Genomic DNA, 56080 nt, shown 5'->3' on the forward strand with positions numbered 1-56080 from the left:
AGTCGAGAACATCGCGCCGGCGGCGTCCCGCACCCTCACGGTCGTGGCGCAGCCGGGCGACTACTTCACGCTGTGCAAGCCCGGCATGATCGGTGAGGGGGTGGGCAGGTCCGCGTTCACCGTCACGGGCGAACGTGTCGCCGTCGACGGACCCGATGCCGAGCAGAAGCAGCAGGCCGTCGATCTCTACGCCGCTTTCGTCAAGGATCAGGTCGGTCAGCTGGTCCCGGCGGTGGAGGAGTTCGTCGCCGCGTACGAGTCCGGCGATGACGAGACCGCGCGGGCACTCTTCCCGCAGACCCGCGCGTTCTACGAGCGCATCGAGCCGGTGGCCGAGGCGCTGGGCGACCTCGACCCGCGCATCGACTACCGTGAGGTCGACGCCGTTGCGGAGGAGCTCGATTGGACGGGGTTCCACCGCACGGAGAAGGACCTGTGGGTGCCGGCGCAGGACGCGCTGAACGCCGACGGAGAGACCCCGGCCTGGCAGGACTGGGCCCCGTCGACGCCGGAGGAGCGCGCCGACTACGGCGACCTGTTGCTCGCCGACGTGCAGGAGCTGTATGACTACGTCCACTCGGACGACTTCACCACGGCACTCGACGACCAGGGCATCGGCGGCATCTCCAACGGCGCCATCGCGCTGCTGGACGAGGTCGCGACCGGCAAGATCTCCGGTGAGGAGGACTGGTGGTCGGGAACCGACCTCTACGACTTCGCCGCCAACGTCGAGGGCTCGAAGATGGCGTTCTCGCTCGTGCAGGACTTCGCCGTCGCGCAGGGCGACGACGGCAAGGCGCTCGTCGATGAGATCGAGGCGGGTTACGCCGCACTCGACGAGTCGCTCGCCGCGCACGGCTCGCTGACCGACGGGTTCGTCGGCTACGCCGAGCTGACGGAAGACGACAAGCGCGAGTTCACGGACCTGATCAACGCGCTGGCCGAGCCGCTCTCGCAGCTCACCAGCACGGTGCTCGACTGATCGGCTCCGGCCGGAACTGACGGGATACCATCACGGACGTGAACGAACCAGCAGCGGATGCCTCCATCGACGAGGCTTCGGCGAGCGAGGCATCCGCTCCTGCCGGGCTGAGCAGGCGCGGACTCCTCGGTCTGGCCATCGGCGGCGGAGTCGCCGGGCTCGCCGTCGGGGCCGGGGCCGGGCTCACCGGAGGAGTGGCGCTCGGCCGGGCACGCGCCGCAGAGGACGCGCATTCCGCATACGAGTTCTTCGGCGAGCATCAGGCCGGGATCACCACTCCCGTGCAGGACCACCTGCACTTCGCGAGTTTCGACATGATGCCGCGCACCGACCGTGACGACCTGATCTCGTTGCTGCAGGATTGGTCCTACGCGAGCTCGCGTATGGTCCAGGGGCTCGAGGTCAGCGCCACCGGTGCCGTCGGCGGACCCGCCGAAGCGCCGCCGGACGACACCGGGGAGGCCCTGGGCCTTCCGGCGGCGGGGCTCACGATCACGTTCGGCTTCGGTCCGGGACTCTTCGAGAACGAGGATGGTGATCGCTACGGCATCGCCGTGCAGCGTCCCGCAGGGCTGGAGCGGTTGCCCGCTTTCCTCGGCGACGATCTCGATCCGCAGGACTCCCACGGCGATCTCTGCATCCAGGCGTGCGCCGATGACCCGCAGGTGGCGGTGCATGCGATCCGCAATCTCAGCCGCATCGCCTTCGGTCGCGCGCGACTGCGCTGGTCGCAGCTCGGCTTCGGAAAGACCTCACGCACCACGGCGGCACAGGCGACGCCGCGGAATCTGTTCGGATTCAAGGACGGCACCGCGAACATCCTCGCCGATGACGCGAGTGCACTCGCCGACCATGTCTGGGTGGGCGAGGAGGATGAGCCTGCGTGGCTCGCGGGCGGCTCCTATCTCGTCGCCAGGAAGATCGCGATGCTGATCGAGACGTGGGACCGGGTGCGCCTCGCCGAGCAGGACTCGATCATCGGTCGAGACAAGGGGGAGGGGGCGCCGCTCTCGGGCGGAGACGAGTTCACGGCCCCCGACTTCCATGGCACCGCCATCGACGCGAACAGCCATGTGAGCCTCGCGCATCCCGAGCAGAACGACGGTATCCGCATCCTTCGTCGTGGATACAACTACGTCGACGGCAACAATGATCTCGGAAGGCTCGATGCCGGGCTCTTCTTCCTCTCGTACCAGAGGGACCCGGCGCAGTTCGTGTCGCTGCAGCGACGGCTCTCGACCGACCTGATGAACGAGTACATCCGGCACGTCGGGTCCGGCATCTGGGCTGTGCCCGCCGGGGCGAAGCCGGGTTCGTACGTGGGTGCCGCGCTGTTCGACGGAGTGTGAACGGCGCCCGGAGGGAGTCAGGACGCGGTCGGGGTGACCGCGAGCGTCTCCACGACGAACGCGGCGATCGTGTCGGCGCCGAAATGATCCTCGGCTGTGATCGTGACCACGGCATCTCCGAGGAAGATCATCAGCTGACCATGGGCGCCGTGGAGTCGCCAGGCGGCGCCGGGTCCGTTCCAGCCCGCGAGGGCGTAGCGGTCGTACGCGGGACTCTCTCCAGCGACCACCCAGTCGGCGTGCATTGCGTCGATCCACTCTGCGGCGATCAATGAATGCCCCTGCCACTCGCCTCTGTTCCTGATCAGCAGACCGATCCGTGCCAGCTCCTCGGTGCGCAGGGGGAGCCCACCGCCGGCGACGATGCGTCCGTTCGGACTGCGCTCCCACTCGACGGCCTCGATGCCGAGCGGTTCGAACAGGCGCGCGGCCAGGAAGTCAGCCACGTCGCCTACTCGTGCGGCCAGCGCCGTCATCGCGGTGTAGGTGCTGGCATTCGAGTACTGGAACACGCGTCCTCGGGAGGGGCGACGCAGGAACTCCCTCGCCAGGTCGGGCCAGTCGCTCATCATCGTCTCCGACCAGGGCAGATCGATTCCGCTCGTCATCGTCAGGAGGCGGCGCAAGGTGACCGCGTCGGATCCGGCGCCGAACTCGAAGCCGGGAAGATAGGTCGCCACCGGCTCGTCGAGGGAGACCGCGCCCTCATCCGCGGCGATCCCCGCGGCCAGTACGCAGACGCCCTTCGCGACGGACTGGACATCCTCTCGGAAGTCCGCGGTCCAGCGGTGCTCGGCGACGTCCTCGCCGACGCGGACGTGCAGTCCGTGGGCGGAGAAGCCGGTCGCGTCGACTCGATCGACGATGCGGTCGCGTGCTCTCTGCGCTCGATTCACGATCACGACGTTATCTGCTCCGCTCAGCGCGGACGTCTCGATCCCGTCGGGTCGTTCCGGCGGCCTTCCCGGGAGGCGAGTCCGGGGTCGGCGAAGAGCCATCCGGGGCGCGGCTCGACAAGAGGCCGGAACACCCATCGGACCGGTTTCGTGGCGAGCGCGAGGGCGATCACCACCGAGAGCATGGTCACGAGGGGGAGCCAGATCCAGGTCGGCTCCAGGTCGCGCAGGATTCCGCTCTCGCGGAAGGGATACAGCACGAACGAGTGCAGCAGGAACACGTACATCGTGTATTGGCCGAAGGTCGTCCACCAGTGGGCGCCTCGCGGGATGAGCGCGAAGAAAGCGGCGCTGAGCACCACCGCGAGCACCATCAGCACGATGCGGATTCCGCCGGCCCACCACTGCTCGCCGCCGAGGTCGGCGTAGGAGTCCTCGTAGAAGAGCCAGTGCCGCAGGTCGGCCGCCTGCCAGACGGGCAGCCAGTTCCACGCGGCCCACCCGGTGGCCGCGAGGACCGCGACGGCGCCCGCACGCAGCCACCACGGGCGGAACTCGAGCAGCCGGAGACGGTCGACGATGTCGTTCTCGCGCAGCCACCAGCCGAGGGTGAAGAACGGCAGCAGACCCAGCGTGCGTGAGAGCGAGAACGTGCTGTCGACGTTCGGAAGGTATCCCACGCCGACCGAGATGACGACGGTCCACAGCAGTGGCCAGCGCAGCAGCGCGAGGTAGGGGAGCACGAGCCGGAAGATGCCGAGCGCGAGGAGGAACCAGAGCGTCCAGCTGGGCTTGGTGATGTTCGGCGTCGCCTGGCCTTCGACAAGCCACTTGGTGAGGGTCCACAGCAGCTCGAAGATCACATACGGCACGATGATGTCGGTGATCACCCGGGCCATCTGCGTCTTCGTGGGGGAACCGGACTTGGAGAAGTAGCCGGAGATGATCGCGAAGGCCGGCATGTGGAACGCGTACAGCGCCAGATAGAAGGCGAACGCGATGTCGGAGTCGTAGATGAGCCGCTGGATCGCGTGACCGAGCACGACGAGGACGATGCACACGTATCGGGCGTTGTCCCAGAACGGCACGCGCCGTCGCTTCCGTGGAACCGATCCTGTGGTGGGCCCTGAGATGTCCGCCCCGGTACTGCTCATCGTTCGAGGCTACAGGCCGGGAATAAAGTTGCTGTGAGCGCGTTGACACATATACATTCAAGTGAATAGAAACGGATGCGAGTCATCCGGTTCGGAGAACACGGAGCAATCATGAGCGAGCAGTCAGGCGCGCAGGCGATGCAGTTCGGCATCATGTCGGTCAGCGACATCACCCGCGATCCCACCACGGGCATCACCCCGAGCGAGCAGGAGCGCATCAAGGCGACGACGGCCATCGCCGTGCACGCCGAAGAGGTCGGACTCGACGTCTTCGCGATCGGCGAGCACCACAATCCGCCTTTCTGGTCCTCGAGTCCCACGACCTTCCTGGCGGCACTCGCTGCGCAGACCGAGCGTCTCATCGTCTCCACGTCGACGACACTCATCACCACGAACGATCCTGTGCGCATCGCCGAGGAGTACGCGATGCTCCAGCACGTCTCGGACGGACGCATGGACCTCATGCTGGGTCGCGGCAACACCGGACCGGTGTACCCGTGGTTCGGCCAGGACATCCGCCAGGGTCTGCCGCTCGCGATCGAGAACTACGCGCTGCTGCACAAACTGTGGCGTGAGGACGTCGTCGACTGGGAGGGCAAGTTCCGCACCCCGCTGCAGGGGTTCACCTCGACTCCGCGCCCGCTCGACGGCGTCGCACCGTTCGTGTGGCACGGCTCCATCCGCACCCCGGAGATCGCCGAGCAGGCCGCCTACTACGGCGACGGCTTCTTCGCGAACAACATCTTCTGGCCCAAGGAGCACTACCAGCGGCTCATCGAGCTCTACCGCCAGCGGTATGCGCACTACGGTCACGGCACGCCTGAGCAGGCGATCGTCGGACTCGGCGGTCAGGTGTTCATGGCCGCCAAGTCGCAGGACGCGGTGAACCAGTTCCGCCCGTACTTCGACAACGCCCCGGTGTACGGGCACGGTCCGAGCATGGAGGACTTCACCGAGATGACCCCGCTCACGGTGGGTTCGCCGCAGCAGGTCATCGATCGCTATGCCGCCATGCGCGAGCACTACGGCGACTACCAGCGTCAGCTCTTCCTGATCGACCACGCGGGCCTCCCGCTGAAGACGGTCCTGGAGCAGCTCGACATCCTCGGCTCCGAGGTCGTACCGGTCCTGCGCAAGGAGCTCGCGAAGGATCGCCCGGCGTCCGTCCCCGATGCGCCGACCCACGCCGCACGCGTCAAAGCCGAGTTCGGCGACGGTCCGACTCGCCAGGCGCGCCCCGGTGCGAACCGCGGTGACAACCTCACGGGCGACTCGCCTTACCAGGACAGCCCCGCGCCGGCAGGCGCAGCCTTCGGGCTCGGCCGGAAGGAAGCCTGAGATGGTCACTCGTCGAATCGCCGTCGTCGCGGCGGGTCTGTCGAACCCCTCCTCCACGCGGATGCTCGCGGATCGCCTCGCAGCGGAGACGGTGAAGGCCCTCGCCGCGCACGATATCGACGCGAGCGTCGACGTGATCGAGTTGCGCGATTATGCGCACGACATCACGAACAACATGCTCACGGGGTTCGCGCCTCCGGCGCTGGAGACGGCGATCAACACGGTGGTGTCCGCCGATGCTCTCATCGCCGTGACGCCGATCTTCTCCACCAGCTACTCCGGGCTGTTCAAGTCGTTCATCGATGTGCTCGACCCGGACGCGCTCACCGGGAAGCCGGTGCTGATCGGAGCGAATGCCGGGACTGCCCGGCACTCTCTCGCGATCGACTACGCGATCCGTCCGCTCTTCGCATATCTTCACGCCGATGCCGTGTCGACCGGCGTGTTCGCGGCCTCGAGCGACTGGGGCGGATCCGGCGACGATGTCGCCCCGCTCGCCAAGCGCGTGGAGAAGGGCGCGAAGGAGCTCGCAGACGTGATCGCGCGGCGCGAGGCGACTGCGGTCGTCGATCCGTACGACCCGGCCACGTACCTGGGGGAGGGGCGTTCGTTCGGCCACATGCTGGGTGGTCTCGCGGGCGAATGATTCGCGCGTGACGCCATCGACGATGTCCGAAGATCATCGTACGGTGGCGTCATGCCCACTCACCGCGCGCTCGTCGCTCTCCAGGACCGGTTCGCCGGCACTCTTCTCCTTCCGGAAGATGCCGCGTACGACGCGGCCCGTCACCCGTGGAATCTCGCGATTTCGCAGCACCCCGTCGCCGTGGCCGCACCTGCCGACGTCGACGACCTCCGCGCGCTGATCGGCGTGGCGCGGGAATCAGGCCTCCGCCTCGCGATCCAACCCAGCGGGCACGGGGCCTCCGATTCCCTGAACGGTGCCGTGCTGGTGCGGATGAGCGCGTTTGACGACCTCGAGGTCGATCTCGACCGCGGGGTCGTCACCGTCGGCGCCGGTGTGCGCTGGGGTGCCGTCGTCGACGCGCTCGAGGGCACCGGATGGGTGGCGCCTGCGGGTACGAGCCCGGTCGTCAGCGTCGCCGGCTACACGTTGGGTGGCGGTCACTCCTGGTTCAGCCGCACCGCCGGTCTCGGCTCGGACAACCTGCGGGCTGCCTGGGTCCTGCGTACGGACGGCACGCACGGACGCGCGGACGACAGCTCCGATCCCGACCTGCTGTGGGCGCTGCGAGGTGCCGGCGGCATCGTGGGGATCGTCACCGCACTCGAGATCGATTTGGTCCGTGCTCCGGACGTCTGGGGCGCGAACCTCACGTTCGATGTCGCCGACGCGTCTGCCGTCGTCCGGGCGGTCCGCGATCTCGCGGTTTCCGCCCCCTCGTCGCTGAACGTGTTCCTCAATTCGATGCGGATGCCGGATGCACCGCAGCTCCCCGAGGAGATCAGGGGGCGGAGCTTCCTCACCGTGCAGGCGCTGTCGACGAACGGGCCGCAGGAGGAGCTGATCGATGCCGTGCGTCGGGCGGGGCACTTGCGCCGCGAGACCACCGGGCCGACGTCGCCTGCGGCACTCGCCGCCGCTTCCAATGAGCCGACGGACCCGACTCCCGGCCGCGGAGCATCGATGGCGCTGGACGTCCTCGACGACGCGACCATCGACGCTCTCCTCGAGTTCCGAGAGCTGCCGGAGCAGTGGCCGATCATGGGCATCGACATCCGGATGCTTGGTGGCGCCCTCGGCACACCGCGACGGGCCGGCTTCGCCTCGCTTCCGTCCGCGGGATGGCTGCTGCATGCTCTCGTGCCGGTGTTTCCGGGGATGCCGACCGAACCGGGAGACGCGAGCCTCGTGGCGTTCCGGGAGCTGCTGGCGCCGAACGAGGCGCCGCAGACCGTCGCGACCTTCCTCGAGCCGGGGCAGACGCTCGAACGCTGCGGCTCCGCCGACGACATCGCGCGGCTTCGGGATCTGCGGAGCCGGTTCGATCCGGACGCTCTCCTGCACGACGGCCGCCTCCCGCGCTGAGGCGCGGGTCTCCGGTGCAGTCGATCCCGAAGAGGCGCAGACGGCGCAGACGGCGCGGCGACGAGGTGAGCGAGAGAGGGATGCGGGAGTCCGTCTGATCGGGCTCCCGCATCCGCGCGGTCAACCGCTCTTGCGTCGGAACTCGCGCCGCGTCTGCGGAGCGTTCGCACTGTGCACGGCGGAGTCGCCGTCGAGGTGTGCCTCGCCCTGCCGGTGGTGCGCGTTCTTCTTCTCGAGCGCTTCCTTGAACTTGCGCTTCATCTCCTCAGAGGAGGTGGCGCCTTCTTCGGTGCTCATGCCCCGAGCCTAGAGCACGGTGTGCCGTGGGTCACCCTCCGGTGCGCCGGAAACACAGGTCGATCAGCGCCCCGAAGCCTATGGCGAGCGCGATCGAGACCGGCACGGCGACGAGCGGCCCGCCGGGAATGACAGCGGCGACGACCGCGCCCACGGCCGCCTGGTACAGCGCCCAGCCGGTCGCCGCGACGCAGACGAGGGCGAGGTAGCGCGGCGGATGGATTCGCGACGCCCCAGCCACCAGGTTGATCGCGAGCCGCGCGAACGGCACGAACCGGGCGGTGAACAGCACGGCGGCCGTCCCTCCGTCCAGCCGGCGACCTGCCCAGCGCAGGGCCTGCTGCACGCGCGGCGTCCTCATCCAGCGCCAGCGCTCGGTGCCGACCAGCCGGCCGATGAGGTAGCAGCAGCCGTCGCCGAGGGCGGCCGCGACAGCGGCGCATACGATGACCGCCCACAGCGGCGGGGTGCCGGTCGTCGCGGCGAGCGCCCCCAGAGCGGTCACCGCGATCTCTCCCGGAATCACGACGAAGAACGCGTCGCCGATCACGAGCAGGCTCATCAGGGCCAGACTCCACGGGTCGGCGAGCGATTCGGCGAGGAGGTCGGTCGACACGTCGTCCACTGTGCCCGCGCTCGGTGAACGGCAACCAAAGACCGGATAGCCGGTGACCCGCTGTCCAGCATCCGGTGAACATCTGGTGCCCAGAGGCGTTTGCGGCGAACCGATTCGCACAACCCCGTCATCCTGGGGCTGTGAGAGTAGCGATCGTCACGGAGTCCTTCCTTCCGCACATGAACGGCGTCACCGGCTCGGTGCTGCAGATCCTGCGACATCTCGAACGAAGAGGGCACGAGGCTCACGTCGTCGCCCCCGCCGCGGTCGGCGCCCCGATCGAGATCAGCGGGGCGCGGATCGAGACGATCCCCAGCCTCGCTCTGCCGGGATACCGCCATGTGAGGGTGGGCACGTCGAGCGCTCGTCGCATCGCAGCCTCCCTCCGACGATTCCAGCCGGATGTCGTTCACCTCGCCTCGCCGTTCGCTCTGGGGTGGAGAGGCGTGCTCGCTGCCGAGAAACAGGGCATCGCCGCGGTCGCGGCCTACCAGACCGACGTGGCAGCGTACACGGAGAGATACCGAGTAGCCGCCACCACCGGCATCGCGCAGGCTCACATCGCCCGACTGCACCGACGCGCGACGCTTACTCTTGCGCCCTCGGCGGAGTCGGCGCAGCAGCTCGCAGCTCTCGGTGTCGACCGCGTGAGGCGCTGGGGGAGAGGAGTCGACGCCGACCGCTTCCAGCCGTCCCGGCGAGAGACCGCCCTCCGCTCCGAGTGGGGCGCAGACGTCGTCATCGGCTACGTGGGGCGTCTCGCCCCCGAGAAGCAGGTGGAAGATCTCGCTGCGCTCCGCGATATCCCGGGAGCACGTCTGGTGATCGTCGGCGACGGACCCAGCAGAGCACGGCTGGAGAGTCTGCTCCCGAATGCTCTGTTCCTCGGCCACCTGGACGGTGGTGCACTCGCGGCGGCGATGGCGTCCTTCGACCTCTTCGTCCACCCCGGGGAGAGCGAGACCTTCGGCCAGACACTTCAGGAGGCTCACGCCAGCGGAGTCCCCGTGATCGCCACGGGACGGGGCGGGCCCCTCGACCTGGTGCGGATGGGGATCGACGGTTGGCTCTATCGGCCGGGAGACCTCGACGACCTGCGGATGCGGGTGACGGACCTCGCCGGCGATGCGCGCAAGCGCCGGGCGTTCGGAGAGGCGGGTCGTGAAGCCGTGCAGCACCGCAGCTGGGAGAGCGTGTGCGACCAGCTCCTCGCGCACTTCGAAGAGGCGCAGGCGCTGCGTCGAGTGGACGCCGGCGCGCGTGCTCGCCGCGCGATGCGGCCGGAGTCGCCTGCGCCCGTCGCTGCTCGTCGGTGGCAGCGCTACGTGGCCCTGGGGGACTCGCTCACCGAAGGTCTGTGCGACCCCGCGCCGGACGGCGCGCTGCGCGGCTGGGCCGATCGACTCGCCCTCCTGCTCGCGGCGCGGGGAGGGCTGCATTACGCGAACCTCGCTGTGCGATCGAAGCGGGTGCGCGACGTTTCCGGTATCCAGCTGGAGCAAGCGCTCGAGTTGCGTCCCGATCTCGTGTCGATCCTGATCGGGGCCAATGACCTGGTGAAGCACCGTGTCGCCATCGCTGCCCTCGCCGCGGACCTGGAGGGGACGGTACGGCAACTGCGGGGAATCGGTGCCGACGTGCTTCTGGTCACCCCGTTCCTGCCCGGGCGGCGCGCGGCATCCATCTACACCCGGCGGTTCGCGGCGTTCGCCACGGCCCTGGCCGGGATCGCCGCCCGCACCGGTGCCATCCTCATGGACACCGATCTGCACCCCTCGCTGGCAGACCGTCCGAACTGGGGGGAAGACCTCGTGCATCTGAGCAGTCGAGGGCATCGATTCCTCGCCTACCGGGCGGGCGAGATGCTCGGCGTGCCCGATGCGGACGCGCTCGGTGTGTTGGATGCTGCTCTGCACGAGCACGAGCCGATCGGTGCGGGGGTGTGGTGGCGTCGACACGCCCTGCCCTGGGTATGGCGCCGTCTGCACGGTCGTGCCGCGGGCGATGGCCGTACCGCCAAGCACGACGGTTACGTCTATCTCGGTCGGTCTTCGACGGCTCGGGAGGCGGTCGTCCGCTGAGTTCGGGACGCCGGAGCCGTCACCGCCGCCCCATGCCGTGGTACTGCCAGCCGGCGGCGCGCCACGCAGCGGCGTCGAGGCAGTTCCGCCCGTCGACGATGATCCGCCCGCGTACGAGGCCACCGGCACGCTCCGGTGAGAGGTCGCGCCGATACTCATCCCACTCGGTGACGATGACGACAGCATCCGCCTCCCGCAGAGCATCGTCCCGGTCGCGTGCGTAGCCGAGCTGCGGGTGGGCCGCGGCGGCGTTGTCGATCGCAGCCGGGTCCGTCACGACGACATCCGCGCCCAGTCCGCGCAGACGCACGGCGACGTCGAGGGCGGGGGAGTCACGGATGTCGTCGCTGAAGGGTTTGAACGCGGCGCCGAGCACGGCGATCCGACGCCCGAAGACGAGACCGCCGAGCGCGTCGACCACGATCTGGACGGCGCGGTCCCGTCGTCGGAGGTTGATCGCGTCGACCTCCCGCAGGAACCCGACCGCCTCGCCGCGTCCCAGCTCCTCCGCGCGCGCCGCGAACGCGCGGATGTCCTTCGGCAGGCATCCTCCGCCGAAGCCGATGCCGGCCCCGAGATAGCGCCGGCCGATGCGGGTGTCGTGCCCGAGCGCATCCGCGAGCAGCGCGACGTCGGCGCCGGCAGCCTCGGCGATCTCGGCCATCGCGTTGATGAACGAGATCTTCGTCGCCAGGAACGCGTTCGCCGCGCCCTTCACCAGTTCCGCCGTCGCGAGATCGGTGACCAGGAACGGCGTCCCCGACTCCACGGCTGCTCCGTACGCCTCACGGAGCACGGTCACTGCCTGCTCTCCGGCTGCGTCGGCTTCCGCCCCCACCACGAGGCGATCCGGGGTCAGAGTGTCGTGGACGGCCCACCCCTCGCGCAGGAACTCCGGATTCCAGACGAGTGTCGCGCCGGTGCCGACCAGGCGCGTCGTCAGCCGCGCGGCGGTGCCCACCGGCACGGTCGACTTCCCGGCGATCACGTCGCCGGCGCGGAGGTGGGGGAGCAGAGCATCGAAGGCCTGGTCGACGTACCGGAGGTCCGCCGCGTGGCCTCCAGGGACCTGAGGGGTCCCGACGGCAAGGAAATGCACGTGCGCGCCGGCTGCGTCGGCCATCCGGCTGCTGAAGCTCAGGCGCCCCGACGCCAGGCCGTCCACGAGGAGCTCGGAGAGCTGCGGCTCGAAGAACGGTGCGGTGCCCGACGCGAGCGTCGCGATCTTCTCCGCATCGACATCGATGCCGATGACGTCGTGTCCGATCGAGGCCATGGCGGCGGCGTGCACGGCACCGAGGTACCCGCAGCCGATCACTGACATGCGCATGGACTCAGGACAGCGGATGCCCCTCACGCCACGGCATCCACCCGGTGAACGGGCCATGGCCGACGCGTGTCCGATCCGCGATGCACCCCGCCCACGCGGGATTCGGGGCGGGCGCTGGTAGGGTGGATGCGGTTGACGCGTGTCAATCGCACAACTTCATATCGACTCACGGAGCGAGCGGCGGAGAAGCTGGTCCCCTGTGGTGGGTTCCTCGGCGAGATGTCGGGTGGCTTTCTACTGGTGGCCAGCGCAGGCGACATTCGCGGGAATGCCCGCGCGCCCGAACCCTTCCGCTCCGCTCCTTTGAACACGCTCGCGCGTCACATGGATTCGCGAGTCTAAACAAAGAAGGAGAGACCTCTTGGAAGGTCCTGAAATCACCGCCACCGAGGCCGTTCTCGACAACGGCCGCTTCGGCACCCGCACCATCCGCTTCGAGACCGGCCGCCTTGCGCAGCAGGCTCAGGGCGCAGTCGCCGCCTACCTCGACGGCGAGACCATGCTCCTCTCGGCCACCAGCGCAGGCAAGCACCCGCGTGAGGGCTTCGACTTCTTCCCCCTGACGGTCGACGTCGAAGAGCGCTCCTACGCCGCCGGCAAGATCCCCGGCTCGTTCTTCCGTCGCGAGGGTCGCCCCTCGACCGAGGCGATCCTCGTCTGCCGTCTGATCGACCGTCCGCTGCGTCCGTCGTTCGTCGACGGCCTGCGCAACGAGGTCCAGATCGTCATCACGGTCCTCTCGATCGCTCCGGGCGAGTTCTACGACGCTCTCGCGATCAACGCGGCGTCCGCGTCGACCCAGATCTCGGGTCTGCCGTTCTCGGGCCCCGTTGCCGGTGTGCGCCTCGCGTTCATCCCCGGTCACGGCGAGCACGCCGACCAGTGGGTCGCGTTCCCGACCGCCGAGCAGGTCTCGGAGGCCGTGTTCGACCTGATCGTCGCCGGTCGCGTCGTCACCAAGGCCGATGGCACGGAAGACGTCGCCATCATGATGGTCGAGGCCGAAGCCACCGAGGGCAGCTGGAACCTGATCAAGGCCGGCGCCACCAAGCCGAACGAGGAGATCGTGGCTCAGGGCCTCGAGGCCTCGAAGCCGTTCATCGCCCAGCTCGTGAAGGCTCAGGCCGAGCTCGCCGCGACCTCGTCGAAGGAGCCGGGCGTGTACCCGGTCTTCCTGCCGTACTCGGAAGAGGTCTACAGCTTCGTCTCCGAGCGCGCGTTCGCCGAGCTCAGCGACGTCTACCAGATCGCGGACAAGGTCGAGCGTCAGACGGCCGACGACGCGATCAAGGATCGCGTCAAGGCAGAGCTCATCGAGGCCACCGAGGCGGGTTCGCTCCCGGCCGCGGCTCCGCTCGAGTTCTCGGCCGCGTACAAGTCCGTCACGAAGAAGATCGTCCGCGGACGCATCCTCACCGAGGGTGCTCGCATCGACGGTCGCGGCCTGGCGGACATCCGTCCGCTCGACGCCGAGGTGCAGGTCATCCCGCGCGTTCACGGTTCCGCGATCTTCCAGCGCGGCGAGACCCAGATCCTGGGTGTCACCACGCTGAACATGCTCAAGATGGAGCAGCAGATCGACTCGCTGTCGCCTGTCACGAGCAAGCGCTACATGCACCACTACAACTTCCCGCCCTACTCGACCGGTGAGACCGGCCGTGTCGGTTCGCCGAAGCGTCGCGAGATCGGGCACGGCTTCCTCGCCGAGCGCGCACTCGTGCCGGTGCTGCCGAGCCGCGAGGAGTTCCCGTACGCGATCCGTCAGGTGTCCGAGGCGCTGAGCTCCAACGGCTCGACGTCGATGGGCTCGGTCTGCGCGTCGACGCTCTCGCTGCTGAACGCGGGTGTGCCGCTGCGCGCTCCCGTCGCCGGCATCGCGATGGGCCTCGTGTCCGACGACGTCAACGGTGAGACCCGCTACGCGGCGCTCACCGACATCCTGGGTGCGGAAGACGCTCTCGGGGACATGGACTTCAAGGTCGCCGGTACCAGCGAGTTCGTCACGGCCATTCAGCTGGACACCAAGCTCGACGGCATCCCCACCCAGGTGCTCGCCGGAGCGCTGACGCAGGCGCGCGACGCGCGCCTGACGATCCTCAACGTGCTGAACGCCGCGATCGACGCTCCTGATGAGATGGCGCCCACCGCACCTCGCGTCATCAGCGTCCAGATCCCCGTCGACAAGATCGGCGAGCTGATCGGCCCGAAGGGCAAGACGATCAACGCGATCCAGGACGAGACCGGCGCCCAGATCTCCATCGAGGAGGACGGCACCGTCTACATCGGTGCGACCGACGGCCCGTCGGCCGAGGCCGCCCGCGCCCAGGTGAACGCGATCGCGAACCCCACCAACCCGGAGATCGGGGAGCAGTTCCTCGGCACGGTCGTGAAGATCGCCACCTTCGGTGCGTTCGTCTCGCTGCTCCCGGGCAAGGACGGCCTGTTGCACGTCACCGAGGTGCGCAAGCTCGCCGGTGGCAAGCGCGTCGAGAACGTCGACGACGTTCTCTCGGTCGGCCAGAAGATCCTCGTGAAGATCACGAAGATCGACGACCGCGGCAAGCTGTCGCTCGAGCCCGTGCTCGATGACGCTCCCGCCGCTGAGGCCGCTCCGGCAGAAGACGCCGCAGCCGAGTAAGCAACACGCTCGAACCGGAACCCGGGCCCGTCCGCGAGGAGGGGTCCGGGTTCCGTCGTGTCCGGCGTGACCGAATCGTTATCGGACGTTTTCGCGCCGTTCCCCGGATTGGTCGGAGCGTTCCGCGAAGTCGCTTACCCTCGAAGTACGCACCGGGGGGTGCAGAGTCAGCAGGTACGCAGGTCGGCACGCACCGATCGACGCGGGGGTGAGAGAGTATGCGGTTGTTCAGCGTAGGCGCAGGGGCGTCCGCAGAACGTGCCCAGCAGGAGGGCGCGGAGCATCCGTCCGCGCCGATCCCGATCGTCGGACCCGGAATAGGCGAGACCATCCGTGTCTCACTCGGCGAGACCGGCTTCGAGACCTTCCCGCTGATGTTGGGGGCTGCCGAGTTCGGCTGGAACGTCGACCTCGAGACCAGCCACGGAATCCTCGATCGCTACGTGGAGTTCGGCGGCAACGCGATCCACACCGCCGACGGCTTCTCGGGTGGACGCAGCGAGCACATCATCGGTCAGTGGCTGCAGTCGCGCGGCCGGCGCGATCGGGCGCTCCTCAGCGTGCGCATCGGAGCGCATGCCGACAACCCCGGTCTCGGATCGGTCAACCTCGTCCGTGCCGTCGAGGGCTCGTTGACGAGGCTCGGCGTCGACCGCATCGACGTCCTGTACCTCGACGCCACGCTCGACGCGACCACGAACCTCGAAGACACACTGGCGACCGTGGAGTGGCTGACCGAGGCCGGCAAGATCGGCTCGCTCGGAGCTTTCGGCTTCGCACCGGAACGGCTCGTCGAAGCACGCATCCTCGCTTCGGCCGGCTATCCGCGCATCAAGGTGATCGACGCGCCGTACAACCTCATCCGGCGTCAGCCGTTCGAGGGCGACCTGCGACTCGTCGCGGGGGCGCAGAACCTGGCGGTCACGCCTTCGCACGCGCTCGAGCACGGGTTCCTGTCCGGGCGCCATCGCAACAAGGCGCTCACCTCGCGCGGGGTGCGTGGCGAGCAACTGCGCGGCCACCTGAACCGGCGGGGGATCAAGATCCTGCGCGCACTCGATCAGGTCGCGCAGGAGCTGGCGGTTCCGGTGGCGGCGGTGTCCATCGCTTGGCTACTCGCGCAGCGCACGGTCGCGGCACCCATCGTGAACACGTTCGCGACCGATCATGTCGACGAACTCATGCAGGGCGCAGGCGTCTCGCTGTCGCGGAGCCAGGTCGCCGAGCTCACCCGGGCCGGCAACTGAGCTTCGTCCCACCCGTGACATAAGGTGGGAGGGAGGCCCGGCGGATGCTGGCGATGAAGCGAGCGAGTTGTGACGCACTACATATATCTGGTCAGACATGGTGAACATCAGGATGCGGAGCACGGTCTCGCCGACGGACCCCTGTCCCCGCGAGGGCAGCGTCAGGCAGAGCTGATCGCAGACCGTCTCTCCGGGCTACCGCTCGACGCCGTCTGGCATTCCCCGTTGCTGCGTGCGAATGAGACGGCCCGCGCGATCGCCGCTCGTCTGCCTTCGGTCGATCCTGAACCGACCGCCCTGCTCTTCGACTGCGTACCCACCGGGATGACCGACGAGACGCCCTCGGTGTTCGAGCCGTTCTTCGGATCGGTGACCGAGGCCGAGATCGAAGCGGGGAGGGCGCAGATGTCGGATGCCGTCAACGAGTTCCTCGTGCGCAAGACGGGCGACGTGCACGAGGTGCTCATCACGCACAACTTCGTGATCTCCTGGTTCGTTCGCGAGGTTCTCGCGGCCCCTGAGTGGCGATGGATGACGCTGAACCAGTCGCACTGCGGTCTGACCGTCATCGCACAGAAGCAGGGGCGGCCGTGGACGCTGCTCACGCACAACGACACCGGCCACCTTCCGGTGGAGCTGCGCACCGGCATCCCCGACGCGCTCCTCGTCTGATTCAGCCCCCTGTCGATGCGGCCACCCCGCGCGCCCCGGGCGGACTGTGCCGGTGCCTCCATAGACTGGAAGCATGACCACGCAGGTAGCACTCGTCGGCGGAACCGGGAAGCTCGGCACCATCATCGGCGCGGTGATCGATGAGCTCGAGGGCTTCCACGTGAGCCGTGTGCTGACGTCCTCGAGTGATCTCTCCGAGCTCGATGGGGCCGACCTCGTCGTCGATGCCTCGACCCCGCAGGTGAGCATCGAAGTCGTCCGCGCAGCCGTGGAGCGCGGGATCAACGTGCTGGTCGCGACCTCGGGGTGGTCGGCGGAGCGGATCGCCCTGGTGCGCCCTCTGGTCGAAGCCGCGGGCACGGGCGCGGTCTTCATCCCCAACTTCTCGCTCGGCTCGGTCCTCGGATCCGCCCTCGCCGCCGCGGCCGCACCGTTCTTCGGCTCCGCGGAGATCATCGAAGCGCATCGCGAGACCAAGATCGACTCGCCCAGTGGTACCGCCGTCCGCACGGCGGAGCTCATCGCGGCGGCGCGCGCGGAGCAGGGACCCGTCAGCGCTCCGCACGCGGATCAGCGCGCCCGCGGGCAGCAGGTCGGCAGCGTGCCGATCCACTCGCTGCGGCGTCCCGGGGTCGTGGCCAAGCAGGAGGTCATCCTCTCCGGACCGGGGGAGTCGCTCACGTTCACTCATGACACGACCGATTCGGCGCTCGCGTATGCGCCCGGCATCCGGCTCTCCGTGCCGTTCGCGGTGAAGGCCACCGGCGTGTTCGTCGGTCTGGAGCACATGATCGATATCGGCATCCGGTCGTGATGTCCCGAATCGGCGTCGCGCTGATGGCAGCGGCGCTGCTGCTCTATCTCGCGGTCGCGATCTGGCTCGCGGCGATGTTCATCTCCGTCGGCACTCCTGTGTCGATCGGCATGGGAATCACGCTCCTCGTGTTGGCGCCCATCGGCGCCTGGGCGCTGATCCGGGAGATGATGTTCGGCTTCGGCGCGGACCGTCTCGGACGCATTCTCGATGCCGAAGGAGGAATGCCGCCGGTGGAGACCGAGCTGACGCCGAGTGGACGCATCGCACGGGCCGACGCGGATCCGCTCATCGCACGGTACACGGCGGAAGCCGATGCCGCCGAAGACGAGTGGCGCGCGCGGTATCGGCTCGGTGTCGTCCAGGATGCGGCAGGGCGCCGCAAAGATGCCAGGGCCAGCATTCGCGAGGCGATCCGGCTCGCCCGCCGCTGAGCCCGGCGGAGTCGGTCAGGCCAGCGTCGCCTCGAGGGTGATCTCGATCCCGGCGAGTGCCTGCGAGACGGGGCATCCCGTCTTGGCGCCGTTGGCGATCTCCTGGAACGCCTCGGGCGTGAGGTTCGGGACGGTCGCATTGACGTTGAGGTGGCTGCCCGTGATGCCGACGCCGGGCTTGAAGGTCACCGATGCACTCGTGTTCACCCGCTCCGGAGGGGTGCCGTTCTCCGCGAGGGCGTGCGAGAGTGCCATCGTGAAGCAGGACGCGTGAGCCGCGGCGATCAGTTCTTCCGGCGTGGTGGTGGTGTCGCTGCCTTCGCTGCGCGCCTTCCAGTTGATCGGGAAGGTGCCGAGGTTCGAGGACGAGAACGCGACGGTGCCGGATCCCTCCATGAGCGATCCGGTCCAGGTGCTGGCGGCTTCGCTGGTGACGGGCATGATTCCTCCGGTTCTCGCACTGCGCGGGTGCAGCGTCGGCTCGTCGCCAGCCTAGCGAGCGTCCGCACGCGGGGGAACAGTGCTCAGGACGTGGCAGGTTCTCGTCCGACGACTCCGGCGCGCTGCAGCAGGAGGTAGAGCTGGCAGCCGAGGCAGAAGGCGAAGGCGGCGTTGAGGAAGGCGGCGATGAATGCGGCTGCGGTCGCGATCGGCAGTGCCCACGGGACACCCACGAGATGCAGCAGGAGGCCGACGCTGACGACGAACAGCCCGACGCCCTGCGAGAACCGCGGGGGACGAGGATCCTCCAGCTCGCCCGGCGGCGCGAGACGGGGACGCACCAGGGTGCGGAAGACCACACCCCATGGGGCCGTGCGTGGCGAGACGACGCCCCAGAGGAACAGCAGAGCGATGACGACGGTGAGCAGGAATCCCGGGTCCAGCACGCGCTGCGCAAGAGTCGCGGAGGAGATCGCCCAGGTCTTGCCTCCGATGAATGCGAAGTCCGTGGACGGACTGATCGCGAACCAGGTGCCGGGGAGTCGGGCGGTCGAGATCCCGATCAGAGCCAGGAACGTCGCCACCAGCAGCAGGATGGCGGTGAGCGTGGCAGCGAAGCGCGGTCCGCGAGGATCTATGCCTGTCGGGGCGGTCATGAGTGCTCCAGTTCTCGCGCCTCAGACGGCGGCGACGGCTTCGGTGAGGGCGTGCCGGTCGGGGACACCGTGGAATCGAGCGCGAACCGCGCCGGAGGGGTCGACGACGAAGGTCGTCGGCGTCTGCAGCACTCGGTAGCGCGCCGAGAGATCAGGGCGGTGCGTCAGGTCCACCTCGACATGACGCACTCCATCGCCTTCCGCCGCATACGTGTGGAGCAGACGGCGGACCTGAGGGCACCGCGTGCACATTTCGGTGCTGAACTGCACCAGGGTCGCGCGTGAGCCGAGTTCCGCCGACGCCGCGTCCGTCGGATCGAAGCGGAGTGAGCCTCCGTCACGACGTCGTCCGTCGCGGCGCCGCAGCACGATGCCGATGATCGTGGCGAGCGCGAGAAGCGCAGCGGCGATCCCGAAGGCGAGTGCAGGCGACATGCGTCAGAGATTACGCGGCCGGCGGCGGCGTCGAGGCCATGTTTCCGAGCATGACGAGCCGTGATTCCGGCGCGGGGGATCCGCCCGTGAGGGAGGGTGGGGCGGTATCGTGGCTGTCATGAGCGCAGCCGTCCCGACTCCGTATGAAGACCTGCTCCGCGACGTCCTCGAGACCGGCACTCACAAGTCCGACCGCACCGGGACCGGCACCACGAGCGTCTTCGGGCGACAGATCCGTTTCGACCTGTCGAAGGGCTTTCCGCTCATCACGACCAAGCGGGTGCACTTCAAGTCGATCGCGTACGAGCTCCTCTGGTTCCTGCAGGGTGACTCGAATGTCGGTTGGCTTCGCGAGAACGGCGTCACGATCTGGGACGAGTGGGCCGACGAATCCGGCGACCTCGGCCCCGTGTACGGAGTGCAGTGGAGGTCGTGGCCGACGCCCGATGGCGGGAGCATCGACCAGCTCTCCGAGGTGATCGAGCAGATCCGTCGTTCGCCCGACTCCCGCCGCCTCATCGTGTCGGCCTGGAACCCCGCAGACATCCCCGATATGGCGCTCGCTCCGTGCCACGCCCTGTTCCAGTTCTACGTCGCCGACGGCAAACTCTCCTGCCAGCTGTATCAGCGCAGCGCGGACATGTTCCTCGGCGTGCCGTTCAACATCGCTTCCTACGCTCTGCTCACGATGATGATCGCGCAGCAGGTGGGCCTCGAACCCGGCGACTTCGTGTGGACGGGCGGCGATTGCCACGTCTACGACAATCATGTCGAGCAGGTCCGCGAGCAGCTCTCCCGAGAGCCGTATCCGTACCCGGCGCTCCGCTTCGCACGGAAGCCGGAGTCGATCTTCGACTACCGCTACGAGGACTTCGTGGTGGAGGACTATCAGCATCACGCACCGATCCGCGCGGCGGTGGCGGTATGACCTGGGTCGGACTGATCTGGGCTGAAGCACGCGGTGGCGTGATCGGTGCCGAAGGCGGGATGCCCTGGCACGTGCCCGAAGACCTCGCGCACTTCAAGGAGGTCACGCTCGGTGCGCCGGTGGTGATGGGGCGCAAGACCTGGGACTCGCTGCCTGAGCGGTTCCGCCCGCTCGCGGGTCGCGAGAACATCGTGGTGACGCGACAGCAGGACTGGTCGGAAGAGGGAGCGCGCCGGGCGTCGACGGTCGCCGAGGCCGTCCGAGGCCTGGACAGGGTGTGGATCATCGGCGGCGCCGAGATCTTCCGTCAGGTGATCGGAGATGCAGACCGGCTCGAGGTCACGGAGCTCGACCTCGAAGTGTCCGGGGATGCATACGCGCCCGCCAAGTCCGGATGGCGCCTCGTCGACGAAGGGGACTGGCAGACCTCACGCACCGGCATCCGCTTCCGATTCCTCGGATACGCGCGCTGATGCCCACCGCACTGATCACCGGCGCCAGTGCCGGACTCGGCGCGGAGTTCGCGCGCCAGCTCGCGCGGCGGAGGGCCGACCTCGTCCTCGTGGCACGCTCAGCCGAGGCGCTCCAGGCACTCGCCGCCGAACTGCGGAGCGAGTTCGGCGTCGCCGCGGAGATCATCGTGGCCGATCTCGCGGACGAAGCCGATGTCGAGAAGGTCGCCGAGCGGCTGCGTGACACCGCCGATCCCGTCGATCTTCTGGTGAACAACGCCGGGTTCGGGCTCCCTCTGCAGTTCGCCGAGAACGACATCGAAGACGAGGTGCGTCATCTCCGGGTGCACGTCGAAGCGTCGATGCGTCTGATGCACGCTGCGCTGCAGTCCATGCGCGGTCGAGGTGGGCGCATCATCAACGTGGCATCGGTCGCCGGATTCATCTCCCGCTCCACCTACTCGGCGTGCAAGGCGTGGCTGATCGGCTTCAGCCGGTGGGCGAATGCGGAGTATGCGAGGGACGGAGTGACCTTCACCGCACTGTGCCCCGGCTTCACGCACACGACCTTCCACGAGCGGATGGGCCTCGCCGTCGGTCAGGAGGGTATCCCGGGGATCATGTGGTTGGACGCGCGCGACGTGGTCCGCGTGGGACTGCGCGATGCGGCTCGCGGCAAGGCGGTGTCGATTCCGTCGCTGCGATACAAGGCGATCGTGGCGTTGACCCGTATCCTTCCGAGCTCCCTCACGTCGGGCGTCGCCCGCCGTGGCCGGGTCTGACCCGGGGCTGAGGGCATGGGCTGGTTCGGAAGGAAGCGCGACGCGCCTGACGCCAGCGAGATGCTGCGCGCGTACAACGAGGCGGAGGCAGCACGTCTCAATGGACTGGCAGCCGGATCGGCATCGTCGACGCTCCCGCCGTCGACGCTTAGCACCAGCGGAGTCATCATGGGTGACGGCGAGCTGATCGTCGAGGACGTCTTCACGATCACGGGTCGCGGTCTCGTGGTGACGGGGAAGGTGAATGTCGGCAGGCTCCGCGTCGGCGATGCCGTCGCTGTGGTCCGCGGGGCCTCCGAGATCGCGTCGACGGAGATCACCGGTATCGAGATGTTCCGCAAGCGCGCGGACGAGGCGGTCATCGGCGACATGGTGGGGCTGCTCCTGCGCGGCACGGTCGACGTCGCCCGCGGGGACGTCATCCGCGTGGCCACGTCCGCATGAGCCGCATCCGAACGATACGCTGGGTTCTATGACGCACTCGGGCAACCCTTTCGGACAGGTTCTCGTCGCGCTCGTCACTCCGATGACGGCCGACGGTGAAGTCGATTGGCCCGCCGTCGAGAAGCACATCGATGACGTGATCACCGCTGGCGCGGACGGCATCGTCGTGACGGGAACGACCGGCGAGACCTCGACGCTGACGGACCCCGAGAAGCTCAAGCTCGTCGAGGTCGGCAAGTCGGTCTCCGCCGGTCGCGCCAAGATCATCACCGGCGGCGGCTCGAACGAGACGGCCCATGCGATCGAGCTCTACAAGGCCAGCGAGAAGGCCGGCGCCGACGGCATCATGATCGTCACGCCCTACTACAACAAGCCGACCCAGGCCGGCATCCTGACCCACTTCCGTCTGGTCGCCGACGCGACCGACCTGCCGGTGATCCTGTATGACATCCCGGGTCGCACCGGCGTCCCGATCAAGTACGAGACGATTCTGCGACTCGCGAAGCACCCGAACATCCTCGCGGTGAAGGATGCAAAGGGTGACTTCTCCGAGGTGAGCCGCGTGCTCAACCAGACCGACCTGATGTATTTCTCCGGCGATGACGCGAACGTGCTGCCGCACCTCGCGATCGGAGCCACCGGTCTCATCGGGGTGACGGCGAACGTGGCTGCGGCGCCGTACCGCACCATCATCGACGCGGTGAACGCGGGCGACCTCGCCACGGCGACCGCCGAGCACAAGCGGCTCGAGCCGCTCGTGCGCGCGGTGATGACGCATGTTCCCGGCACCGTCGCCGCCAAGTACATCCTGCACGGGCTCGGCCGCATCTCGAGTCCCCGCGTCCGACTTCCCCTGGTCGGCCCCGAGGAATGGGAGGCCGCGCTCATCGAGGATGAGCTCGACCTCGTCACGAACGTCCCCGGCGCCGACTTCTCGAACTTCCGACCCGACCGCAACGCGGCTGCGGGTGGTGCCCTGCCGAAGGTGCACGGCACGACGCGCTGAGCCGCGTCGCCATGAACGAACGGACGCGCGGAGTGTCCGACTGAGGAGACAGCATGTCCATTCCCCTGGTAGAACCGACCGCTCTCGAAGAAGGAACGCTGCGGGTCATCCCCGTCGGCGGTCTCGGCGAGATCGGTCGGAACATGACCATGTTCGAGTACGACGGCAAGATCCTGATCGTCGACTGCGGCGTGCTGTTCCCCGAGGAGCACCAGCCCGGTGTCGATCTGATCCTGCCCGACTTCGAGCCGATCCGCGATCGACTCGACGACATCGTCGGCGTGGTGCTCACGCACGGACACGAAGATCACATCGGCGCGGTTCCGTACCTGCTGCGTCTGAAGAGCGACATCCCTCTCATCGGCTCGGGGCTCACCCTCGCGCTGGTCGAGGCGAAGCTCAAGGAGCACCGCATCAAAGCCTTCACCCTCACGGTGAAGGAGGGCCAGGAGGAGCGGGTCGGTCCGTTCGACCTGGAGTTCGTCGCGGTCAACCACTCGATCCCTGATGCGCTGGCCGTCGCGATCCGCACTCCCGCCGGAATGGTGCTCGCAACCGGTGACTTCAAGATGGACCAGCTGCCGTTGGACGGCCGGATCACCGATCTGCGCGCGTTCGCGCGCCTCGGCGAAGAAGGCGTGGATCTGTTCCTCGTCGACTCGACCAACGCCGATGTCCCCGGCTTCACTCCGACCGAGCGCTCCATCGGTCCGGTGCTCGACCAGGTCATCGCGAAGGCCCCTCGTCGGGTCATCGTCGCGAGCTTCTCCAGCCACGTCCACCGTGTGCAGCAGGTCATCGACGCCGCGCATGCCAATGGGCGCCGCGTCGCGTTCCTCGGCCGCAGCATGGTGCGGAACATGACGATCGCCGAGCAGCTCGGCTACCTGAAGGTGCCGGACGGGGTCCTCATCGACTTCAAGAAGGCGCGCGACCTCCCCGATGAGCAGATCGTCTACATGTCGACCGGTTCCCAGGGCGAGCCGATGGCCGTGCTGAGCCGCATGGCGAACATGGACCACGCGATCGAGATCAGCGAGGGCGACACGGTCATCCTCGCCTCCAGCCTCATCCCCGGCAACGAGAATGCGGTCTACCGCGTGATCGACGGACTGACCAAGCTCGGCGCGAACGTGGTGCACAAGGCCAACGCGAAGGTGCACGTCTCCGGACATGCCGCTGCCGGAGAGTTGATCTACTGCTACAACATCCTGAAGCCGAAGAACGTCCTCCCCGTCCACGGTGAGTACCGGCACCTCATCGCGAACGCCAAGCTTGCGCAGGACACCGGCGTCCCCGAGGAGAACACGATCATCGCCTCCAACGGCACCGTGATCGACCTCAAGGACGGCGTCGCGAAGGTCACGGGACAGCTCGACCTCGGATTCGTCTACGTCGACGGCTCCACGGTCGGCGAGATCACCGATGCCGACCTCAAGGACCGCCGGATCCTCGGCGAAGAGGGCTTCATCTCGGTGATCGTCGTCGTGGATGCCGGCACCGGACGGATCATTTCCGGCCCGGAGATCCACGCGCGCGGCGTCGCCGAGGACGACTCCGTGTTCGACGACGTGACGCCGAAGATCGTCGCCGCGCTCAAGGAGGCGTCCGGCAACGGTGTCCGTGACACCCACGCGCTGTCGCAGGTCGTGCGACGCACGATCGGTCGCTGGGTGAACCAGCGTCTCCGTCGTCGCCCCATGATCGTGCCCCTCGTCATCGAGGCGTGACGGCAGGGGAGTCCTTCTCCCACTCACGGCTGCTCGACATCCCGGCGTAACACCGGCGTCCTAGGCTCGCGTCATGTACAGGGGCTTTGCTCTTCGCAGGGCGGCGCAGACGGATGCGAGGTTCCTCGGCGACATGCTCGTCGAGGCCGCCAACTGGCGCGCGGGCGGAGTGCGTCCGCGCCACGAGGTGCTGACGTCGCCGGAGCATCGACGGTATCTCGCGGGCTGGAAGCGGATGTCCGATGACGGTCTGGTCGCCACCGGCGAAGATGACGCGCCCGTCGGTGCCGCTTGGTATCGGGTACTGCCGCAGAACGCCCCGGGATTCGGCTTCGTCGGTGCCGCTGTCCCCGAGCTGATCATCGGAGTGCATCCACTCTGGCGTGCTCGGGGAGTCGGGCGATCTCTGCTGCGCGGGATCGTGCAGCTCGCCGGGACGGAAGGGCACGCGCGGATCAGCCTGAGCGTCGAACGGGACAACTTCGCGCGCAACCTGTATCGCGCCGAGGGATTCGCCGTCGTGGGGGAGGGTGCGATCCGCGACACGATGGTCCGCGGGACGCTCTAGCCAGCACCGTGGGGATCAGCGGAAAGCCGCGTCATTACGCGGAGTTGTCGGCAGGTGGACGTAACGTGAGAACCATGGCCAGGAGTACCACGAAGACAGAGCGCGCGTCGACGAGCGCACCGTCGCGCCCCAAGCGGCAGACGGCTCCCAAGGCCCAGCCGGCGCCCAAGAAGTACATCGACGAAGCGGACAAGCCCCCGGTGATCGTACGGGCGTGGGTCGGACTGGCGCACGGCGTCGGCGGACTCTTCCGCGCGTTCGGGCCGGAGGTCCTGCAAAAGGACGAGCGCCGCGACGGTTTCCCGTTCTTGCTCGTGCTGCTGGCCGTGCTCGGCGCAGTCAACGAGTGGGTCTTCATCGGAAACGAGGTTGCTGAGAACATCAGCGCCTACTCCGTCGGGCTACTCGTCGGCCGCGTGGCCTTCATCATGCCTCTGCTTTTGTTGGTCCTTGCGGGCTGGCTGTTCCGACACCCGGCTTCCGTGAATGACAACGGTCGCATCGGATTCGGGTTCGGTCTCTTTGTGATCTCCTTGGCGGGCTTCTGCCATGTCGCCGGTGGACAGCCTCAGCCTCAGCCGGACATCACGGCGTTGAGCGACGGCGGTGGGCTTTTCGGGTGGCTCGTGGGCCAGCCTCTGACGTATCTGACGAACATTCCCGCGTACATCGTCCTGACGATGCTGACCGCCCTCAGCGTGTTGATTCTGACCAAGACTCCACCGAACCGTATCGGTCGACGCCTGGGTGATCTGTACGCCTGGATGTTCGACGCCGAGCGCCCGGAGAAGCCGGTCAAGGACGCCGTAGCGATCGACGACGCCGACAAGGTCGACGACCCGGACGTGCTGCCCTGGTGGCGTCGCAACAAGACCGGCCGTGAAGAGGACCCCGACGAGGGCACCCTCGGGTCCGACGACATCACGGCTCTCCTCACGACTTCCGACCCCACGCCCGCCTATGACCAGGCGGTCGTGGTCGAGAACCCGTACGACGCCGCCACCGAGGTGCTTTCCGAGGTCCGTTCGGTCGCCGACTCCCTCGCGGAACAGCAGACCACGGCGCTCCTCGACGACGATTCGGACACGGGGGAGGTGCCAGAGCTCCCCGGGCTCGACGGCTTCGGCACCGAGGGCCCTGGTGACCGCGGGCCGCAGGCCCCCGTCACGCCGTACATCCTGCCCTCTCCCGGCCTCCTGGTCGAGGGGCCGCCTCCGGTCATGCGCTCCGAGGCCACCGACAAGGTGATCGAGCAGATCACGAGCGTGCTGTCGCAGTTCAAGGTCGACGCGAAGGTCACCGGATTCTCGCGCGGGCCGACGGTCACGCAGTACGAGGTCGAGGTCGGCCACGGCGTGAAAGTCGAGAAGATCCTCCAACTGAGCAACAACTTCGCCTACGCCGTGGCGTCGAACGACGTCCGCATCCTCTCGCCGATCCCCGGCAAGAGCGCGATCGGCATCGAGATCCCCAACGCCGACAAGGAGATGGTCGCCCTCGGCGACGTCCTCCGGTCGCCTGCGGCGCAGAAGAGCACCCATCCCATGACGATCGGTGTCGGCAAGGACGTCGGCGGCAACATCGTCATCGCGAACCTCGCCAAGATGCCGCACCTCCTGGTGGCCGGTTCCACGGGTTCCGGTAAGTCGAGCTTCGTGAACTCCATGATCACGAGCCTGTTGATGCGGGCACGTCCTGCCGACGTGCGAATGGTCCTGATCGACCCGAAGCGCGTGGAGCTCACCAGCTATGCCGGCGTCCCGCACCTGATCACCCCCATCATCACGAACCCGAAGAAGGCTGCGGAAGCGCTGCAGTGGGTCGTGAAGGAGATGGACATGCGGTACGACGACCTCGCGTCGTTCGGCTTCCGCCATATCGACGACTTCAACCGTGCCGTGCGGGCCGGCGAGGTCGAACTGCCTGTGGGCAGCGAGCGTGTGCTCAAGCCCTACCCTTACCTCCTGGTCGTGGTCGACGAGCTCGCCGACCTCATGATGGTCGCCCCTCGCGACGTCGAGGACTCGATCGTCCGCATCACGCAGCTCGCACGAGCCTCCGGTATTCACCTGGTCCTCGCGACCCAGCGCCCGAGCGTCGACGTGGTCACCGGTCTCATCAAGGCCAACGTGCCGTCGCGACTCGCCTTCGCCGTCACCAGCGTCACCGACAGCCGCGTCATCCTCGACAGCCCGGGCGCCGACAAGCTCATCGGCCAGGGCGATGCTCTGTTCTCGCCGATGGGTTCGTCGAAGCCGTTCCGACTGCAGGGGGCGTGGGTCGACGAGAAGGAGATCGACGCGGTCGTCAAGCACGTCACCCGTCAGGCACGACCGGACTATCGCCCCGACGTCCAGGAAGCGATGGAGCCGACCAAGAAGAAGGAAGTCGACGAGGACATCGGCGACGATCTGGAGCTTCTGCTCGCCGCCGCCGAGCTCATCGTCTCGTCCCAGTTCGGTTCGACGTCGATGCTGCAGCGCAAGTTGCGCGTCGGGTTCGCGAAGGCAGGACGCCTGATGGACCTGCTGGAGTCCCGCGAGATCGTCGGACCGTCCGAGGGCTCCAAGGCCCGCGACGTGTTGGCCACGGCCGAGCAGCTCCCGCAGGTGATGGCCAAGCTGCGCGGAGACGACGTTCCTTCGTCCTCTCCGGCTCCGGCCGCTCCTGCAGTTCCTCCGGTACCGCCGTTGCCTCAGACGCACGATCCGATCGCTGCCCAGTACGAAGGACTCCCCGAGGTGGAGGCCGAGGGTGGGGACGAAGACGCCTGGGGCCTGACGGGGCGCGACTGATGGCGATTCCTCGGCAGCTGCCCAATGCCATCACCGTCGCGCGCATCCCGCTGGCGGTCATCTTCTTCGTACTGCTGCTCATGGGCGGCACCTACGGTCTCCCTGAACCCGGCCTCCGCTGGGCGGCCGCCATCATCTTCATCGTCGGAATATCCACCGACTGGGTCGACGGCTATCTCGCCCGCAAGTACGACATCGTCAGCGACTTCGGAAAGCTCTGGGATCCGATCGCCGACAAGCTGCTCACCGGAGCAGGTTTCGTCGGCCTCGCCATCCTCGGTGAGGTCAGCTGGTGGATCGTCGCGATCATCCTGGTGCGCGAGTGGGGGATCACCATCCACCGCCTCATGGTGGCCAGCGAGCATGTCGTCGCCGCGGCCTGGATGGGCAAGATCAAGACTGCGTTCCAGGGGGTGGCCCTCGGCTGGGCGCTGCTTCCCCTGCACGTCCTGATCGGCCTCGAAACCTGGACGCTGATCACCTTCCTCCTGATGCTCATCGTCCTCGTGCTCACGGTCGCGAGCGGGATCGACTACATCGTCGCGCAGGTGCGCGGATCGCGGCAGAAGCGGGTATGAACGAGCCGGACGCCGACGCGGTCCTGTCAGCGCTGAAACAGCGAGGCTGGACGTTGGGCGTCGCTGAATCGCTCACGGGCGGTGCGCTGTGCGCGGAGATCGTCTCGGTCCCCGGCGCGTCCGCCGTGCTGCTCGGTGGTGTCGTGGCCTATGCGACTCCGGTCAAGGCCTCCGTGCTCGGAGTCGATGCAGATCTTCTGGCTGTCTACGGGCCTGTGCATCCGCAGGTGGCGCTGCAGATGGCCGAAGGCGTGCGAGGTGCCGTCGGCATCGATGGCGTTCCCGCCGATGTCGGCGTCTCGACGACAGGAATCGCCGGCCCCGATTCCCCGGACGGGCAGCAGGTAGGTACGGTACACGTCGGGGTCGTGACTCCGACGGCGTCGCGGACGACCGAGTTTCACTTCACAGGGGAACGCGACTCGATCCGACTCCAAGCGGTCGCGGCAGCCCTCGACGGGCTGCTCGAGATGCTCTCGGAATAGCGGCGCCCCCGAGCTGGTTATGTCTGATGTGCTCACACTTAAACCACAGAGTGCAAGGGTAGATTCTGTGCATGCCAGCGGTACTAGACTGGCTGTCTCATCGGGGGAGACCTCGAACGATCACATGGGGAGGAGGTTCCGATGATTCTTGTACGACAGGAAATCGGCGATGTGCTGAGGGACTTCCGCCTGCAGAAGGGGCGGACGCTCCGGCAGGTCGCAAGCAAGGCGTCGGTTGCGCTCGGCTACCTCAGTGAGGTCGAACGCGGACAGAAGGAAGCGTCCAGCGAGATTCTGGCGTCCGTCGCCGACGCCCTCGACGTTCCCATCTCGACGATCATGCGCGAGGTCGGAGATCGCATCTCCGTGCTCGAGGGCATCCAGGTCTTCCCGGACGTCGTCCCCGACGACCTCGTGGCGTCGATCGAGCCCCAGCTCTCGCTGCACTGATCCCCGGCGAGGGAAGCGATGCGTCGTAGTGAGTTCCTCCGCGCCGTCGATACCGAGTTCGAGGCGCGCGCGACCTCTTTGGTGAACGACCTCGGGCTCACCGCCGTCGGTGGTCGGACGGCCGTTGAAGCGCTGGCCGACGGCACTCCGCCGCGCGAGATCTGGTTGGCTCTGTGTGCCGAGATGGATGTGCCGGAGAACAGGCGTCACGGTGTGGGTCGACAGGAGCCGCGCGGGCGCTGATCCTCGCGGTGGATGTCCGGAGCGTACGGGTCACGCCGATCGCCATTCGGCGTGTCGTCGAAGATCTGTTCGAAGCGGGCGTAGTCTTCTGCACAAGTGGTTCAGAGAATCTGTTCTGCACGGTATGCGAGCTCGCCGCGTCGATGTCGGTGGCCTCTCCTACGGTGGAAAACAAGCCGAAGAGCCATTACGCCTTGTCGGAGAGTTCCTCCCAGCCGGGAGAGCCGCGACAGCCTACAGGCGGCACCACGCGCGCAGAAGGAGCAGACAATGCCATCACCCGCCGACCGCGAGAAGTCCCTCGAGACCGCACTCGCCCAGATCGACCGCCAGTTCGGAAAGGGCTCGGTCATGCGGCTGGGCAGCGATGAGCGCGCTCCCGTGGCCGTCATCCCCACCGGCTCCATCGCCCTCGACGTCGCCCTCGGCGTCGGAGGCCTTCCGCGTGGACGAATCGTCGAGATCTACGGCCCGGAGTCCTCGGGTAAGACGACGCTGACACTGCACGCGATCGCGAATGCGCAGCGTGGCGGTGGCATCGCAGCCTTCATCGATGCCGAGCACGCGCTCGACCCTGACTACGCCGCGAAGCTCGGTGTCGATATCGACGCGCTTCTCGTCTCCCAGCCAGACACCGGTGAGCAGGCGCTCGAGATCGCCGACATGCTGGTTCGATCCGGCGCGATCGACCTCATCGTCATCGACTCCGTTGCGGCGCTCGTGCCCCGTGCGGAGATCGAGGGTGAGATGGGTGACTCTCACGTGGGTCTGCAGGCCCGACTCATGTCGCAGGCGCTTCGCAAGCTCACGGGTGGTCTGAGCCAGACGAACACCACGATGATCTTCATCAACCAGCTTCGTGAGAAGATCGGCGTCTTCTTCGGCTCGCCCGAGACCACTGCGGGCGGCAAGGCATTGAAGTTCTACGCGTCGGTCCGCATGGACATCCGCCGCATCGAGACGCTGAAAGACGGGACCGACGCCGTCGGAAACCGCACCAGGGTCAAGGTCGTGAAGAACAAGATGGCACCGCCCTTCAAGCAGGCGGAGTTCGACATTCTCTACGGCGTCGGGATCTCGCGCGAAGGCAGCCTGATCGATTTCGGTGTCGAGCACGCGATCGTCAAGAAGTCTGGTTCGTGGTACACCTACGACGGCGATCAGCTGGGCCAGGGCAAGGAGAATGCGCGAACGTTCCTGCTCAACAACCCCGACATCGCTCTGGCGATCGAGACGCAGATCAAGCAGAAGCTCGGCATCGGTGGACCGGTCGCCGTGCCGGCAGCTGAAGACGAGCTCGCCGAGCGTCGTCCGGCCTGATGAGCGACTCTCGTGGGGGCGATCGCGACCAGATCGCCCCCATCATTCCTCTCTTCGGTGACACGTCGAAGAAGACGCGTCCGACTGCTGCGAACCCGGGTGCCGATGCGGACGCTGCGTCTGGGGTCGTGCCGCGGCGGACCGGCGAGGGTGGCCTCTGGCGTTCAACCTGGGATTCCCCGGCGGATGCTGGCTCGATCGCCGGGGCGCGAGGTTCCGGCACGCCCAGTGACCGTCACCCCGCAAGAGGGGCGTCCGGAGTTTCCGTACCCGACAAGCGGAGACCATCCGGCTCCGTACCTCGTCTCCGGGCTCTGAGCGAGTCGGACGGCGAGAAGACAGCTGAGGAGGAGGTCGCGACGACGCACGAGGTCCGTGTCGCGGCGGAGGAATCCCTGGTGCGCAAGCTTCGCGCGCGGTCCCTCTCGGTGTCGGAAGCTCGAGTGGTGCTCAAGGGACACGACCTCGAGGGCGGAGTGATCGAAGACGTGATCGATGACTTCTGCCATCGTGGCTATCTCGACGATGTCGCCCTCGCCGGCGTTCTCGTGACCTCCGGTGTGGAGCGCAAGGGTCAGGGGAGAGTCGCGTTGTCACGCGCGCTCGCCCAGCGCGGGATCCCTCGCGACATCATCGACGGTGCGCTCGATGACCTGCCGGACGATGACGACGAGCGCGCCCTCGAGTTCGCCCGAGGCAAGGCCCGTTCCATGAGTCGGCTGGACCATGACACCGCGCTGCGGCGCTTGGTGGGCCAACTCTCGCGGCGCGGTTACAACGGGGCGGTCTCGATGAAGGCGGCGAAGGCGGCCTTGCGTGAGACGACGTTCGGCGGGTCGACGTCGGGGGTCCGTTTCGTCGATTCCGACTGATGCCACGACGCTCCATCGGCTCGGCAACGGCTCGTACAATGGGATCATCATGACTATCCCGCGCAGCGAACCGACGATCATCGGCGCGTCGTCGGCAGCCGTCGACGACGACGGACGACAGCGATCCTACGAGGTGCGCACCTTCGGGTGCCAGATGAACGTGCACGACTCCGAGCGACTCTCGGGTTCTCTGGAGAGCGCCGGGTACGTCCGCGCGCTCGACGGCGCCGAAGCCGACGTGGTGATCATCAACACCTGCGCGGTCCGCGACAATGCCGCCGGGAAGCTCTATGGCACGCTCGGACATCTCGCTTCGGTGAAGCGCCGCAAGCAGGGCATGCAGATCGCCGTTGGCGGATGCCTCGCGCAGATGGACAAGCAGGCCGTGCTCGACAAGGCGCCGTGGGTCGATGTGGTGTTCGGCACACACAACATGGGCTCGTTGCCGGGGCTGCTGGAGCGCGCCCGACACAACGGCGACGCCGAACTCGAGATCCTCGAGTCGCTCGAGGTCTTCCCATCCACCCTCCCGACCAAACGCGACTCTGCGCACAGCGGCTGGGTCTCGATCTCGGTCGGCTGCAACAACACTTGCACGTTCTGCATCGTGCCGAGCCTGCGCGGCAAAGAGAAAGACCGTCGTCCCGGCGACATCCTGAACGAGATCCGTCTCCTCGTCGAGGACGGCGCGATCGAGGTCACCCTCCTCGGACAGAACGTGAACTCCTACGGCGTCGAGTTCGGCGACCGCCAGGCGTTCGGCAAGCTGCTCCGCGCCGCGGGCGAGATCGAGGGCCTGGAGCGCATTCGTTTCACGAGCCCGCACCCTGCGGCCTTCACCGACGACGTGATCGACGCGATGGCCGAGACGCCCAATGTGATGCCGCAGCTGCACATGCCGCTCCAGTCGGGAAGCGACCGCATCCTCAAGGCGATGCGTCGGTCGTACCGCAGTGAGCGGTTCCTGGGTATCCTCGACCGCGTCCGTGATCGTATCCCCAACGCCGCGATCACGACCGACATCATCGTCGGCTTCCCGGGGGAGACTGAAGAAGCCTTCGAAGACACCATGCGTGTCGTCGAGCAGGCTCGGTTCTCGGCAGCCTTCACATTCCAGTACTCGATCCGCGAGGGCACCCCGGCGGCGACCATGGAGGATCAGGTGCCCAAGGAGGTCGTCCAGGCGCGGTACAACCGCCTGATCGCCCTGCAGGAGCGCATCTCGCTGGAGGAGAACCAGAAGCAGGTCGGTCGCGAGATCGAGGTACTGGTCTCCACCGGCGAGGGCAAGAAGGACACCGAGACGCATCGTCTCACCGGCCGCGCCGAAGACAACCGCCTGGTGCACTTCGAGGTCACCGAAGGGTCCGATCTTCCTCGGCCTGGCGATGTCGTGACCGTGACCGTCTCACATGGGGCTCCCTTCCACCTGCTGGCCGATGACCCCACGGGGGCGCCGCTGCGAATCCGTCGCACACGCGGCGGCGACGCCTGGGACCGCTCGCAGGCCGAGTCCTGCGCGGTTCCCGCCCCGGCCGCGGACGGCGGTCCCCGCGCGGTGTCGCTTGGCCTGCCGACCTTGCGCGTCGGCGTGTGAGTGAACCGCGGCTCTGGGCGGTAGTCGGGGCCACCGGCACCGGAAAGAGTGATCTCGCGCTCGACCTCGCCGAGGCATTGCGTGCACGGGGCAACCCGGCCGAGATCGTGAACGCCGACGCCATGCAGCTGTACCGCGGAATGGACATCGGCACCGCGAAGCTCCCGCTCGCGGAGCGCCGCGGTGTCCCGCACCATCTCCTCGACGTCCGAGAGGTCGATGAGGAGGCGGCAGTCGCCTGGTACCAGCCCGAGGCACGCGAGGCGATTCGTTCCATTCATATGAGAGGCGACGACGCGATCCTCGTCGGCGGCTCCGGCCTCTATATCTCGAGTGTCGTGTACGAGTTCCACTTCCCACCGCGCGACCCCGAAGTCCGTGCGCGCCTCGAGCAGGAGTCGGAGTCCCACGGTCTCGAAGGTCTGCTCGATCGCCTTCGCACCTTGGACCCCGCGACGGCGGCGAAGGTCGATCCTCGCAACAGCCGTCGAGTCATCCGAGCGCTCGAGGTCATCGAGCAGGGGAGCAGCACCTACGGCGCGTCCCTCCCCGAGCGTCCGGTGTTGTGGCATCCGCGAACCCGGTTGATCGGTCTGCACGTCGACCGAACCGACCTCGTGAATCGTCTCGACGCCCGGGTCGTGCGGATGTGGGAGGCGGGCCTCGTGGACGAGGTCGCAGACCTTCGGCAGAAGGGTCTCGAACGGGGCGCCACCGCCCCCAAGGCCATCGGCTACGCGCAGGCTCTGGCGCAGTTGGACGGCATCCTCACGGAAGCTGATGCCATCGCGCAGACGCAGGCGCTCACACGACGCTACGCTCGGCGACAGGTGTCATGGTTCAAGCGGTACGCGGAGTTGGAATGGCGGAACGCTCCGGCTGAGGTGGAGGAGCTCCTTCGGCACTGAGTCCGTCCGCGCGCCCGGTCCCCGACGATGTCGGTGGCACCTGCGACTCTGGTGATATGACCACCTGTTTCTTCACCGCCTCCAGCCTCGACGGATTCATCGCGACGGACCACCACTCGCTCGATTGGCTGCTGACGCAGGACGTCGATCCTGACGGAGCGATGGGATACAACGCTTTCGAGAAGAACATCGGCGCGCTGGCGATGGGGTCCTCGACGTACGAGTGGGTGATGCGGCACGAAGAGGGGCGCTGGGGATACCGTCAACCCACCTGGGTCTTCACCCACCGGGAACTCGCGCTCCCGGAGAGCGCCGACGTGCGGCTGACTCAGGATGACGTGCGGAGCGTGCACGCCGAGATGCTCGAGGCTGCCGCAGGTCAGGACATCTGGATCGTCGGCGGGGGAGACCTCGCGGGACAATTCGCCGACGCCGGACTGCTGGACGAGGTCTGGGTGCAGTATGCGCCCGTCACGTTGGGCTCCGGCGCCCCGCTGCTTCCACGGCGGCTTGACCTCGAACTCGTCGATGTGGCGCGCAACCGCAACTTCCTCTGCGGCCGGTACCGCGTCGTGCAGCGCTGAACGAGCATTCGGAATCCCTAGACTGGGACCATGGTCGCATTCACCAAGGGGCATGGCACAGGCAACGACTTCATCATCATCGCTGATCCCGACGGCGAACTCGACCTCACAGTCGAACAGGTCGCGGTGCTGTGCGATCGCCATTTCGGCATCGGTGCCGACGGGATCCTCCGAGTCGTGAGGTCAGCGGCGATCCCCGAAGGAGCAGCAGCTCTCGAAGAGGAATCTGGCGCGGAGTGGTTCATGGACTATCGCAACGCCGATGGGTCCATCGCAGAGATGTGCGGCAATGGCATCCGTGTGTTCGCGCACTACCTCGTCCGCTCCGGTCTTGCGACGATCGAACCCGGGTCGACGCTGCCCATCGGCACCAGGGCAGGCGTCCGCGACGTGACGCGCAGTGCGACCGGATATCAGGTCGACCTGGGCCGCTGGAAGCTCTCGGGCGACGATCCGCTCGTACGCGTCGATGGCCTTTCGGTCACACGTCCCGGTCTCGGCATCGACGTCGGGAACCCGCACGTCGTGGTCGCGCTCGCCTCGGAGTCCGAGCTCGGCGCTCTCGAACTGCACCGCGCGCCCGGACTGGACCCGATGCTGCCCGCGGGAGCGAACATCGAGTTCGTCGTTCCGGGAGAACCTCTGGTGCGCGACGGCGTCGGACACGTGAGTATGCGCGTCTACGAGCGCGGTGTGGGGGAAACACTCAGCTGCGGTACCGGAGTGGCGGCGACCGCTCTCGCGGTGCGGTACTGGGCGGGTGAGAAAGCACCGGACAACTGGAGCGTGGAGGTTCCGGGAGGAACCCTCGGAGTCCGGATGTTCCCGGCCGAGGACGGCGAGCATGTCGCGCTGTCCGGGCCGGCGCAGCTCGTGTTCCAGGGCGAGGTCGATCTGCTCTGAGAGGTCGCAGCGAACCGGATCAGCCGAGAGCGATCGGCTCGGTCGGAGGGGTGCCATGCTTTCGCACCTTCAGGATCCGGTAGCCCTTTCCGGTGGCAGTGCGGAAGACGCTGTAACCGGGGTGGAAAGTCGAGCCGATCCACCGCTGCAAGGAGTCCGCACCGAGGTTGCGCTGGACGACCAACCAGGCGTCGCTGCGCTCATCGAGCCGGGGGATCCACCGCTCGAGAAGTCCATGGAGCTCGTTCTTGCCGACGCGGATGGGCGGGTTGGAACGGATCGTGCGGAAGGACACGTGCTCGGGAACATCATCGGGCAGAGATGCGTTGACATTGGTGAGCCCGAGAGCAGCAGCGTTGCGACGCACGAGATCGAGGGCACGCTCGTTCACGTCGACGGCCCACACCGTCGCGTGGGGAGCGGCCAGGGCCATCGACAGCGTGACCGGACCCCAGCCGCTGCCGAGGTCGAGAAGGTCGCCACCCGGGGGGACCGGGGGCATGTTGGCGAGGAGCACTGCAGTGCCGGCATCCAGACGATCCGGGCTGAAGACGCCACCCGCGGTGGTGACTTCCAGCTCTCGGCCTGCGAGCGATACGCGGATCTTACGCAGATTCTCGGGGCTTGCCGGGGCCGCAGTGAAGTAGTGTTCTGACCCCATACGGTGAGCGTACCGGACAGCGCGGGCTAAGGTTAAGGCTCGCTACAAAACCCAGAGACAAGGAACGGATGACGGAGACCACGACACCCTCCACCGACGACCACACGGTCGATCGCGTGCTCGCGAACGCAGAGAAGCGCTCGGATGTGCACGTGTTCGGCGCAGCGCAAGCGCTGCAGGACGAGTCGACGGCTGCGCACACCAGCACGGACGGCGCGCAGTGGGATCTCGAGGATCGGCATGCGCTTCGCCGAGTCGGCGGTCTGTCGACGGAGCTCGAAGACGTCACCGAAGTCGAGTACCGGCAGCTGCGCCTGGAGAACGTCGTCCTCGTCGGCGTGTACCCCCAGGGCGCTCAGGAGGATGCGGAGAACTCGCTGCGTGAGCTCGCCGCGCTGGCGGAGACCGCCGGTGCCGTCGTTCTCGACGGCGTCCTGCAGCGTCGCCCTCATCCGGATGCTGCGACCTACCTCGGTCGAGGCAAGGCGCAGGAACTCAAGGACATCGTCGCCGCGGTCGGTGCGGACACCGTCATCGCCGACACGGAGCTCGCGCCGAGCCAGCGTCGCGCGCTCGAAGATGTCGTCAAGGTCAAGGTCATCGACCGGACCACGGTGATCCTCGACATCTTCAGTCAGCACGCGAAGAGCCGAGAGGGCAAGGCCCAGGTCGAGCTCGCTCAACTCGAGTATCTGCTCCCTCGTCTGCGCGGCTGGGGCGATTCGATGAGCCGCCAGGCGGGTGGACAGGTGGGCGCGGGCGGTGCCGGAATGGGCTCCCGCGGCCCCGGTGAGACGAAGATCGAGCTCGACCGCCGACGGATCCGCACCAAGATGGCTCTGCTGCGCCGACAGATCCGCGACTTCGGTCCGGCACGTGAGGCGAAGCGCGCCGAGCGCAAGCGCAACACGATTCCGTCTGTGGCAATCGCCGGGTACACCAACGCCGGCAAGTCGAGCCTGCTCAACGCGCTCACCAGCGCCGGCGTCCTGGTCGAGAACGCTCTGTTCGCCACGCTGGACGCGACTGTTCGCCGGTCCGAGACCGAGGACGGCCGTGTCTACACACTGACCGACACGGTCGGATTCGTCCGCAACCTCCCGCACCAGCTCGTCGAGGCGTTCCGCTCCACTCTCGAGGAGGTCGGTGAGGCCGACGTCGTTCTCCACGTCGTCGACGGATCGCATCCGGACCCCGCCGGGCAGCTGCAGACGGTACGCGATGTGCTGGGCGACGTCGGTGTCCGCGACCTGCCGGAGATCGTCGTCTTCAACAAGGCCGACCTCATCGACGAGGACGAGCGCCTCGTGCTCCGCGGACTCCAGCCTCACGCTCACTTCGTGTCGTCACGATCCGGTGAGGGTATCCCCGAGCTGCGCGCCACGATCGAAGCCGCGCTTCCGAAGCCGGCCGTCGAGATCCATGCGGTGATCCCGTATGACCGCGGAGACCTCGTGGCCGCGATCCACGAAACGGGGATGCTGCTCGAGGTCGATCACCGCGAAGCCGGTACCGCCGTGCACGCGCGGGTCTCCGAGCGCCTCGCCGCCGACCTCGCTCCGTTCACAGCGGAGGACTGACGCGGATCAGCGGGCGACGAAGCGGGCCTCGACGGTCGCGGAGATGACGATCTCCTCCGGCTCGTACTCCATGGCGGGTGCGACGTCGGCTGCGAATGCGACGCCGCCGCGAGCCTTCATGAGCGGCGCCCCGGGCGCGGGCTGTCCGCTGGAGATGAGCCCGACATCGGCGATCTCCCGGGGCGTCACCTCGTTCCGACCGAGAGCCCCCGCATACGCTTCGGCGCGGGTGATGGCGACCCTGACGGCCTGCGCAGCGACCTCGCGCTCGACGCGCGCGCGAGTCTCAGGCGTCAGGTGCCAGTCGACCCAGCCCACCTCGACCCCGTCCCAGGGCGAGACGTCCGATACCCAGATCGAGAGCTCGGATGCTTCGACGAAGGTCGCAGTGAAGTCGATGCTCGCGTAGTACACCGGCGCGAGACGCTTGCCCTCGCTGTTCCAGGGGCGTTCGGCGCGTACGGAGAGGCGCTTGCTGGTCCAGTCGACGACGGTGCCGGCATTCGCGCGCTCGGTGATGCTCACGCGCACCGGCTCCGCGAGGCGCATCACGCTCTCGACCACCGCACTGCGCTCAGGACCCTCGGCGCGCACGCTGACACGGATGGTTGCGCGCTCCGGCGCGATGCGCGCCTCGTGCTCGCCGCGGACGGTGACGGTGACTTCGCTCATGGGGCGACTCTACGCCAGCTGCCGGCGTGCCTAGGAATGGCGGAGGGGCCCCGAACGTTGTAGTCTGTGATGCTCGGGTGTTCGTCATCCGAGATGGTAATTCCACAGAGTGACAGCGGCTCCTTCGCGAGAAGGACCACGGGGCTGATCGGTTTCGACAGCGCCTGTGAATCCACGAGAAGCGGGCCGAGGATGCAGAGTTATCTCGTAAACGCTCTCTGCAAAACAATAGTTGCCGAAACCAAGCGCAACGACTTCGCCCTCGCTGCATAAGCGAGCCCGATAGTCCGTCAGGCCGTATGTGATTCCGATACGGATCCTGGCGTCATCTAGGAATCTTGCTGCGTGACGGCGTCTGGACGTCACGTGGGACTCTTCCCAGGCTGGGCTCGTCGACTTAGGTGTCTGTGACAAAGGTCGGAGCCGAGTAGAACGTCTTCACAGACTGCGCCCGGAGAAGGCGTGGAGACTCAGCGTTGGACGGGGGTTCGATTCCCCCCAGCTCCACCAAGCCGTTGTCACAGAAGAAGCCCCGCGATCCCCTGCTCAGGAGATCGCGGGGCTTCTTCGTGTGCAGGAGGGGAAAAGGCGGTCGCGGGGACCTATATTGAAATCTGTGGAGTCGACCCCCGATGTTGTCGCTACCGGTCTCACCCGTGCGGAGGTCGCGGAACGCGTCGCGTCCGGGAAGACGAACGCCTTCGTGGCGGACACGAGCCGCAGCGCGTGGAACATCGTGCGCGCGAACGTCTTCACGCTGTTCAACGGCATCGTCTTCGCATGCTTCCTGGTCCTCTTCCTGGTCGGACGGTGGCAGGATGCGCTCTTTGGGCTCGCCGCCTTCGCGAACGCGATCATCGGCTGCGTCCAGGAGTTCCGCGCGAAGTCTGCGCTCGACCGTCTTGCCCTGATGAACGCCCCTCGCGCGCTGGTGCTCAGAGAGGGTGCGGAGACCGAGATCGCCCCCACCGAGGTGGTGCTCGACGAGGTGCTCGTACTGCGTGCCGGTGAGCAGGTGCCCGCGGACGCTCGGATCCTCACGGCGCGCGGGCTGCAGATCGATGAATCGATGCTCACCGGTGAGTCCGACCCGGTGGACAAGCAGCCGGAGGACGAGGCGCTCTCCGGTGCGGTGGTCGTCGCGGGCGAGGGGACCGCGCAGGCGACCCGCGTGGGTGCCGATTCGTACGCCAATCACTTCGCGGGGGAGGCGAAACGGTTCTCGCTCGTCTCCAGCGAACTCCGCTCGTCGGTCAACCGGGTGCTGAAGTGGGTGAGCTGGGTCATCGGGCCGGTGGGACTGCTCGTCCTGAACGCGCAGATTATCGTCACCGGCGGATACGCCACCGTGTTCTCCAGCGGCGCCTGGGTGCAGGCCGTGGTGAACACGATCGCCGCGTTGACGGCGATGATCCCGCTCGGGCTGGTGCTCATGACGAGCATCGCGTTCGCCGTCGGTGCGTCGAGGCTGGCTCGCAGACAGGTCCTGGTGAACGAGCTGCCCGCGGTCGAAGGGCTCGCCCGCGTCGACGTCGTGTGTCTCGACAAGACCGGCACCCTCACGGTGGGGGAGATCGGGTTCGACGAAGCCCATCCCCTCGCCGGTCTCACTCCGGAGCAGACCGAAGCGGCAGCAGCGGCGCTCGCATGGTATGCCGCATCTCCGGATGCGAACGCCACCGCGCGATCGATGCGGACGGCGTATCCGGTCACCTCGCCGCTCGCGGTCGCGGACTACATCCCCTTCTCCTCAGCGCGTAAGTGGAGCGCGGTCTCCTTCGAAGAGGTCGCGGGGACCTGGGTGATGGGTGCGCCGGAGATGGTGTTCGGCGATGCCGCGACGACGGATGCGACCGAGCTCGGACGCACAGTCACCGCACTCGCGGAGACCGGGCGTCGCACGCTGGTCCTCGGTCACTCGGATTCGTCACTGAATGAGGCGGACGTCGATTCCGAGCGACTTCCGGACGGTGTGACCGCGATCATCGTCTTGACCTTCCGCGAGCAGGTGCGCCCCGACGCCGCGCAGACCCTCGAATACTTCGCGCGGCAGGAGGTCGGGATCCGCATCATCTCGGGCGACAACCCGCGCACGGTCGCCGCGATCGCTCGCGAGGTCGGTCTGGACGTCGCGGAGGGTTTCGACGCGCGCCAGCTTCCCGAGGACGACGTGGAGCTCGCGGACGTACTGGACCAGCACACCGTCTTCGGCCGTGTCACACCGGAGCAGAAGAAGCGCATGGTGACGGCGCTCCAGAGCCACGGGCACACCGTTGCCATGACCGGGGACGGCGTCAACGACGCACTCGCCATCAAAGCGGCGGACATCGGAATCGCGATGAACTCGGGGTCTCCCGCCACCAAAGCGGTGGCGCGGCTGGTGCTGCTCGACGGACAGTTCTCGCACCTGCCCGACGTCGTCGCCGAAGGGCGCCAGGTCATCGCCAACATCGAACGCGTATCGATGCTGTTCCTGAACAAGACGGTCTACGCGACGCTGCTCGCGATCATCTTCGGGGTGTTCGTGCTCGAGTTCCCGTTCCTGCCCCGGCAGCTGTCGATCACCGACGGGCTCACGATCGGCATCCCGGCGTTCTTCCTCGCACTCATGCCGAACGCGGCGCGCTATGTGCCGGGGTTCCTTCGGCGATCCTTGAGCTTCGCGATTCCGTCGGGGATCGTCGTCGCGCTGGGCCTGACCTGGTACACCTTCGTCGCACGGGGTCTCGGGGTCCATGAGGAACAGCTGCGCACGGGGGCCACCGTGATCCTCGCGGTCGTCGGCATCTGGGTGCTGGCCGTACTCGCGCGTCCTCTCAACCGTTTCAAAGTGCTTGTCGTGGGTGCGATGTTCGTCCTCCTCATCGCCGTCTTCACCATCCCGCTCGCACGCGAGTTCTTCGTCCTCGTCGATCCCGGTGAAGACCTCGCCGTCGCGCTCTCGGGGATCACGATCGTGATGGTGGCCGCGATCGAGGTCGTACGTCTGCTGCATCGCCGATTCGTTCTGACGCCGGTCGTGGGACCGGCGTCGGGTCGGACGCTGGAGCCGTCCGCGTCGCATGCGACGGCCCCGCAGGCCGTGGCCGGGATCGTCACGACTGTCGTGGCAGTCCTCGCCTATGTGTTCGGCATCCTTGCCACGGGGTTCGGCATCCTCGTGTTCCTCGGCCGCTATGAGACGGATGCCAGCGCGTCGGTCTTCTCCCTCACCGGCGCGGGCATCGCGCTGTTCGGTCTCCTCGTGCTCGCGGTCGCGGCGGGGGTGCGCCGCGGCAGCGGGCTCTCGCGACTGATGCTGACGATCTTCCTCGGTCTGGCCATCGCCCTCAGTGCGATCGTGCTGGTCTTCGGTGATCGCTGGGACTGGGGCGCCGCCGTCACGGCCGCAGCTGCTGCGGCGATCATCGTCCTGCTGTGGACACCACCGGTGTCGCGGCGCTTCGGGCGCATCCTCGAGAGTTCGATGGGTGCGACGGTGCCGTAGCGCTCCCGCCGTGCGGTGCGGTCAGCCCGTCCATTCGATGAGGATCAGTCCCTGCCGGGTGTCCGCGAACCGCACCCAGCCGTCGCCGAAGAGGTAGGTCATGCCGTATCCGTCTTCGTCGGTGCCCATCGCGTAGCGCGCGTCCTCCGTGAAGTAGACCCCGTCCGGTCCGTCCTCGCGCTTCCAGCCCTCTGCGAGGAGTCCTGCCTGCGCGGTCGCTGCGTCTGTTCCGCTCACCGGTGCCCAGCCGTAGAGCTGACCGTGGTCGGATGCGACCGTGTAGTCGGCCCAGAAGCAGAGGAGTCCTTCGGAGAAGTCGACCCCGCCGACGACGAACTCCTTCGGCTGTGCCGTCCAGCCGGCTCCGGTGAGCGCACTGACCGTTCCGGCCGAGATCATCGACTCGCACGTCAGTACCGCAGGCGTCTCTTCCGGCTCCGGCGATGCCACGGGGTCGGTGCTCGGCGTCGGGCTGGGGGCGACGGCCGCGGACGAGGGAGAGGGCTCGGGTTCCGAAGGCGCCGCGCACGCGGCGAGAACGATGACGAGCAGCAGGACGCCCGCTGTGGCGGTCATGATGCGGGGGATCATCGCTGGCCTCGTGGTTCGTGTCAGTCCTGAAGGAGCAACGTCAGGAAGTCGTCGTGAAGGGTGCCGTTGGTTGCGAGTGTCGACCGCGCTGCGATCGTCTCTGCGCCGTCGATCGCCGTCATCCGACCCCCGGCTTCGCGGACGATCGGCACGGCGGCGGCGATGTCGTATTCCTTCACATCGAACTCCGCGACCATGTCGATGCGCCCCTCGGCGAGCAGCATGTACGCGTACACGTCTCCGTATGCGCGATCGCGCCAGACCCGTGCAGCAACCCTCAGCAGTGCGTCGAGGCGCCCGGCGTCCGACCACTGGGCGATGCTCTGGAAGCTCACACTCGCGTCGTCGAGGGACGAGACCGACGAGGTCCGGAGGCGACGGGCTCCGCCGTCGTCGTCGGTCCAGGCACCTTCTCCGGTGGCGGCCCACCAACGTCGTCCGAGCGCCGGCATGCTCACGACGCCCACCTGCGGGACGCCGTCGATCGCCAGGGCGATCATCGTTCCCCACAGCGGGACACCACGAAGGAAGTTCGCCGTCCCGTCGATCGGATCGATGATCCACTGACGGTGCGTGCTGCCCTGGGCACCGAACTCCTCGCCAAAGATCCCGTCATCGGGTCGTTCGGTCGCCAGGATGCCACGGACCGCCCGCTCGGTGGCGAGATCGGCGTCCGTCACGTGCGAGTTGTCGGCCTTGGTCGAGATCTCGAGGTCGGCCGCGTCGAACCGCGGGAGTGACTGACCATCGGCAGCGTCGGCGAGGCGAAGCGCGAGCTCGAGATCGCTGCGCAGATTGTCGGCGTGGGGGGAGGCGGTCACCCTCTCAGGATAGTCGCCGTGGATGAGGGCGCCGAGGGACGGATGGCCATGTTTCCGAGCGCTACGGAGACCGGCACGCCCGGGCCCAGCCCGATTTCGCATGGGGCCGGTCGGCTGGTAATGTAATTCCTCGGTCGGGGTTATCCCGGGCCACGCACCTCTAGCTCAATCGGCAGAGCAACTGACTCTTAATCAGTGGGTTCTCGGTTCAAGTCCGAGGGGGTGCACGGATCAGCCTCGGAAACTCTCGCCAGTTTCCGGGGCTTTTCTGCTTCTCGATGGGCCGCCTTCGCGGGGGCCGAGCCGTTCGACTGCGGCCACCCGCGAAGGCGATGACGAGCCGTGGATTCTTACGGGATCAGGCGGTCACGGCCTTGGCGCCGCGGGAACCCAGGGACTCGATCTGGACCTTGCGAGGCTTGGCGCGTTCAGCGATCGGGATCATGACGCTGAGAACGCCGTTGTCGTAGGTCGCGCTGATGCCCTGTGCATCCACGTCGTCACCGATGGTGAAGCGACGGACGTAGGACCCGAACGGGCGCTCCTGGGCCAGCCAGCGCGAGTTGTCGCGGTTCGCCTCCGTCCGCTCGGCGCGGATCGTGAGAAGGTGACCGTCGACATCGACATCGACCGAACCCGGGTCCACCCCGGGAAGATCGGCGTTGAGGACGTAGCGGTCGCCTTCGCGGAACAGATCCACGGGCATCAGGCGGGGCTGCCGGCTGGTATCGAAGACGCTCTGCGCAATCCGGTCCAGCTGGCTGAAAGGATCGAATGACATCGACATGGTGAGGAATCTCCTTCCGATGAGCGACGGCAGGACAAGCCGTCCGACGGTGGTGGTCACGGAAGCGGCACGCCGGCCGCAGCACGCGGGGGCGCCCGCACCCTCTCGGGGAGCTCTTGAACCCAGGAGTTCATGGCTTGGGCACCGAGACGTCGAAGCGGCCGTCCGGGACCGGCCGCGACGTGCGGCGAGGCGGCCTCGCACGTCCCCACGAGCAGGCGGGATACGACCTGTTCGAACTCCACCCGCAGCAGTTCCGGATCCGCATAGACGATATCCGCGAACGCGGTCGTCGTGTCGTCGACCGGATGCGTCGCTTCCACGGAAGATCACCTCCATACCTGTCGTCGCCTACCGTCGTGATGCCGGAGGAGCGGCACCGCGACCCGGAGAGATGTGGATCAGTTGATGCATATTTTGTACACCGAACATTGACGGAATGCAAGTGGGAAGAGCAGACTTCTTTCCATGGAATCCACCTCTCGCACGCGACCGGTGTACACGATGGGTATCGCGGCCGAACTCCTCGATCTGCCCCCGGCGACCTTGCGGCTGTACGAGCGCAAGGGGCTCGTCGACCCGGCACGCACCGACGGCGGGACCCGGCGATACAGCGCGGAGGACATCGACCGCATGCGCCGGATCTCCGACCTTCAGAACGGCGGAGTCAACCTCGCGGGCATCGGCATGGTGATCGGCCTCGAAGACGAGAACGCCGAGCTTCGCGCGACTCTCGACCTTCGAGGTCTCGGCAGGGGGCCGTCCGGGAGCTAGACGTATCGCGGCGAGGAGAGGGTGACCCGGTGCGGCTTCGGACCCGGAGGAACGCTCAGGCTACGGTGACGATCGTCCCCTCGGTGATCAGTCGAAGCTGTTCGAAGGTCAGCGGCATCACGGTGTGCGGGTGGCCCGCGGCAGCCCAGAGTTCATCGTGATCCCGGAGCGCTTCGTCGATGAACGTGCGAAGCGGCGCGGGGTGTCCGACGGGTGCGACGCCGCCGATCGCCTGACCCGTGACGGAGCGGACGATGGCTGCCGGAGCCATCGTCACCTCCGCCACCCCGAGGCTGGCTGTCAGAACGGCGAGATCGGCACGGTGTCCGCCGCTGGTCATGACGAGGACGGGCTCTCCGTCGGCGAGGAAGATGAGGCTGTTCGCGATCGCCGCCACCGTGCACCCGATGGCCGCTGCCGCTTCGACCGCGGTGCGTGCGGAGTCCGGCAGCACGCGGATCGTCGTGTCGATGCCGGCAGCCGTCAGGTGCTTCTGCACGATTCTGCTGCGCTCGGGGAGAGGGGCGCTTTCGGTCATCGGACCACCATATCCACGTGCGACACAGCGTCGGGCCGGGCATCGATGACCGGCCCGACGCTGTGGTCAGGTTCAGGCGGCGTCACCCACGAGGATCGCCGCGGCGTCCTCTGTGGTGGCGTCGGCCGCCTCGTCGTCGATGTGCGCCAGGACCCGGCGGCCGAGGAAGACGGTGAGCGCGGCGAGCAGCACCGAGACCGCGGCGAACAGGTAGGGCACGGTCGCGTTGAACGCGTGCCACAGCAGCGCCGCGATCGGGGGAGCCATCGCACCGCCGAGGAACCGTACGGCCGAGTAGGCCGACGACGCGACCGAACGCGGGAGGTCCGTCGCCTCCATCACCGCTTCGGTGAGCACGGTGTTCATCACGCCGAGCAGGAGCCCGCCCACGACGATGCAGGCGACCAGGGCGGCGGCGTTCCCCACCAGGAGCCCGGCTGCGATGAGATCGAGCGCCAGCAGCGGGAGCACGATGAGGATGATGCGGGTGCGAGGCATCCGGCGCATCAGGACCGGTGCCACCCAGACGCTCGTGACTGCGAGGGCGACGCCCCAGCCGAAGAAGGTGAATCCGATGCCCATCGCGCCGAAGCCGAGGGGGAACGGCGAGAAGGCCAACAGCACGAAGAAGCCGATGTTGTAGAAGAGGGCGGCGACCGCGAGAACGGCGAGCGCCGGGCGCCGCAATGCGGTGAACGGTGCCGAGAACGGGACCGGCACGCGCTTCTCGCCGGGTCCGCGCAGCAGCACGAGCACGGCGACGAACGCGATGGCCATCAGGACGACGACGCCGAAGAACGGTCCGCGCCAGCTCTGCTCACCGAGAAGACCGCCGAGCAGGGGGCCCACCGCGATGCCGAGGCCGAGCGCGGCTTCATACAGGATGATGGCTGCGCTGCTGCCACCGGAGGCGGCGCCGACGATCGTGGCGAGAGCGGTCGAGATGAACAGGGCGTTCCCGAGCCCCCACCCGGCGCGGAAGCCGATGACGGCATCGACGCTGCCGCTCAGCGCGCACAGGAGCGCGAACACGACGATCAGTGCGAGACCGATGAGCAGAGTGGCCTTCGCCCCGATGCGACTGGAGATCCAGCTGGTGACCAGCATCGCCAGACCCGTCACGAGGAGGTAGCTGGTGAACAGCAGCTCGGTCTCGACCGGTGAGGCCTGGAGCGATTCGGCGATCGCGGGGAGGATCGGGTCGACGAGTCCGATGCCCATGAAGGCGACGACGCATGCGAAGGCGACGGCCCAGACCTGGGCAGGCTGCTTCCACACCGAGGGGGTGGCGGGGGTGTTCACCGGGTTGCTCCTGTTCGATCAGTGGCGGTGTGCGCGGCGAGGATCTCCGCTGCACGAGTGAGGGCGGACCAGTCGTCGTCGCTCAGCGCGGCGAACCGCGGCGCGAGCGTCTCGCGGAACTCCGCGCGCCATGTATCGAGTGCGGCGGTTCCTGAGGAGGTGATGTCGACCACCGTGGCGCGTGAATCGTCGGGATCGGGGGAGCGGAGGATGAGTCCCTCGCTCTCCAAGCCGCCGAGGAGGCGGGTCATCCCCGGCTGTGTCGTCCGTGCCGCCTGGGCGAGCTCGCCCACCCTTCTGGAGCCTGCCTGCTCGAGGAGGCTCAGCACCCGCCATTGCGCGGCGGGTGCGTCGTTGCCGGCATCCTGAGCGGCGATCCGGCCCAATGCGTAGCCGGAGAGCACCAGGGACGGGATGACATCCGAACGATTCATACCAACGAGTATATATCAAGTGGTATGGATAAGAGTGCTACCGCCGCGCGCTCGCGATCCGGGCGGACAGCTGATGGGCGTGAGCGAGCAGGATGCGGCCGAGTTCGGCGCGGCGGTCCGGGCCGAATCGGAACTCGACGCCGGTCAGGCTCAGTGCCCACTCCGGGCGACCCGACCGATCGAAGACCGCGGCTCCGAGGCCCCAGCTTCCCTCGACGATCAGGCCGGGATTGACTGCGTAGCCGCGCTCCTTCGTCTCGGAGAGACGGGTGCGGAGCCGGCCTTCTCCGTGCGGGCGCCCCCATGTGTGCTCCAGCTCGGGATGCCGTTCCAGATAGGCATCCACATCGTGGTCAGGGAGGAAGGCCAGGATGGCGAGTCCGGCGCTCGCGACGCCGAGCGGGAATCGCACGCCCTCGCTCAGGACGAAGGAACGGATCGGGAAGGAGCCTTCCTCCCGCAACAGGCAGACGGTCTCGTCGGCGCGGCGAACCGAGAAGAAGGCGCTCTCCTCGGTCTTCACGGCGAGGGAGCGCACGATGTCCCGCGCCAGAGTGGTCACGTCGTAGCGTGCTGCGGCTACCGATCCCATGAGGAAGAGCTCGGGCCCGGGCATCCATCGGGTGCTGTCGCCATCCCGATCGACGAGCCCCTCGACCTTGAGTGCGCTGAGCAGGCGGTGCGCCGTCGAGCGGGAGAGGTCGGCCGCGCCGGCGAGCTCCTGCAGGCTGGCGCCATCGGCCCCCGCCGCAGTGACCAGACGCAGGAGTCGGGCGGCGCGTGCGATGGCCTGGGCGCCCGGGACCTGCGTGGACGAGGATTCCATATCGTGGACGCTACCTGCGATTTCGGCCACATCGCAAGATCATGGTTCCGCTTCCCGGAATGCAGGCGGATGCTGAGGAGAGCACGGAACCGAAGGAGCCGACGTGATCGACAAGCAATGGGAGTCCGCGCGAGCGGCCGTGTCCGACATCCAGGACGGCGCATCGCTCGCGGTCGGCGGGTTCGGCCTGTCCGGCAATCCGATCGCATTGATCGAGGCCCTGCTCGCCCAGGGAACGAAGGACCTCAGTGTCGTCAGCAACAACTGCGGCGTGGACGACTGGGGACTCGGCGTCCTGCTCGCCGCGCAGCGCATCCGCAAGATGACGTCGTCGTACGTCGGCGAGAACAAGGAATTCGAGCGCCAGTTCCTGAGTGGCGAGCTCGAACTCGAGCTCACTCCACAGGGGACTCTGGCCGAGAAGCTCAGGGCCGGCGGGTCCGGGATAGCCGCCTTCTTCACCCAGACCGGCGTCGGCACGCAGGTGGCCGAAGGCGGACTGCCCCGCCGGTACAACGCGGACGGCACGATCGCGGTCGCCTCGCCCGTGAAGGACGTGCGCACCTTCGCCGTGAACGGCCAGTCCCGGGAGTTCGTCCTGGAAGAGGCGATCGCCACCGACTTCTCCCTCGTGCACGCCGCGCGTGGAGACCGCCAGGGCAACCTCGTGTTCAACAAGGCGGCGCGAAACTTCAACCCGCTCGCGGCGATGGCAGGACGCATCTGCATCGCCCAGGTCGAGGAGCTCGTGGAACCGGGCGAGCTCGACCCGGAAAGCATCCACCTCCCCGGCGTCTTCGTGCACCGTATCGTCGAGGTCGGCACCGACATCCCCAAGCGCATCGAGCGGCGCACCGTCGCCGCGGAAGGAGCCTGAGATGGCACTCACCCGCGATCAGATGGCCGCCCGCGCGGCAGCGGAACTCCAGGACGGCGCCTACGTCAACCTCGGCATCGGCCTGCCGACGCTCGTCCCGAACCACGTGCCGCAGGGGGTCACCGTCGTGCTGCAGTCGGAGAACGGAATCCTCGGGGTCGGACCCTATCCCCGTGAGGAGGCCGTCGATCCCGACCTCATCAACGCGGGCAAGGAGACGGTCACGACGCTGCCCGGTGCCGCGTTCTTCGATTCGGCGACCAGCTTCGGCATGATCCGCGGCGGCAAGATCGACGCCGCCATCCTCGGAGCCATGCAGGTCTCGGTGGCGGGCGATCTCGCGAACTGGATGATCCCCGGCAAGATGGTCAAGGGTCCGGGTGGCGCCATGGACCTCGTGCACGGCGCCGGCCGGGTGATCGTGCTCATGGAGCACGTGGCGAAGGACGGATCCGCGAAGATCGTGGAGGAGTGCTCGCTCCCGTTGACCGGTCGCGGAGTCGTGGACCGGATCATCACCGACCTGGCGGTGATCGACGTCGTGGCCGACGGTCTCGTCCTCGTCGAGACGGCACCCGGGGTGACCGTCGATGAGGTCATCGCCGCGACCGAACCGCCGCTCACCGTCTCCGAAATCCTGCTCACCGGAAGGAACAAGGACCATGACTGAGAATGACGTCGTCATCGTCGCCGCTGCCCGTACCCCGCAGGGGCGTCTCAAAGGACAGCTCGCCGCCTTCACCGCTCCTCAGATCGGCTCCTTCGCGATCCGTGGAGCCCTGGAGCAGGGATCGATCGATCCGACGGCCGTGGATGCCGTCATCGTCGGTCAGGTGCTGGCCGCGGGTTCGGGTCAGAACGCTGCGCGCCAGGCCGCCATCGGAGCCGGCATCGGTTGGGATGTCCCGGCGCATTCCGTGAACAAGGTGTGCTTGTCCGGCCTCACGGCCGTCATCGATGCCGCCCGGATGATCCGCGTCGGCGACGCCGAGGTCGTCGTCGCGGCGGGGATGGAGTCGATGACGCGGGCGCCGCACATGCTGATGGGATCCCGCGACGGCTGGACCTACGGGAGCGTCGAAGTCCTCGACCACATGGCTTACGACGGACTCACCGACGCCTACGACCGGGAGAGCATGGGGGCGTCCACGGAACGGCACAATGCACGCTACGAGCTGACCAGACAGGCTCAGGACAGGGTCGCCGCGCTGTCGCATCAGCGCGCCGACGCCGCGCAGGGCGCCGGCGTGTTCGACGCCGAGATCGTCGCCGTCGAGGTGCCGCAGCGGCGGGGCGAGGCGGTGCTCGTGACGAAGGACGAGGGAGTGCGTCCGGAGACCACGGTCGACACGCTCGCGGGTCTGCGTGCAGCCTTCGCCGAGGGCGGTTCCATCACCGCCGGCAACTCCTCGCAGATCTCCGACGGCGCCTCGGCTGTCGTCGTGACGACGCGGCGCACGGCGGAGGCGGAGGGATGGCCGGTGCTGGTGACCGTGGGGGCGAGCGGGCAGACGGCCGGCCCCGACAACTCCCTGCAGGCCCAGCCCGCCCGAGCGATCGAGCGTGCCTGCGAGAAGCAGGGCATCACGCCAGCCGACCTCGACCTGGTGGAGATCAACGAGGCCTTCGGCGCGGTCGTGGCGCGCTCGCAGGTGGAGCTCGGCCTCGACGAGGGCATCGTCAACATCCACGGCGGCGGCATCGCGATCGGCCACCCCATCGGGGCGTCGGGCAACCGGCTCGTCGTCCATGTCGCGCATGAACTCGCTCGCCGAGGGAGGGGGACGGCAGCCGTCGGACTGTGCGGTGGGGGCGGTCAGGGCGAGGCGCTCATCCTCACCCGGTGACGGGGTTCGGCAGCGCGGCGGCGCTCAGGGACGCGCGTCCTTGGCGTGGTCCTGCGTGTCGGCGAGGGCCTTCTGGGAACGGAACTGCAGCCGCTGCGCCTTCTTCGCCTTCTTGACCGACTGCGGTGAATCGGCATCGACGAGCACGCCGCGGCGCTCGCGGTTCATGTCGATCACGGCGCCCACCGCGAGAGCCATCGTGATGCCCCAGCTCACCCAGGACAGAACGGCGCGCCAGGTGATGGGCTGCTCGCGGGTGCCGCGCAGCAACGAGACTCCTGCCGAGATCGCCGCGACAAGACCGGTGCTGAAGAGGTAGCGCATTCCTTTACGCTACCTTCCCTCACCCCAGGTCGCACCGAGCCTTGACAAGCCCTCCTCGATCCTGTCAGGGGAGTAGGTGGTGAAGGACAGGCGGAGTGCGCGATCGTCGGGCCGCCCGGAGAAGAACGAGGTTCCGGGGACGTAGGCCACGTCGTTGGCGAGCGCCCGCGCGAGTGACTCCGTCGCATCGATTCCTTCGGGCAGTCGCGCCCAGACGAACATGCCGCCGTCGGGTCGGTTCCAGGTGCTCCCGCCGGGCAGCGCGGCCGGCAGCGCCCCGAGCATCGCATCGCGGCGTGCCGCGTAAGCCTCGCGGATGCGCGTGAGCGCGGGCTCACCGCGGCCGGATGCGAGGTAGTGGGCGGCGGCCGCCTGATCGATCGTGGAGGTGTGGAGGTCAGCGGCCTGTTTGGCGATCGTGACGGACGCGCGGATCTCCGCGGTCGTGCGGATCCACCCGATGCGGAGCCCGGGTGCGATCACCTTCGAGAAGCTGCCGAGGCTGAGGACGTGATCCGGTGCGAACGCCGCAAGCGAGGGAAGTGCCTCACCCGTGTAGCGCAGCTGCCGGTACGGCTCGTCCTCGATGATGCGGAATCCGCGTCGCTCGGCGATCTCGGCGATCGCCCGGCGCGCGTCGAGACCATGAGTGCGACCGGTCGGGTTCTGGAACGTGGGGACGGTGTAGAAGAACTTCGGGGCGTGCTCGGCGGCCAGCCGGTCGAGTGTCTCGAGGTCGAGGACGTCGCCGTCGTAAGGCACGCCGACCACGCGGGCCCCGGCGAGAGCGAATGTCTGCAGCGCTGCGAGGTAGCACGGCTCCTCGACCAGGATCGTGTCGCCGGGATCGATCAGGGAGGTGGCGAGCAGACCCAGGCCCTGCTGCGATCCGGTCGTGATGATCAGGTCCGACGCCGAGGTGGGCAGCCCATCGGCGGTGTAGCGCGCGGCGACCTGCTCCCGAAGCGCCGGGTTCCCCTCGGACATCGAATACTGGAGCACGCCGGGGGAGCGGAGCGCGGCATCGAACGCGGCGCGGATCCCCTCCAGGTCGAAGAGTTCCGGTGCGGGCAGACCGCCGGCGAACGAGATCACCTCCGGTCGTTCGGTGAGCGCCAGAAGATCACGGACCGGCGAGGTCTTGGCGCTTCCGGCGCGCTGTGATCTCTCAGGAAGGGCGGAGCGTGCGGCGGTGGCCTGGGGGACGATCGGCAACGGATCTCTCCTCGGTGTGCGGCGTGCAGCGTGGCGGTGTCGCCAGACTAGTGGTGTCCACAGGGGAGCGTTTCCCTGCCTCCGTTCGGGACGGACGGGTAGCATGGAGGCGTCGCGGCTCGCCCGCGGCCGCACACCGTGTATCTACCGGCCATCGGCACCCCGATGGACAGCGGCGGCACCCGACTTCGCGTCATCGACGCGCGAGAGCCATGACACACGCAACTTCGCACCCTTCCGAGCAGCTGCTCAGCGGACCGAGCCTCTTCCGCATCGCAGGATTCCCGTACTTCCTCATCGCCTTCATCGCCAGGTTGCCGTTCGCCATGATGGTCGTCGGCGTCCTGACCGTGGTCGTGTCGTCGCGCGGCTCGCTGTCGCTCGGCGGTCTCACCTCGGCCGCGGTCGGTCTGGGGACCGCCTGCTTCGGCCCCCTGCTCGGCGCTGCGGCCGACCGCTTCGGCCAGCGCACCGTGCTCCTCGTGCTCGCCCTCGCGAACGGGGCGATGCTCCTGCTGTTCACGTTCGTCGTCTACGGTCCGTCGGCCGACGGGTTCGTCCTGCTCGCGGCCATCGGCATCGGTGCGACGGCGCCGCAGGTCGCCCCGCTCTCGCGCTCCCGGCTGGTGACGATCATCGGGGAGCGGATGCCGGAGGCTCGTCGTGCCCGAACGGTGTCCGGCACGATGGCGTACGAATCCGCCGCGGATGAGACGGTCTTCGTCTTCGGGCCGTTCCTGGTCGGGATCCTGGCGTCCGCGATCGCGCCGTGGGCGCCGCTCGTCGGAGCCGCCATCCTGACGGTCGTGTTCGTCGGAGCGTTCGCCCTGCACCCCAGCGGTCGCCACGTGTCGCAGGATCGCGATGCGGACGGCAGAGCTCCGTCGTCCGTCTCCGAACTGTTCCGTCCGCAACTGCTCATCGTGGTCCTCGGCATCCTCGGAGTCGGGATCTTCTTCGGCACCATGCTCACCTCGCTCACGTCGTTCATGGCGGATCTCGGCGCTCCGGAGCAGGCCGGTCTTCTCTACGGCGTCATGGGTGTCGGCTCCGCCGTGCTCGCCCTGGGCGTCGCGTGGCTGCCTCCGGCCTTCTCGATGCGCGCACGCTGGCTCGTGTTCTCGGGCATCCTGCTCGCCGGCAGCCTGCTGCTCGGCTTCGTCGACTCCCCGGCCACGATGATGCTGGAGCTCGCGATCATGGGCGTCGGCATCGGCCCGACCCTGGTGACCCAGTACAGCTTCGGTGCCGCGCGCAGCCCGCGTGGGCGGTCTGCGACCGTGATGACCATGCTCGGGTCGGGAGTCGTGGTCGGTCAGTCGATCGGCGCAGCCGTGGCCGGTGAGATCGCCGAGAGCATCGGGACCTCCGCCGCCCTGCTGTTGCCGATGATCGCCGCAGCCATCGCGTTCGCCGCGGGGGTCGCCAACTGGGCGCTGAGCGGCACGAGTCGTCGTCAGACCTCCGTCACGGCCTGACGCACCCGGCAGGATCTCGGCATCCTGGGTAGGTTGGAGTCAACCCCTGGCGTGAGGAGTCACACTTTGACAGCTGCAGATTTCGTCGTCGTCGCCAACCGGCTTCCCGTCGATCGGGTGGAGGGACCGGACGGCGAGGAGATCTGGCGCACCTCGCCGGGTGGGCTTGTCGCAGCCCTCGAGCCCATGATGCGCAATGTGAACGGGGCCTGGGTCGGTTGGGCGGGACAGGCTGATGTCGAGCTCGCACCGTTCGAAGCCGGCGGCATCCGGCTGATCCCCGTCGCGCTCAGCGCCGAGGAGGTCGCCGAGTACTACGAGGGCTTCGCCAACGACACGATCTGGCCGCTGTATCACGACGTCATCGCCCCGCCCCAGTATCACCGCGAGTGGTGGGATGCCTATGTCACCGTGAACCGCCGATTCGCGGAGGCTGCCGCTGCCGCCACCGCACCGGACGGCACCGTCTGGGTGCATGACTATCAGCTGCAGCTCGTCCCGCAGATGGTCCGGGAGCTGCGCCCCGACGTCACGATCGGCTATTTCCATCACATCCCGTTCCCCGCCCACGGTCTCTACGCCCAGCTGCCCTGGCGAGACCAGGTGCTGCGCGGGCTGCTCGGAGCCGACGTCATCGGCTTCCAGCGCGCGCAGGACGCCACGTACTTCCTGACCGCCGTGCGCCGTCGCCTCCGGTACGAGGTCAAGGGGCCGAACGTCGCCGTGCCCGAGGGGGACGGGACGCGCACCGCCTTGGCGCGTGCGTTCCCGATCTCCATCGACACCGCGCCGTACCTCGAACTCGCCGCTCGGGAGGATGTCCGCGCCCGCGCCGCAGAGATCCGCGCGAGCCTCGGCAATCCGAAGCGCATCCTGCTCGGAGTCGACCGGCTCGACTACACGAAGGGCATCCGCCACCGCATCAAGGCCTACGGCGAGCTGCTCGCGGAAGGGCGGCTCAAGGTCGAGGACGTGACTCTCGTCCAGGTCGCCAGCCCCAGCCGGGAGCGCGTCGACGCCTACGTGCATCTCCGCGACGAGATCGAGCTCGCCGTCAGCCGCATCAACGGCGACACCGACACGATGGGGCACACCGCCATCCGCTACCTGCACCAGGGGTATCCGCGCGAGGAGATGGTCGCTCTGTACCTCGCCGCCGACGTGATGCTCGTGACCGCGCTGCGCGACGGCATGAACCTCGTCGCGAAGGAGTACGTCGCCACTCGCGTCGATGATCGGGGAGTTCTGGTGCTCAGCGAGTTCACGGGCGCCGCGGACGAGCTGCGTCAGGCCGTCCGGGTCAACCCGCACGACATCGAAGGCCTGAAGGCCGCGATCATGACCGCGGTGGAGATGCCTCCGGCCGAGCAGGGCCGGCGCATGCGATCACTCCGTCGACGTGTGCTGGACAACGACGTGAACGCCTGGTCGTCATCGTTCCTGAGCGCACTCGCCGAGGTGCGTGGCCGCTGACCGTCGGCGCTGCCGCGATACTGGGGGGAGACCCCCTGCGAATGGAGTACCTGTGACGCGCCCCTGGATCCCCGGAACCCCCGATGAAGACCTGCGCGCTCTGGCGGCCACACCGCGGCTCGTCGTAGCCCTCGACTTCGACGGCACCGCATCGCCTCTGGTCCCCGACCCGATGGCCGCCCGGGCACTGCCCGAGGTCGCCGTCCAGGTCGAGCGGCTCGCCGCGCTTCCCGACACGGTCGTCGCCTACGTCTCAGGACGGAGCATGCACGACCTGCGCGTGATCACCGAGCACACCGACGACTCGACGATCGCGCT

57 protein-coding genes, 1 tRNA gene, 1 other RNA gene and 1 pseudogene (2 of these 60 running past the window's edge) are annotated in these 56080 nt (G+C 67.7%); 40 read left to right on the forward strand and 20 right to left on the reverse strand.

Features of this window, described 5'->3' with window-relative positions:
• Both efeO and efeB read left to right on the forward strand, forming a co-directional pair.
• On the forward strand, positions 1-982 hold the 3' portion of the coding sequence (gene efeO / locus CQ045_RS01865; protein ID WP_105720988.1) for an iron uptake system protein EfeO. It extends 251 nt beyond the left edge of the window; the window shows 982 of its 1233 coding nt (coding positions 252-1233); its start codon lies off the left edge, out of view; the stop codon is at positions 980-982.
• Positions 983-1020: 38 nt separating this feature from the next.
• The gene (gene efeB, locus CQ045_RS01870; protein ID WP_258130908.1) at positions 1021-2331 is read left to right on the forward strand and encodes an iron uptake transporter deferrochelatase/peroxidase subunit; all 1311 of its coding nucleotides are present in this window, start codon (positions 1021-1023) and stop codon (positions 2329-2331) included.
• A 17-nt stretch (positions 2332-2348) separates the two neighbouring features.
• Here the strand turns inward: efeB and CQ045_RS01875 are convergent, their stop codons facing one another.
• Entirely contained in the window at positions 2349-3227 is an 879-nt protein-coding gene (locus CQ045_RS01875; RefSeq protein ID WP_105721343.1) for a serine hydrolase, read from the reverse strand.
• Between the two features lie 23 nt (positions 3228-3250).
• Positions 3251-4381: an acyltransferase family protein gene (locus tag CQ045_RS01880; protein ID WP_105720989.1), complete on the reverse strand. Its 1131-nt coding sequence runs from the start codon at positions 4379-4381 to the stop codon at positions 3251-3253.
• Positions 4382-4492: 111 nt separating this feature from the next.
• Here CQ045_RS01880 and CQ045_RS01885 point away from each other — a divergent pair, with 111 nt between their 5' ends.
• From CQ045_RS01885 to CQ045_RS01895, 3 genes are read left to right on the forward strand one after another with little or no spacing between them, the layout of a single operon-like run.
• Positions 4493-5719, forward strand: coding sequence for an LLM class flavin-dependent oxidoreductase (locus tag CQ045_RS01885; RefSeq protein WP_105720990.1), 1227 nt, complete (start codon positions 4493-4495; stop codon positions 5717-5719).
• Position 5720: 1 nt separating this feature from the next.
• Positions 5721-6365: an FMN reductase gene (locus CQ045_RS01890; RefSeq protein WP_105720991.1), complete on the forward strand. Its 645-nt coding sequence runs from the start codon at positions 5721-5723 to the stop codon at positions 6363-6365.
• A gap of 51 nt (positions 6366-6416) precedes the next feature.
• The gene (locus CQ045_RS01895; RefSeq protein WP_105720992.1) at positions 6417-7769 is read left to right on the forward strand and encodes an FAD-binding oxidoreductase; all 1353 of its coding nucleotides are present in this window, start codon (positions 6417-6419) and stop codon (positions 7767-7769) included.
• 120 nt (positions 7770-7889) lie between these two features.
• Here the strand turns inward: CQ045_RS01895 and CQ045_RS18725 are convergent, their stop codons facing one another.
• Both CQ045_RS18725 and CQ045_RS01900 read right to left on the reverse strand, forming a co-directional pair.
• A complete protein-coding gene (locus CQ045_RS18725; RefSeq protein ID WP_181156407.1) occupies positions 7890-8066 on the reverse strand; it encodes a DUF5302 domain-containing protein in 177 nt (58 codons plus the stop codon).
• 31 nt (positions 8067-8097) lie between these two features.
• A complete protein-coding gene (locus CQ045_RS01900; RefSeq protein ID WP_258130911.1) occupies positions 8098-8682 on the reverse strand; it encodes a DedA family protein in 585 nt (194 codons plus the stop codon).
• 140 nt (positions 8683-8822) lie between these two features.
• On the opposite strand from CQ045_RS01900, the gene CQ045_RS01905 reads away from it, so the two are divergent.
• A complete protein-coding gene (locus CQ045_RS01905; protein WP_105720993.1) occupies positions 8823-10763 on the forward strand; it encodes a GDSL-type esterase/lipase family protein in 1941 nt (646 codons plus the stop codon).
• A gap of 19 nt (positions 10764-10782) precedes the next feature.
• On the opposite strand, the gene CQ045_RS01910 is transcribed toward CQ045_RS01905, so the two are convergent.
• Positions 10783-12093, reverse strand: coding sequence for a UDP-glucose/GDP-mannose dehydrogenase family protein (locus CQ045_RS01910; protein WP_105720994.1), 1311 nt, complete (start codon positions 12091-12093; stop codon positions 10783-10785).
• 361 nt (positions 12094-12454) lie between these two features.
• On the opposite strand from CQ045_RS01910, the gene CQ045_RS01915 reads away from it, so the two are divergent.
• The 5 genes from CQ045_RS01915 (at position 12455) to CQ045_RS01935 (ending at position 17898) form a co-directional block, all read left to right on the forward strand.
• A complete protein-coding gene (locus CQ045_RS01915; RefSeq protein WP_105720995.1) occupies positions 12455-14731 on the forward strand; it encodes a polyribonucleotide nucleotidyltransferase in 2277 nt (758 codons plus the stop codon).
• A 218-nt stretch (positions 14732-14949) separates the two neighbouring features.
• Positions 14950-15978 carry an aldo/keto reductase gene (locus CQ045_RS01920; protein WP_105720996.1) on the forward strand — a complete coding sequence of 343 codons (1029 nt, stop codon included), beginning with the start codon at positions 14950-14952 and terminating at the stop codon, positions 15976-15978.
• Between the two features lie 69 nt (positions 15979-16047).
• Positions 16048-16650 carry a histidine phosphatase family protein gene (locus tag CQ045_RS01925; protein ID WP_017830917.1) on the forward strand — a complete coding sequence of 201 codons (603 nt, stop codon included), beginning with the start codon at positions 16048-16050 and terminating at the stop codon, positions 16648-16650.
• A gap of 73 nt (positions 16651-16723) precedes the next feature.
• Entirely contained in the window at positions 16724-17464 is a 741-nt protein-coding gene (dapB, locus tag CQ045_RS01930) for a 4-hydroxy-tetrahydrodipicolinate reductase (protein ID WP_105720997.1), read from the forward strand.
• Complete coding sequence (locus tag CQ045_RS01935; protein ID WP_105720998.1) at positions 17464-17898, forward strand: hypothetical protein; 435 nt, start codon at positions 17464-17466, stop codon at positions 17896-17898. The genes dapB and CQ045_RS01935 overlap by 1 nt, the downstream gene beginning before the upstream one ends.
• 15 nt (positions 17899-17913) lie before the next feature.
• Here the strand turns inward: CQ045_RS01935 and CQ045_RS01940 are convergent, their stop codons facing one another.
• The 3 genes from CQ045_RS01940 to CQ045_RS01950 all read right to left on the reverse strand — a co-directional run bounded on the left by CQ045_RS01940 (position 17914) and on the right by CQ045_RS01950 (position 19430).
• Positions 17914-18339, reverse strand: a complete 426-nt coding sequence (locus CQ045_RS01940; protein WP_105720999.1) for an OsmC family peroxiredoxin — start codon at positions 18337-18339, stop codon at positions 17914-17916.
• 83 nt (positions 18340-18422) lie between these two features.
• Complete coding sequence (locus CQ045_RS01945; RefSeq protein ID WP_105721000.1) at positions 18423-18995, reverse strand: DUF4395 domain-containing protein; 573 nt, start codon at positions 18993-18995, stop codon at positions 18423-18425.
• 21 nt (positions 18996-19016) lie between these two features.
• Positions 19017-19430 carry a thioredoxin family protein gene (locus CQ045_RS01950; RefSeq protein WP_105721001.1) on the reverse strand — a complete coding sequence of 138 codons (414 nt, stop codon included), beginning with the start codon at positions 19428-19430 and terminating at the stop codon, positions 19017-19019.
• A gap of 118 nt (positions 19431-19548) precedes the next feature.
• On the opposite strand from CQ045_RS01950, the gene CQ045_RS01955 reads away from it, so the two are divergent.
• The 18 genes and pseudogenes from CQ045_RS01955 (at position 19549) to dapF (ending at position 36075) form a co-directional block, all read left to right on the forward strand.
• Positions 19549-20358, forward strand: a complete 810-nt coding sequence (locus CQ045_RS01955; RefSeq protein WP_105721002.1) for a thymidylate synthase — start codon at positions 19549-19551, stop codon at positions 20356-20358.
• Positions 20355-20831 carry a dihydrofolate reductase gene (locus tag CQ045_RS01960; RefSeq protein ID WP_105721003.1) on the forward strand — a complete coding sequence of 159 codons (477 nt, stop codon included), beginning with the start codon at positions 20355-20357 and terminating at the stop codon, positions 20829-20831. The genes CQ045_RS01955 and CQ045_RS01960 overlap by 4 nt, the downstream gene beginning before the upstream one ends.
• Complete coding sequence (locus CQ045_RS01965; RefSeq protein ID WP_105721004.1) at positions 20831-21592, forward strand: SDR family oxidoreductase; 762 nt, start codon at positions 20831-20833, stop codon at positions 21590-21592. Before CQ045_RS01960 ends, CQ045_RS01965 begins: the two co-directional genes overlap by 1 nt.
• A 189-nt stretch (positions 21593-21781) precedes the next feature.
• Positions 21782-22015 (forward strand): annotated as a pseudogene (locus CQ045_RS19125) (EF-Tu/IF-2/RF-3 family GTPase); the annotation flags it as partial.
• A 49-nt stretch (positions 22016-22064) separates the two neighbouring features.
• Complete coding sequence (gene dapA, locus CQ045_RS01975) at positions 22065-23042, forward strand: 4-hydroxy-tetrahydrodipicolinate synthase (protein WP_105721006.1); 978 nt, start codon at positions 22065-22067, stop codon at positions 23040-23042.
• A gap of 53 nt (positions 23043-23095) precedes the next feature.
• Positions 23096-24772: a ribonuclease J gene (locus CQ045_RS01980; protein ID WP_105721007.1), complete on the forward strand. Its 1677-nt coding sequence runs from the start codon at positions 23096-23098 to the stop codon at positions 24770-24772.
• 73 nt (positions 24773-24845) lie between these two features.
• Positions 24846-25340 carry a GNAT family N-acetyltransferase gene (locus CQ045_RS01985; RefSeq protein ID WP_105721008.1) on the forward strand — a complete coding sequence of 165 codons (495 nt, stop codon included), beginning with the start codon at positions 24846-24848 and terminating at the stop codon, positions 25338-25340.
• A 74-nt stretch (positions 25341-25414) separates the two neighbouring features.
• Entirely contained in the window at positions 25415-28135 is a 2721-nt protein-coding gene (locus tag CQ045_RS01990; protein ID WP_105721009.1) for a DNA translocase FtsK, read from the forward strand.
• Positions 28135-28713 (forward strand): CDP-diacylglycerol--glycerol-3-phosphate 3-phosphatidyltransferase, encoded by a 579-nt coding sequence (pgsA, locus tag CQ045_RS01995; protein WP_105721010.1) that lies wholly within the window; start codon positions 28135-28137, stop codon positions 28711-28713. The genes CQ045_RS01990 and pgsA overlap by 1 nt, the downstream gene beginning before the upstream one ends.
• Positions 28710-29198, forward strand: coding sequence for a CinA family protein (locus CQ045_RS02000; protein ID WP_105721011.1), 489 nt, complete (start codon positions 28710-28712; stop codon positions 29196-29198). The genes pgsA and CQ045_RS02000 overlap by 4 nt, the downstream gene beginning before the upstream one ends.
• 141 nt (positions 29199-29339) lie before the next feature.
• Positions 29340-29648 carry a helix-turn-helix domain-containing protein gene (locus CQ045_RS02005; protein WP_017830901.1) on the forward strand — a complete coding sequence of 103 codons (309 nt, stop codon included), beginning with the start codon at positions 29340-29342 and terminating at the stop codon, positions 29646-29648.
• 18 nt (positions 29649-29666) lie between these two features.
• On the forward strand, positions 29667-29891 hold the full coding sequence (locus CQ045_RS02010; RefSeq protein ID WP_105721012.1) for a DUF3046 domain-containing protein: 225 nt from the start codon (positions 29667-29669) through the stop codon (positions 29889-29891).
• Positions 29892-30161: 270 nt separating this feature from the next.
• Positions 30162-31211, forward strand: a complete 1050-nt coding sequence (recA, locus tag CQ045_RS02015; RefSeq protein ID WP_105721013.1) for a recombinase RecA — start codon at positions 30162-30164, stop codon at positions 31209-31211.
• A gap of 398 nt (positions 31212-31609) precedes the next feature.
• A complete protein-coding gene (locus CQ045_RS18975; protein ID WP_258130916.1) occupies positions 31610-32083 on the forward strand; it encodes a regulatory protein RecX in 474 nt (157 codons plus the stop codon).
• 49 nt (positions 32084-32132) lie between these two features.
• The gene (miaB, locus tag CQ045_RS02025; protein WP_105721015.1) at positions 32133-33680 is read left to right on the forward strand and encodes a tRNA (N6-isopentenyl adenosine(37)-C2)-methylthiotransferase MiaB; all 1548 of its coding nucleotides are present in this window, start codon (positions 32133-32135) and stop codon (positions 33678-33680) included.
• Entirely contained in the window at positions 33677-34588 is a 912-nt protein-coding gene (gene miaA / locus CQ045_RS02030; RefSeq protein ID WP_105721016.1) for a tRNA (adenosine(37)-N6)-dimethylallyltransferase MiaA, read from the forward strand. Before miaB ends, miaA begins: the two co-directional genes overlap by 4 nt.
• A 56-nt stretch (positions 34589-34644) precedes the next feature.
• A complete protein-coding gene (locus CQ045_RS02035) occupies positions 34645-35172 on the forward strand; it encodes a dihydrofolate reductase family protein (RefSeq protein WP_105721017.1) in 528 nt (175 codons plus the stop codon).
• A 30-nt stretch (positions 35173-35202) separates the two neighbouring features.
• A complete protein-coding gene (dapF, locus tag CQ045_RS02040) occupies positions 35203-36075 on the forward strand; it encodes a diaminopimelate epimerase (RefSeq protein WP_105721018.1) in 873 nt (290 codons plus the stop codon).
• 19 nt (positions 36076-36094) lie between these two features.
• Here dapF and CQ045_RS02045 read toward each other — a convergent pair whose 3' ends face one another.
• Positions 36095-36736, reverse strand: a complete 642-nt coding sequence (locus CQ045_RS02045) for a class I SAM-dependent methyltransferase (RefSeq protein ID WP_105721019.1) — start codon at positions 36734-36736, stop codon at positions 36095-36097.
• A 68-nt stretch (positions 36737-36804) separates the two neighbouring features.
• Between CQ045_RS02045 and hflX the strand changes: the two genes are divergently transcribed.
• A complete protein-coding gene (gene hflX / locus CQ045_RS02050; RefSeq protein WP_105721020.1) occupies positions 36805-38316 on the forward strand; it encodes a GTPase HflX in 1512 nt (503 codons plus the stop codon).
• Positions 38317-38322: 6 nt separating this feature from the next.
• On the opposite strand, the gene CQ045_RS02055 is transcribed toward hflX, so the two are convergent.
• Positions 38323-38988: an SIMPL domain-containing protein gene (locus tag CQ045_RS02055; protein WP_105721021.1), complete on the reverse strand. Its 666-nt coding sequence runs from the start codon at positions 38986-38988 to the stop codon at positions 38323-38325.
• A 140-nt stretch (positions 38989-39128) separates the two neighbouring features.
• Here CQ045_RS02055 and ssrA point away from each other — a divergent pair.
• Positions 39129-39498: a transfer-messenger RNA gene (gene ssrA / locus CQ045_RS02060) on the forward strand.
• Between the two features lie 94 nt (positions 39499-39592).
• A complete protein-coding gene (locus CQ045_RS02065) occupies positions 39593-42475 on the forward strand; it encodes an HAD-IC family P-type ATPase (protein WP_374955010.1) in 2883 nt (960 codons plus the stop codon).
• 21 nt (positions 42476-42496) lie between these two features.
• Here the strand turns inward: CQ045_RS02065 and CQ045_RS02070 are convergent, their stop codons facing one another.
• Positions 42497-43051: a hypothetical protein gene (locus CQ045_RS02070; protein ID WP_258130920.1), complete on the reverse strand. Its 555-nt coding sequence runs from the start codon at positions 43049-43051 to the stop codon at positions 42497-42499.
• A 35-nt stretch (positions 43052-43086) separates the two neighbouring features.
• Positions 43087-43887 carry an inositol monophosphatase family protein gene (locus CQ045_RS02075; protein ID WP_258130921.1) on the reverse strand — a complete coding sequence of 267 codons (801 nt, stop codon included), beginning with the start codon at positions 43885-43887 and terminating at the stop codon, positions 43087-43089.
• 154 nt (positions 43888-44041) lie between these two features.
• Here CQ045_RS02075 and CQ045_RS02080 point away from each other — a divergent pair.
• A tRNA-Lys gene (locus CQ045_RS02080) sits at positions 44042-44114 on the forward strand.
• A 131-nt stretch (positions 44115-44245) separates the two neighbouring features.
• Here the strand turns inward: CQ045_RS02080 and CQ045_RS02085 are convergent.
• Positions 44246-44674: an Hsp20/alpha crystallin family protein gene (locus tag CQ045_RS02085; protein ID WP_105721025.1), complete on the reverse strand. Its 429-nt coding sequence runs from the start codon at positions 44672-44674 to the stop codon at positions 44246-44248.
• Between the two features lie 56 nt (positions 44675-44730).
• Positions 44731-44997 (reverse strand): hypothetical protein, encoded by a 267-nt coding sequence (locus tag CQ045_RS02090; protein WP_105721026.1) that lies wholly within the window; start codon positions 44995-44997, stop codon positions 44731-44733.
• 145 nt (positions 44998-45142) lie between these two features.
• Between CQ045_RS02090 and CQ045_RS02095 the strand changes: the two genes are divergently transcribed.
• On the forward strand, positions 45143-45448 hold the full coding sequence (locus CQ045_RS02095; protein WP_105721027.1) for a MerR family transcriptional regulator: 306 nt from the start codon (positions 45143-45145) through the stop codon (positions 45446-45448).
• Positions 45449-45503: 55 nt separating this feature from the next.
• Here CQ045_RS02095 and CQ045_RS02100 read toward each other — a convergent pair whose 3' ends face one another.
• The 4 genes from CQ045_RS02100 to CQ045_RS02115 all read right to left on the reverse strand — a co-directional run bounded on the left by CQ045_RS02100 (position 45504) and on the right by CQ045_RS02115 (position 48548).
• Complete coding sequence (locus CQ045_RS02100) at positions 45504-45986, reverse strand: YbaK/EbsC family protein (protein WP_105721028.1); 483 nt, start codon at positions 45984-45986, stop codon at positions 45504-45506.
• Between the two features lie 72 nt (positions 45987-46058).
• Positions 46059-47288, reverse strand: coding sequence for an MFS transporter (locus tag CQ045_RS02105; RefSeq protein ID WP_105721029.1), 1230 nt, complete (start codon positions 47286-47288; stop codon positions 46059-46061).
• Positions 47285-47722, reverse strand: coding sequence for a MarR family winged helix-turn-helix transcriptional regulator (locus tag CQ045_RS02110; RefSeq protein ID WP_105721030.1), 438 nt, complete (start codon positions 47720-47722; stop codon positions 47285-47287). The genes CQ045_RS02105 and CQ045_RS02110 overlap by 4 nt, the downstream gene beginning before the upstream one ends.
• A 37-nt stretch (positions 47723-47759) precedes the next feature.
• Positions 47760-48548 (reverse strand): IclR family transcriptional regulator, encoded by a 789-nt coding sequence (locus CQ045_RS02115; protein ID WP_105721031.1) that lies wholly within the window; start codon positions 48546-48548, stop codon positions 47760-47762.
• A gap of 103 nt (positions 48549-48651) precedes the next feature.
• Here CQ045_RS02115 and CQ045_RS02120 point away from each other — a divergent pair, with 103 nt between their 5' ends.
• The 3 genes from CQ045_RS02120 to CQ045_RS02130 are packed head-to-tail and all read left to right on the forward strand — an operon-like array spanning position 48652 to position 51272.
• On the forward strand, positions 48652-49425 hold the full coding sequence (locus tag CQ045_RS02120; RefSeq protein WP_105721032.1) for a CoA transferase subunit A: 774 nt from the start codon (positions 48652-48654) through the stop codon (positions 49423-49425).
• Between the two features lies 1 nt (position 49426).
• Positions 49427-50095: a CoA transferase subunit B gene (locus CQ045_RS02125; protein ID WP_181156408.1), complete on the forward strand. Its 669-nt coding sequence runs from the start codon at positions 49427-49429 to the stop codon at positions 50093-50095.
• Complete coding sequence (locus CQ045_RS02130; RefSeq protein WP_105721033.1) at positions 50088-51272, forward strand: acetyl-CoA C-acetyltransferase; 1185 nt, start codon at positions 50088-50090, stop codon at positions 51270-51272. Before CQ045_RS02125 ends, CQ045_RS02130 begins: the two co-directional genes overlap by 8 nt.
• Positions 51273-51296: 24 nt before the next feature.
• Here CQ045_RS02130 and CQ045_RS02135 read toward each other — a convergent pair whose 3' ends face one another.
• Entirely contained in the window at positions 51297-51596 is a 300-nt protein-coding gene (locus CQ045_RS02135) for a hypothetical protein (RefSeq protein WP_045265130.1), read from the reverse strand.
• Positions 51597-51605: 9 nt separating this feature from the next.
• A complete protein-coding gene (locus CQ045_RS02140) occupies positions 51606-52811 on the reverse strand; it encodes a PLP-dependent aminotransferase family protein (protein ID WP_258130922.1) in 1206 nt (401 codons plus the stop codon).
• A 212-nt stretch (positions 52812-53023) separates the two neighbouring features.
• Between CQ045_RS02140 and CQ045_RS02145 the strand changes: the two genes are divergently transcribed.
• The 3 genes from CQ045_RS02145 to otsB form a co-directional block, all read left to right on the forward strand.
• Positions 53024-54289, forward strand: coding sequence for an MFS transporter (locus CQ045_RS02145; RefSeq protein WP_105721034.1), 1266 nt, complete (start codon positions 53024-53026; stop codon positions 54287-54289).
• Positions 54290-54355: 66 nt separating this feature from the next.
• Positions 54356-55762: a trehalose-6-phosphate synthase gene (locus tag CQ045_RS02150; protein WP_105721035.1), complete on the forward strand. Its 1407-nt coding sequence runs from the start codon at positions 54356-54358 to the stop codon at positions 55760-55762.
• Positions 55763-55814: 52 nt separating this feature from the next.
• Positions 55815-56080, forward strand: partial view of a trehalose-phosphatase gene (gene otsB, locus CQ045_RS02155; protein ID WP_105721036.1) — the 5' end (the start) only. The gene runs 532 nt beyond the window's last position; only the first 266 of its 798 coding nucleotides appear in the window; the start codon lies at positions 55815-55817; its stop codon lies off the right edge, out of view.

This window comes from Microbacterium sp. MYb66, from assembly GCF_002979435.1.
In the GTDB taxonomy this organism is placed as follows: Bacteria; Actinomycetota; Actinomycetes; order Actinomycetales; family Microbacteriaceae; genus Microbacterium.

Excerpts from the sequence above, each read along its gene's own strand:
- CQ045_RS01880 (WP_105720989.1), bottom strand. The coding sequence starts at position 4,381 with ATGAGCAGTACCGGGGCGGACATCTCAGGGCCCACCACAGGATCGGTT.
- CQ045_RS01885 (WP_105720990.1), top strand. The coding sequence starts at position 4,493 with ATGAGCGAGCAGTCAGGCGCGCAGGCGATGCAGTTCGGCATCATGTCG.
- CQ045_RS01890 (WP_105720991.1), top strand. The coding sequence starts at position 5,721 with ATGGTCACTCGTCGAATCGCCGTCGTCGCGGCGGGTCTGTCGAACCCC.
- CQ045_RS01895 (WP_105720992.1), top strand. The coding sequence starts at position 6,417 with ATGCCCACTCACCGCGCGCTCGTCGCTCTCCAGGACCGGTTCGCCGGC.
- CQ045_RS18725 (WP_181156407.1), bottom strand. The coding sequence starts at position 8,066 with ATGAGCACCGAAGAAGGCGCCACCTCCTCTGAGGAGATGAAGCGCAAG.
- CQ045_RS01910 (WP_105720994.1), bottom strand. The coding sequence starts at position 12,093 with ATGCGCATGTCAGTGATCGGCTGCGGGTACCTCGGTGCCGTGCACGCC.
- CQ045_RS01920 (WP_105720996.1), top strand. The coding sequence starts at position 14,950 with ATGCGGTTGTTCAGCGTAGGCGCAGGGGCGTCCGCAGAACGTGCCCAG.
- dapB (WP_105720997.1), top strand. The coding sequence starts at position 16,724 with ATGACCACGCAGGTAGCACTCGTCGGCGGAACCGGGAAGCTCGGCACC.
- CQ045_RS01935 (WP_105720998.1), top strand. The coding sequence starts at position 17,464 with ATGTCCCGAATCGGCGTCGCGCTGATGGCAGCGGCGCTGCTGCTCTAT.
- CQ045_RS01940 (WP_105720999.1), bottom strand. The coding sequence starts at position 18,339 with ATGCCCGTCACCAGCGAAGCCGCCAGCACCTGGACCGGATCGCTCATG.
- CQ045_RS01945 (WP_105721000.1), bottom strand. The coding sequence starts at position 18,995 with ATGACCGCCCCGACAGGCATAGATCCTCGCGGACCGCGCTTCGCTGCC.
- CQ045_RS01950 (WP_105721001.1), bottom strand. The coding sequence starts at position 19,430 with ATGTCGCCTGCACTCGCCTTCGGGATCGCCGCTGCGCTTCTCGCGCTC.
- CQ045_RS01955 (WP_105721002.1), top strand. The coding sequence starts at position 19,549 with ATGAGCGCAGCCGTCCCGACTCCGTATGAAGACCTGCTCCGCGACGTC.
- CQ045_RS01960 (WP_105721003.1), top strand. The coding sequence starts at position 20,355 with ATGACCTGGGTCGGACTGATCTGGGCTGAAGCACGCGGTGGCGTGATC.
- CQ045_RS01965 (WP_105721004.1), top strand. The coding sequence starts at position 20,831 with ATGCCCACCGCACTGATCACCGGCGCCAGTGCCGGACTCGGCGCGGAG.
- dapA (WP_105721006.1), top strand. The coding sequence starts at position 22,065 with ATGACGCACTCGGGCAACCCTTTCGGACAGGTTCTCGTCGCGCTCGTC.
- CQ045_RS01980 (WP_105721007.1), top strand. The coding sequence starts at position 23,096 with ATGTCCATTCCCCTGGTAGAACCGACCGCTCTCGAAGAAGGAACGCTG.
- CQ045_RS01985 (WP_105721008.1), top strand. The coding sequence starts at position 24,846 with ATGTACAGGGGCTTTGCTCTTCGCAGGGCGGCGCAGACGGATGCGAGG.
- CQ045_RS01990 (WP_105721009.1), top strand. The coding sequence starts at position 25,415 with ATGGCCAGGAGTACCACGAAGACAGAGCGCGCGTCGACGAGCGCACCG.
- pgsA (WP_105721010.1), top strand. The coding sequence starts at position 28,135 with ATGGCGATTCCTCGGCAGCTGCCCAATGCCATCACCGTCGCGCGCATC.
- CQ045_RS02000 (WP_105721011.1), top strand. The coding sequence starts at position 28,710 with ATGAACGAGCCGGACGCCGACGCGGTCCTGTCAGCGCTGAAACAGCGA.
- CQ045_RS02005 (WP_017830901.1), top strand. The coding sequence starts at position 29,340 with ATGATTCTTGTACGACAGGAAATCGGCGATGTGCTGAGGGACTTCCGC.
- CQ045_RS02010 (WP_105721012.1), top strand. The coding sequence starts at position 29,667 with ATGCGTCGTAGTGAGTTCCTCCGCGCCGTCGATACCGAGTTCGAGGCG.
- recA (WP_105721013.1), top strand. The coding sequence starts at position 30,162 with ATGCCATCACCCGCCGACCGCGAGAAGTCCCTCGAGACCGCACTCGCC.
- miaB (WP_105721015.1), top strand. The coding sequence starts at position 32,133 with ATGACTATCCCGCGCAGCGAACCGACGATCATCGGCGCGTCGTCGGCA.
- CQ045_RS02035 (WP_105721017.1), top strand. The coding sequence starts at position 34,645 with ATGACCACCTGTTTCTTCACCGCCTCCAGCCTCGACGGATTCATCGCG.
- dapF (WP_105721018.1), top strand. The coding sequence starts at position 35,203 with ATGGTCGCATTCACCAAGGGGCATGGCACAGGCAACGACTTCATCATC.
- CQ045_RS02045 (WP_105721019.1), bottom strand. The coding sequence starts at position 36,736 with ATGGGGTCAGAACACTACTTCACTGCGGCCCCGGCAAGCCCCGAGAAT.
- hflX (WP_105721020.1), top strand. The coding sequence starts at position 36,805 with ATGACGGAGACCACGACACCCTCCACCGACGACCACACGGTCGATCGC.
- CQ045_RS02055 (WP_105721021.1), bottom strand. The coding sequence starts at position 38,988 with ATGAGCGAAGTCACCGTCACCGTCCGCGGCGAGCACGAGGCGCGCATC.
- CQ045_RS02070 (WP_258130920.1), bottom strand. The coding sequence starts at position 43,051 with ATGACCGCCACAGCGGGCGTCCTGCTGCTCGTCATCGTTCTCGCCGCG.
- CQ045_RS02085 (WP_105721025.1), bottom strand. The coding sequence starts at position 44,674 with ATGTCGATGTCATTCGATCCTTTCAGCCAGCTGGACCGGATTGCGCAG.
- CQ045_RS02095 (WP_105721027.1), top strand. The coding sequence starts at position 45,143 with ATGGAATCCACCTCTCGCACGCGACCGGTGTACACGATGGGTATCGCG.
- CQ045_RS02100 (WP_105721028.1), bottom strand. The coding sequence starts at position 45,986 with ATGACCGAAAGCGCCCCTCTCCCCGAGCGCAGCAGAATCGTGCAGAAG.
- CQ045_RS02110 (WP_105721030.1), bottom strand. The coding sequence starts at position 47,722 with ATGAATCGTTCGGATGTCATCCCGTCCCTGGTGCTCTCCGGCTACGCA.
- CQ045_RS02115 (WP_105721031.1), bottom strand. The coding sequence starts at position 48,548 with ATGGAATCCTCGTCCACGCAGGTCCCGGGCGCCCAGGCCATCGCACGC.
- CQ045_RS02125 (WP_181156408.1), top strand. The coding sequence starts at position 49,427 with ATGGCACTCACCCGCGATCAGATGGCCGCCCGCGCGGCAGCGGAACTC.
- CQ045_RS02130 (WP_105721033.1), top strand. The coding sequence starts at position 50,088 with ATGACTGAGAATGACGTCGTCATCGTCGCCGCTGCCCGTACCCCGCAG.
- CQ045_RS02135 (WP_045265130.1), bottom strand. The coding sequence starts at position 51,596 with ATGCGCTACCTCTTCAGCACCGGTCTTGTCGCGGCGATCTCGGCAGGA.
- CQ045_RS02145 (WP_105721034.1), top strand. The coding sequence starts at position 53,024 with ATGACACACGCAACTTCGCACCCTTCCGAGCAGCTGCTCAGCGGACCG.